This is a genomic window from Variovorax sp. TLI9-5A (genome assembly GCF_056867935.1).
The window spans coordinates 3,014,168-3,069,902 of record NZ_CP200310.1; the positions used below are offsets into that span (position 1 = coordinate 3,014,168).

Genomic DNA, 55,735 nt, shown 5'->3' on the forward strand with positions numbered 1-55,735 from the left:
TACAGGTGGAATTCGCCGAGGCCGCGATAGGGGCCGCTGGCGGTGCCGCGCGCAAGCTCGGTCTGCACCATCTCGTAGATGGTCTCGTCGCGGAACCAGTTGGTGTAGTCCTCGCGGTTGCGGTAGAGACGCACGAAGGGCACCACCGTCACGCCCGCAGCGCGTGTCTCGCGCGACGCGGCCAGCGTCTGCGTACCGGCGTTGGGGCGCGAGTTCGCGATGATTGCCCTGACGTCGTTGCGCTGCATGCGCGCAAGCGCCTCGGAAGGAGGGAAGGGGCCGGTGTTGCCGTCCCAGGCCTCCTGGTTGTAGTGCAGGTGGGTGTCGAAGAGGGGACCCTTGTACGGGGCCTGTGCCCCTTGGGCGAACGCCGTGCCGGCGGCCAGAAGCATGGCGATGGCGGATGCGACGGCTCTCATGCCTACCCCTCGTGATGAAAGGAGCCGGATTATCCGGCCCTCGGCGCGATCCGGGGCGCTAGAGCTTCTTCCAGTCAAGGCCATCGGCCGAGCGATAGGTGCCGCCGCTGGCGCAGCAGCCGCCCGCGCCGAAGGCGCGACGCCCGAGCCGCGCCGTGACCTGGCCCGCATCGAAGCTCAGCGACTGGCGCTCGCAGGCGGTAGGGAAGGGATACGGCTCGGGAGCCAGCACGCTCGTCCATTCGATCCGGCCCTGAGCGCCCTGCCGGACGCGAAGGACTTCGCAGTCGTGCACCACCAGATGAATCGGCTGGCCCGCGAGCGTTCCCTGGAATACCTGCTCGGGAGGTGCGGTGCGGATGGCGACTTCTTCCGCGCTGGGTGGCGGCGCAGGGTTGACGCGGTCGCAGCCGGCGAGGAGAAGGCCCGCCGCGCTTGCCGTGATCGAGAGCACGGTTCGCAACGGATGCCGAGGCTTTGGCTGCATGAAGTCCTGTGGAGGTGTTCGAAAGACCTCAGCCTACCAGCGTGCGCCCCCGTCGCCTCGCTCCTCAGGTCCCGCCCACCACGTCGATCTCGACGCGCCGGTTGGGCTGCAGGCATCGCACGAGTTCGGGCGTGGCGCGCGTTCCTTCGCAATCGCTCACCACCGGCTGGCGCTTGCCCATGCCCGCCGCTCGCACCTTGGTCCTGTCGATGCCGGCCTGCACGAGCAGGTCGCGCACGCTGTTCGCGCGGGCTTGCGACAGGGCCTGGTTGTAGGCGTCGGTGCCGAGGCGGTCGGTGTAGCCCGTGACAGTCACGTAGTGCAGCACCTTGAAGTTCGACTGGATGTCGGCGGCCAGCCGCGCGAGGCGCTCGCGGCCTTCGGGGAGCAGGTCGTTCGGCCCGGAGCCGTCGAAGCGGAAGAGACCGTCGGCGTTCAGCGTGACCTTCTGCGGCGGCAGCAGCGTGGGTGACGCGGCAACGGGCACGACCTCGGGCGGCTGCACGAGCAGGGCGCAGTCGGGGTTCTTCCAGTGGGTGCTTTCCACCCGGTATTGCCCCTCGACGCGGGCGAAGCGCACCTTCATCTGGCAGGTCACATGGTCGTTGCCCTTGCCGGTGTAGAAGTTGAACGCATAGTCCCACTCCGACACCCCGAAGATGCCTTCGCTGAAGTGCGGGTTGCCCAGTTCCAGCCGGACCTGGTCCTTGTTCAGGCCGGGCCGCACGCGCCGCACGTGGTCGGGGCCGACGAAATCGCCGGTCTTGAGGTAGGAGTCCTTCAGTTCGGGAAACTTGATTTCTTCCGCTGCGAAGGCATTGAAGGAGGCGCTGAAGGAGGCGCCGGCAAGCAGCATTGCCGCAACAACAGCGGTCGGGATGGTTGGTTTTGACATGTCTGGCACGAGTGATTGATTCGATGGATGCATGGCATGGGCGTTGCTCAGTCCCACACGCCGCCGATGCCGACCCGGAAGGCGACCGTCCCGCGCGAAGTGGCCGAGGCGCCACCGGTGACGCTCCAGCGGCCGTTGTCAGCGGTCTTGCGCAGCGAGACCCCCATCGCAGCCTGCTGCTCGTAGTAGCCCATGCCGGCCGCGTAGGTCAGCTTGCCCGGCACGTAGGGGGCGCTTTCCATCGCCATCGCTGCGGCAACGCCTGCGTAGGCCTTCTTGCCGATGTCGTTGATCGTGTTGCCCATCTGGTTGACGCGCGCGTCGGTGTAGGCGTTGCTCGCTGCGCCGACCTGGTTGAGCTGCTGCACGTTGACCGCATCGGTGGGCGCCACGCCGGGTGCCACGTTGTGCACCGTCACCGGCCCGGTCGAGCCGCCGTTGCCCATGGTCACGCTGTTGTAGTTGACTGTGCCGTCCACGTTGGTGTCGTAGCGCACCGTGGTCTGCTGCACCGCCTGCAGCTGGCGCACATTCACCGCGTCGGTGGCCTGTGTGCCGCCGGCCACGTTGGTGATCTGGCGCTCGTTGCCCGCCGAGCCCACCGACACGCCGCCCTGCGTCGACAGCACGGAGACGTTCGAGAACAGTTCCTTCTGTCCGCCCATGCCGGCGCGGTCGGCCGTCGCGCCGTTGCCGATCGCCACGCCGTTGCTGCTGGCGGCGATGGCATTGGCGCCGAGCGCGATGCTGCCCGCACCGTTGGCCTGCGCGCCGTTGCCGGCGGCGATCGCGCTCGCGCCCAACGCGATGGCCTGCGGGCCGATGGCCACGCTCTCCGCGCCGGCGGCCTGCGAGTCGGCCGCCTGCGAGTTGGCGTGGAAGTACTTGATGCCGCCGCCCGTCTGGATGTTGTTGATCGCCTGGTTGGTCGCGTAGAGCTGACTGCCGTTCACTGCGTCGGTGCTGGTGGCGTTGATCTGCCCGGCGGCCACGTTCTGGATCTGGCGCTCGGCGCCCGCGCTGCCCACGCTGACCACGCCCGCGGGGTTGGCGCCCGCGAAGCTGTAGGTCTGGCCCTGGATGGTGACGCTGGCCGTCGGCGTAGCGGCGGTGGTGGTGGAGCCGTTGCCCAGTGCCACGCTGTTGTCGGTGGTTGCAGTTGCGCCGGTGCCGACGGCCACGCTGTTGTTGGCGTTGACGACCGCGCCGGAGCCCACGGCGGTGCTCTCGCTGCCGGTGGCGACCGGCGCTGAATAGCTTGTGGTCTGCGAGCCGGTGATCCACTTGTTGCTCGCGGCGACCGCCTGCGTCGCCACTGCCTGCAACTGCGCCACGTTGACCGCGTCGGACAGGGCAGTGCCTGCGGCCACGCCGGTGATCTGGCGATACACGCCGTTGGCCGCGTCGCCCACCGACACCGCGCCCAGCGTGCCGGTGGTTTTGGCGATGTTGGTGCCGGCCGCCGCGGTGGTGCCGGTGCTGGGATCGTAGCCCACGATGCCGGCGCCGGTCGACGCCACCGAGTTGCTGCCGAGCGCCACGCCGTCGGCCACCGTCACGCTCGTCGCGTTGCCCAGTGCGGTCGCGTTGGCCACCTGGATGTTGACGCCGTTGCCCAGCACGAAGGTGTTGCTCGCGCCGCTGCCCAGGGTGTTGTTGTTGCCCACGCTGTAGCTGTTGGCGCCGTCGATGACGCTCGGGTCACCGATGGCGCCGCTGTTGTTGCCGTTGACGGTGTTGCCGGTGCCAATGCTGATCGACTGCTTGCCGCTGGCGACAGCCCCGTCGCCGATCGCGATGCTGCTGTCGGTGCTGGCCCTGGCCTGGTTGCCGATGCTGATGGTGCTGTTGGCGCCGACGTTGTTGCCGGACCTGGTGCCGATCGCCACGTTGTTGTTGCCGGTGACGTACTGCCCGGTGGTGTCGCCGAAGGCGGTGTTGCTGTCGCCGTTGACCGTGTAGCCCGCGAACGCCCCGGCACTGGTGTTGCCCTGGCCGGTGACCGTCCAGCCCGAGTAGCCGCCCAGGCCGGTGTTGTTCGAGCCGTTCACGTCGAGGCTCGAATTGACGCCGATGCCGGTGTTGTTGCTGCCCTGTACGCGTCGGCCGGCCTGGGTGCCGATGCCGGTGTTGGCTCCGCCGGTCACGTTGAGGCCGGCATCGTTACCGAGGTAGGCGTTCTGCATGCCATTGACGTTCTGCCCGGCGCGGGCGCCCACGGCAACGTTGTCGCGGTTGCCGGCGGCGGCGCTCAGGCCGGCTTGCCAGCCGATCATCACGTCGCCCGTGCCACCGGCGGCTGCGCTGGTGCCCATGGCGATGGCCTGGGCGCTGGTCGCCGAAGCACCGGTGCCGATGGCAAGCGCGTTGGACTGGTTCGCCGATGCGCCGGTACCGATGGCGATGGTGTTCGACTGGGTCGCCCTTGCGCCGTTGCCGATGGCGGTGCTTCCTGCCCCGGTGGCCGCCGTGGCCGTGTTGCCGAACAGCAGCGCACCGGAGCCCAGCGCGGCCGCCGCCGCGGTCGCCACGGCCGGCCAGTTGGGCGATGCGCCGGTTCCGTCGTCGGGCAGGCCCTTGATGATGGCGTAGCCGCCGCTGCCGTTGGGTACGTGGCAGGTCCAGGTCGCACCAGGTCCGCCCTGGGACATGCACAGCGAACCGCCGTTGACGCTCTGCCCGGCCCAGGCCGAGCCGGCAGCGGCCAGCGCTGCCGCCGCGGCGACGAGCGTAGTGCGGGCTGCGCCTCGGGCGCCCCGGGTGCGCGTCGTTTCGGCGGCGGCCACGAAGGCTCCGAGGGCCTCGCTCCAAACGGAGCGGTAGATTCTGTTCATCACGAATATCCAGTTAAGGGCGCCTGCCGGGCCGTGGCCGCCAGCGCTTCCTGCCAGTCGATCGCCTCCGGTTCGCCGGCACGCCGAAGCGGCTGGCAATCCCGGGGCGGGAAGGGTGCGGATGATTCGTGAAGGGGGTTCAGGCTCCCAGTCGAATGCGAGATTTCGCGAGAAATTCCGCCGCTTTTTGCGCCGAAATGTGACCTTTTGCTAACATTTCTGCATGTGCGCGACTGCTCGAATTCGTCAGATTCTTCCGGTGTGGCATCAACCAGAATTCAGCGTTCCCAGGTAGCAAGGTATTCAATGCGCATCGCGATCGTCGAAGACGAACTCTCCCAGCAGGCTCTTCTGATCCGCACGCTGGAGCAGCAGCTGGAGCGCGAAGGAACGGTGCACTGCCAGGGTTTTTCCGACGGGCTCGCGCTGCAGCGGGTCCTGCGGCGCGAGTCTTTCGATCTGGTAATTCTGGACTGGTCCGTCCCCAGCATGGACGGCCTCGAGCTGCTGCGCTGGCTGCGCGTGTGGAAGGGGAGTTCGGTTCCGGTGCTGATGATCAGCTCCAGGGGCTCCGAAGACGACGTGGCCGAGGCGCTGAATTCCGGCGCCGACGACTACATCACGAAGCCCTTTCGCCCGCTCGAACTCCGCGCCCGCGTCCTGCGGCTGGTGAAGCGCAGCAAGCCGCAGTCGCCCGACACGCCCCTGAGCATCGGCCGCTGGACGCTCGATCCCGTCGGCCACCTCGTGCATTACCGCGAGGCGGCGGAGGCCGCGCCCGAGAGCTACACGCTGACCAGCCGCGAGTTCAACCTGACGCTGCTGCTCTTCAGCCGGTTGGGCCAGACGGTCTCGCGCGCCCATTTGCTCGAGACGGCCGGCTACGAGACCGAGGAGGCGCCGTCGCGCACGCTGGACAGCCATGTCTACCGGCTGCGCAAGAAGCTCCACCTGGACGCGCGGCGTGGAATGATCCTGCGCACCGTCTACGGGCAGGGCTACCAGCTTGGCCTCGCGGAGGAAGAGCGTCCGTGACGGTGCGAAAGCAGGGAGGCCGCCGACGGCTCGCGCCGATGGTGGCATTCGCGGCATGCGTCTTCAGCGGCTGCCTCGCGGCCCAGCCCTCGCACGTGGTGCGCTCCGGCGACACCCTGTGGGGCATCTCCGGCCAGCACTACCGGCAGCCGGGCCGCTGGCCCGAGATCCAGCAGCGCAACAACGTGGGCGAGCCCAGGCGACTGCAGCCCGGAACGGTGCTGTACTTCGCCGATGGCCGCCCGCTGGGCGAAGGCGAGGCGATGGTGCTCGCCGTGACCGGCCAGGCCTGGCAGCGGCGCGCCGGCAAGCCCGATGTGCCAGTGGTCCAGGGCACGCCGGTGCAGGCGGGTGACACGCTGGCGACCGCGCCCGACGCCTTCGTCACGCTCGGGCTGCCCGACGGCAGCCGCTCGGTGATTCCGTCAAGCAGCACGGTCGAGCTGCAGACCGTCGGGCGCGACCGCGTCGGCCTCAGGCTGCTCGGCGGCGGGATCGAATCGCAGGTGCACAAGCGGACCGCCGGGCAGGAGTTCCACATCCGCTCGCGCTCGCTGGTGCTCAGCGTGCGGGGCACGCAGTTTCGCGTGCGCGAGCGGGGCGGGCGAACGGTGGGCGAAGTGATCGAGGGCAGCGTGGTCGTGCGTGGCTTGCAGCAGCCGCGGCAGATCGTGCTCGAAGCGGGGCAGGGCAGCGTGTTCGACAGCGGCAGTGGTGGCGACCCGGCTGGCGCCGAAGTCCGCACGCTGCTCGCTGCGCCGAGGTTCACCAGCGGCACCGTGTCGCCGACCTCGCCCGGCATCGAGCTCGAAGAGGTGCCCGGCGCGCAGGGCTACCGCTGGCGCATCGCGCAGGACGATTCGATTCTTGCGCCGCTCGTCGAAGGCTCCAGCGCGGGCACCTCGCTCGCATTGCCGAAAGACCTGCAGCCCGGCTTCTACTACCTGCGCGTCGCCGCCGTGGACGCCGCCGATCTCGAAGGCATGCCGGGCGAGCTGCTCTTCTACATGCCTTCGCCGACCGGGTCGGTGCGATGGAAGGACGACGGCCGCGTCGAGCTGCTGTGGTGGGGTTCGCCAGGCAAGCGCTACCGGCTGGAGATCTCGCGCGACCCCGACTTCGCGACCCGGCTCGTCGACATGCAGGACATGCAGGCCGGCAGCGCGATCGTCGGGCCCTTCGTGCTGGGCGGGCGCTACCATTGGCGCGTCAGCGAGACAGAAGACGGAACGCACTACGGGGAGCCATTCACCGGCGGCAGCATCGACGTGCCCGTCCGATGAGTTTTCATCGATGGACCATGCGATTGCGAGCTCTGGCAGCGCCACTGGTGGCGCTGATCGTGTTTCCGGCCCTGCTGGTGTGGCTGGCCCAGCGCCCCGGCCTGGAACAGCTGGATATGCATTTCTACGACCGCGCGCTTCCGCTGGCCGCGCAGTCGCCTTCCCCGAAATACTGATCGTCGCCATCGATGAGCCGAGCCTCGCCGCGCTGGGCAAATGGCCCTGGCCGCGCGAGACGCACGCGAAGCTGCTGGACCGGCTCGCCGATGCCGGCGCAAGGTCGGTGATGCTCGACCTGCTTCTGATGGAGCCCAGCGAAGACGCCGCGCAGGACGAGCGCCTCGCGCAGGCCATGGAGCAACTGCCGGTGTACCTGCCCCTGCAGGCCAACCGCGCGCCTAGCATTCCGCGCGTGGCGCCCGACGAGTTCCTCACGCCGCTGCCCATGTTCCAGAAGCGCGCAGCGGGCGTCGGCCATGCCGAGCTGGTACTCGATGCCGACGGCATCGCGCGTAGCCTCTTCATGCGGCTGGGGCCGCCGGACAACGCGCGGCCCTACATCGGCTTGCTCATGGCGGGGCGCGTGCCCCCGTCATCGCAGTCGCGGGGAATCACCGATGCCGCGGGCTGGCGCTATGCCGACCGCTTGCTCATTCCCTATGCGGGGCCGCGCGGCAGCTATCGCACCGTGCCCTACGTGAACGTGCTGCACGGCGAGCTGCCGCAGGAGTTCCTGCGTGACAGGATCGTCCTGGTGGGCAGCACCACGCCGGGGCTGGGCGACCAGGTCGTGGCGCCGCTGGCAGGGCATGCCCAGCTGCTGGCCGGTGTGGAAGTCCACGCCAACGCCATCGACCAGCTCATGCACCGCCGTTCCATTCGTGTGCCGGGCTGGCTGGAGAGCTATCTCTGGATCGGCCTTCCGCTGTGGTTGGCCGCGTGGCTCTTCTGGCGCTTCGAAGGCGCGGGTCTGACGCGGCTCGCCGGCGTGGCGCTGGGCACTGTCCTCGTCAGCCTGGCTGCGCTCTACTGGCTGCGCTGGTGGCTGGCGCCGGCAACGCCGGTCGTGGGGCTGCTGGCGCTCTACCTGATCTGGAACTGGGGCCGCCAGCGCAGCCAGCTGCGCTACCTGCAGCAGCGCGCCGAGCTGCTGCAGGCACTCCCGGCCGGCGCCTTCGAGCTGCCGCCCGCCGACTGGCGCCAGCCCCGGCACGCACTGCCTTCCAACCGTGTGCTCGACCGCGCGATCTCGCGCATGGTCGGGCTGCAAGTGCTCGCCGAATCCACCATCCAGGCGATGCCGGTCGGCGTGCTGCTGTGCGACGCGCAGGGGCTTGTGGTGGGCAGCAACGCTGCCGCCCGTGAGCTGCTGAGCGTGGCGAGTTGCCCCGAAGCCGCGGCGCGGCAGCTGCAACACCTGCCGGACCTGCTGCGCTCGATGCGGCCGCAGTCGAAGACGCTCGCGCAGACCGACGGTGCGCCCCCGGCGTGGATCGGGCAGGTCCACAGCGAGTACACGACGAAGGACGAGCGCCACTTCCAGCTGCTGATCGCGCCGGTGATTCCGGGGGCGGCGCCCGCTCCATCGGGCTACATCGTGGCACTGGCGGACCTGACCTCCGAGCGCCGCGTGCAGCAGCAGCGCGAGCTGTGGAATCGTTTCCTGTCGCACGACCTGCGCAACCCGCAGGCCAGCATCCTCGCGCTGATCGACCTGGAAGAACTCGATGCGGGCGCCTCGCCGCTTTCGTCGGCCATCCGGCGCGAGGCGTTGCGCACGCTGCAGCTGGCCGAGGAGTTCCTCGACGTCTCGCACGCCTGGACCGGCAGCTACAGGTTCGCGCCCGCGCACCTGGGCGCGCTGCTCTTCGACGTGCGTGATCAGGTCTGCGCATACGCGGCCCGCAAGCAGGTGGAGCTGGTGCTGAGGATGGCCGACGAGGACGAGGAGATCGAGCTCAACGTCGACGCGGCCCTGCTCACGCGCGCAGTCGTCAACCTGCTGAACAACGCGATCAGGCATAGCCCCTCGGGCTCCGTCGTGCAGCTGTGCCTTGGCGCCGACGAGCGGGAGGTCGCGATCGCGGTGATCGACGAGGGAACGGGGATGAGCGAGGCGGCCTTGCAGCAGTTGCTCTCTGGAATCAACGAAGCCTCGGTCGGCCAGCCTTCGGGCGAGCAGGGCGTTCGCTCCCACGGGCTGGGCTTCGAGTTCGTGCGCACGGTGGTTGCCCGCCATGGCGGCACGATCGACGGCACCGCGGCTCCCGAGGCCGGGAGCACCTTCTGGATGCTGCTGCCGCGCCAGGCCTGATTCAGGCTGCGGCCGCCTCGCTGCGGGACGCAGTAGTCGAAGCCGAAACGGCAGAGGGGCCGCGCCGCTGCACCGCGACGAGCTGATAGCCCTGCCCGTACACCGAGCGCAGCAGGAACCCGTGCTCCCCATGCAACCCGAGCTTGCGGCGCACGCTGGAGGCGCAGGCGTCCAGCGCCCGGTTGCCTTCGCGCCGGGTTGCCGTGCCCCACAGCGAGTTCCACAGCCATTCGCGCGCCAGCACCCGCCCCATGTTCTGGAAGGCCTGCAGCGCGAAGGCGAACTGGCGCGGCTGCAGGTGGATCTCGTCGTCCTTGAACTGCACCATGTGGCTGTCTTCGTGAAAGCGGTAGTCGCCCCACGCGCTGGCGCCGTGGGCGTGGCTGACGGGCGCCGGCACGCCGTCGCGGCGTGGCCGGGCGAGTGCGCACACCAGCCAGTCGAGCTCTGCGTCGGTCATGCGCGATACGTCCGCGCCGAGCATCGCGGCTGGCGCGGTGTCGTTGCCCTTGGGCGAAAGCAGCTCCCAGTGCCCGTCCGCGACTGTGAGCAGAACGGGCATGCCGAGCACCTTGCACACGGCGATGAGGCCGCTGCGCAATGCCTCGTCGTGCTGGCTCACCAGCAGCAACGCGAAGCGCTTCCCGTCGCCGAGCGCAACGAGCACCTCGTCCGCTTCGGCGAACGCCAGGCACTCATGCCCCATTTGCTGCAGTCTTTGGTGGAGCCTCGCTCCCTGTGGCCCCTGCGTGCAGAGGAGTGCCAGCGGCAGGGCGCCGGCTGTGTCGAAGCTCATGATCTATGGATGGATTCCCGTGAATGTGCCCGGCAAATGGGGCGGCATCTGGTAGATCGTTGTCGAAATGAAAGGACGGCAAAAGCCTGCCGTGAGATTTAGTGAACATTCAGTTCGATCGGCGACGCGAAGCGTGACTTTCTTGCGCCAACATCGGTTGCTTTGTGAATGAGTGTGCGGCGCCGGGAGGAATGTGCGCGCCTGAATCTGATGAAATCTCGCAATGCGCTTCGCCCACCCGGCCCTGCGTGGCAGCATCCGCATCCGATCAATATGACCGAGGGAGTGAGGGAGAAATGAAGTGGATCGTGACGGCGTTCCTGGCGCTGGTGTTCGGCGTGCTTTCGTTCAACGCGTTCATCGCCAACGACCTGAGCCGCCAGGCAAACGGCAACCGCATCATCGGCATGCTGGTCGACCTTTACGGCTGGCTCATGGCGAACATCGGCGCGGTGCCCTCGGGCATCCTGTTCGCGGCTTGCGCGGCGGGTATCGTGGTGCTGGCGTTCAGGGACGGCAGGAAGGAAGACTGAGCGAGACCGCGGCCGGCGCGATACGACCCGCCGCTCAGGTCTGGATGTAGCCGACGGGGCCGGCCGTAGCCGGCACCACCGGCTGCGGCTCGCCCAGCATTTCGCGCAATGTCGATTCGATGGTGCGCGACATCGCATCCAGCGCAAGGTCGTTGGGCTGCGTGCCGAAGGGCTCCTCGATCTCCGCACCCAGCGCCTCCAGCGCGAAGAAGGTGTAGGCGATGAAGGCGACCACCGCCGGCGTCATCGGGCCGATCGCATCCACCAGCCCGAAGGGCAGCAGCACGCAGTACAGGTAGATGGTGCGGTGGATGATGACGGAGTAGGTGAACGGAATGGGCGTGCCCGCGATGCGCTCGCAGCCGCCCAGTGCTTCGGTCAGGCGGCCCAGCGGGTGCTCCATGGCCTGTGCGAGGGTTGGGTCCAGCCGGCCTTGCTGGCGCTGGTCGCGCAGCCATTCGCCCACCATCAGCAGCAGGACGGCCGGCTTGAAGTGCGTGGTGCGCAGGCGCGCGCGGTCTTCCTCGGGCAGCAGCCGGGCGAGGTCGGCAGAGGGATCGGTGCCCCGCAGCTGATGGCGCAGCGCATGGACGAAGGCGATGAGCCGCATCGCGGGCGTCGTCGCCTCCGAGGGCGCATCCGTCAGCGTCAGCGCCTGCCGGACCAGCGTGCGCGTCTCGTTGAGCAGCGTGCCCCACAGCGTGCGCGCCTCCCAGTAGCGCGAATAGCTCGTGCTGTTGCGAAAGCCCAGGAAGATGGCCAGCGTCAGGCCGATGAGCGAGAAGGGCACGAAGTTGAGCGGCACCTTCCACTGGAAGAGCCTGCCATGCAGCACCGTCACCAGCACCGCGAAGGCAGTGGTCCACAGCAGCTGGGGGGCGATGTCCGACAGCACGGAGCCGCGCCATACGAAGAGCATGCGCAGCCAATGGGGGCGGGGTCGGACGATCATCGGCGGGGATTATCCCCGCGACGCCGCTGCAGGGACTACAGGACGAACCAGCCCACCGCCACATAGTGGCTCGTGGTCCCCGCCAGCACGAACAGATGCCATGCCCCGTGCGCATGTTTGAAGCCCGACCGGTTGCGATAGAACACCGTGCCCGTCGTGTAGAAGGCGCCGCCGACCAGCAGCCACACCAGTCCCGCCGTATCGAGCCGCGCGGCCAGCGGCACGGCGGCCAGCACCACCAGCCAGCCCAGTCCGATGTAGATCGGCAGCGACGGCTTCTTCGGCGCGCCGTTCTTCGCCGGAACCAGCTCGCGCCGGATGCCGAAGATCGCCGCGCCCCAGATAGTCGCCAGCAGCAGCAGGCCCAAGGGCCCCTGCATCGTGACCAGCGCGAAGGGCGTGTAGGTGCCGGCGATCAGCAGGAAGATGGCGCAGTGGTCCGCGCGCTCCCACATGCGCTTGAGGTGCCCGCGCGTGCTGTGGAAGAGGGTGGAGGCGGCATAGAGCGCCACCGCAGAAAGCGAGAACACCAGTGCGCCCGCGATGCGCGCGGCGTCGCCGGTGGGCACTGTCTTGATGAGCAGCAGCGCCATCGCGGGCAGAGCGAGCAGCAGGCCGAACAGGTGGCTGTATCCGTTGAGGCGTTCTCCGGGGTACATCGTGTTCGCCGCCTGCTTTCGCTCCCGGCCTCGCTCAGCGGCCCGTTTCCTTCAGGTAGGTCTTGCGTGCGGCGAAGGCGGTGTTCGCGAAGTCCGAGAACACGCCGTCGATGCCCGCGCGGAAGTACGCGAGGTACTCGGCCGTCGGGTCGCCCTTGTAGACGCCGGCCAGGTACTTCGCTTCGTTGCGGAAGGTGTAGCTGTGCACGAAGAGGCCGGCCTTGTGGGCATCAGCGATCAGGCTGGTGGGCTTGATGGTGTTCACGTCGGCCAGGCCCTTGCCCGCGACGAAGGGCACGATGGTGTGGGCCATGACCTGCGGCTTCCACGGGCCGATGCCGTCGGCGTAGGTCTTGACCTCCGCCAGGCCGGCGGGGGTGAGCATCTCGCCGAACCACTTCGGGTTGCCGGCCAGCGTCCAGCTGTAGGGGCGGCCGTCGACGAAGGTGTAGACGTCGTTGGTGACGTAGATCATCTCGCCGGTCTGGTAGTTGACGTCGTTGCCGTCCACCAGCTGCACCGCGCGCGCCTTCATGCCGGCCGAGCGCAGGTACTTCAGGCTCTCGGGCTCGAAGCTCTGCACGAAGATCGGCGCGTCCTTGCGGTTGAGGTCGTTGAAGTTCATGACCTTCAGCAGCGCGTCTTCCAGCGGATGGCTGCCCGCCGGGCCGCAGCCGTTGGCGATGGCCTGCGCGTTGTTCCAGATCGGGTTCTTGGTTTCCGGATACACGGTGAGCGTGCGGCCGGTGGAGGCGCTCTTGGCCTTGGCGATGTCGATCAGCTCCTGGAAGCTGATGATCGGCAGCTTGCCGTTGAGGTCGGTGGGGCGCTGGTCCTTGGCGTCGTAGGTGGTGCCGCGAATCCACTGGCGCAGCTCGTCCATCGTGAAGTCGGTGATGGACCAGTCGTTGGTGTGGTCCTCGCCGTCGACAATCAGCGACTTGAGCACCGACTTCGGATCGTTCGGGTCGGTCAGGTCGCTCAGGTACTGGGCCGGGCCGTTGGCCGCGATGGGCGGGTACTTCACATCGACCAGTACGCCGGGCACGGTGCGCTTGCGGCCCGCGACGGTGGTGTTGGTCTTGGCGACGTCGGCGATGTTGGTGTTGTCGCTCAGCCAGGGGTTGTGGCGCGCGACCAGCACGCAGTCCTTGGTGAGGTGCAGGTCGGTCTCGAGCGAGTCGGCGCCGGCGTCGGCGGCGGCCTCGTAGGCGGTCTTCGTTTCTTCCGGATACAGGCCCGGCAGGCCGCGGTGGCCGATGACCAGGGGCACGGAGCCGTCGAGGGTGCCCAGCGGCGAGGGAGCGGGCGGGGCCGGCGCGGGAGCCGGGGCGGGTGCCGGCGGGAGCACCGGGAAGGAGACGCCACGGCCACTACCGCCGCCGCATGCGGTCATCAGCAGGCTGCCGCCGACGACCGTGATTGCTGCGATGGTTGCGAGAACGGGACGGGGCGCAGGCGCGGGAACGCTCTTTTTCATATGTGGTTTTCAGGTGTTGTCGAAGAAGAAACGAAAGCCGCCGGATGCTAGGTTTGCCCCATGACGGGACGGTGACCAGCGGGCGCCCTCGAAACTCCCTCTGAAACAGCCTGAAAACCAGCGTCGGGTCAGTGCGGGATCAGGGCCGCGTGCCCACCAGAACGGGCTGGAAGAAGGCCCCGTCGACGCGCCGCACGTCCTTCAGCCCCGCCTCCTGCATGAGCTCGCACAGCCTCGTCGTCGAGATAGCGTAGTAGCGCGAGCGCATCACCCGCGTGCTCACCGCCCGCGTGGCGAGGTCTTCGGTGACGAAGAAGAAGCCGAGGTCGTAGTGCTCGCCCTTGCCGCCGTCGTCGAAGTCCCAGACCTGGAACAGCACGTGGCGCTTGCCGTCGTCCACGCGCGCGCCATAGTGCTTCACGAGGTTGCTGCCGCGCTCTTCCTGCGCGTAATCGCGCACGCTGACCACGCAGCCGCCGCCGGGGCGCAGGCAGGCCGTCATCTGGTCCAGGGCGGTCAGCAGGTCGGCGTCGGTCTGCAGGTGCGGCATCGAGTTGTCGCAGGAGATCACGATGTCGAAGCCGCCGCCGTGGTGCGTGTGCGCCACGCGCATGTCGCACACCGAGACGTTGATGTCGAGGCCGCGCTCACGGGCCTCGTTCCGCGCGCGCTCGACCTCGTTGGCCGACAGGTCCGAAGCCGTCACCGCATGGCCGAGCGCCGCGAGGCCGAGCGTCTGCGTGCCGATGCCGCACGACACGTCGAGCACCTTGCGGCTTGCATCGGCGGACGGCCATTCGGCCTCGATGAGCTGCGAGAGCTTTTCGCCCTGTACGCGGATGCTGTCGTTCCAGTCCGGATAGATCAGGTGATAGAGCGGGGCGAGTTCGTCGTAGAAGCGATCGGTCATGCGCCCATTGTGCGGGGCACTCGCCGGCTACCTCGGCACCTTGCCTGTGATGTCCGGTGCGCGGAGGAAATCGAAGTCCACGCCCTTGTCGGCCTGCGTCACGGTCTGCAGGAAGAGTTTCCTGTAGCCGCGCTCGGCGGTGGGTTCCGCCACCGGCGATTCCTTCGCGCGTCGTGCCAGCTCCTCGTCGGTCACCAGCAGCGAGATCTCCCGGTTCGCCACGCTGAGCCGGATGCGGTCTCCGCTGCGCACATAGGCGAGCGGTCCGCCGATGGCCGACTCAGGCGTCACATGCAGCACGATGGTGCCGAAGGCGGTGCCGCTCATGCGGCCGTCGGAGATGCGCACCATGTCCTTCACGCCGGTACGCGCGAGCTTGCGCGGGATCGGCAGATAGCCCGCCTCCGGCATGCCCGGCGCGCCCTTGGGGCCGATGTTCTTGAGCACCAGCACGTCGTGCGGCGCCACGTCGAGCTCGTCGCTGTCGATGCGTCGCGCCAGGTCCTCGGCGTTCTCGAAGACCACGGCACGGCCTTCGTGCTCCATCAGTTCAGGGTTGGCGGCCGACTGCTTGATGATCGCGCCGCCCGGCGCCAGGTTGCCCCACAACACCGCGATGCCGCCCTGCGGATAGATCGGCTGAGCTGCCGTTCGCACCACGTCCTGCGCGAAGCCGGGGCCGGCGCTCTCGATCTCCTCGCCCAGCGTGCGGCCCGTGACCGTGAGCGCGTCGAGGTGCAACAGCGGCTTGAGCTCACGCAGCAGCGTGGCCATGCCTCCGGCGGCATGGAAGTCTTCCATGTAGTGCTGGCCCGAGGGCTTCAGGTCGAGCAGTACCGGCGTCTCGCGGCCCATGCGGTCGAGCGCGTGCAGGTCGATGTCCAGGCCCATGCGCCCGGCGATGGCCGCGAGGTGCACGACGGCGTTGGTCGAGCCGCCGATGGCCAGCAGCACGCGCATCGCGTTCTCGAAGGCGGCGGGCGTCAGCACCTTGTCGATGGTGAGGCGCTCCCGCGCGATCCGCACCGCCTGCGCGCCGGTCTGCTCGGCGATGCGGATGCGGTCGGCCGTGACCGCCGGCGGCGTGGCCCCGCCCGGCACCGTCATCCCCAGAGCTTCGGCGATACAGGCCATGGTGCTGGCCGTGCCCATGACCGAGCAGGTGCCCACGCTCGCCACCAGCTGGTTGTTGACGTCGGCGGTTTCCTCCGCGTCGATCTCGCCCGCGCGGTATCGGGCCCAGTAGCGGCGGCAGTCGGTGCATGCGCCCACGCGCTCGCCGCGATGGCTGCCGGTGAGCATCGAGCCGGTGATGAGCTGGATCGCCGGCAGCCCGGCCGATGCCGCGCCCATGAGCTGCGCCGGCACTGTCTTGTCGCAGCCACCGATGAGCACCACCGCGTCCATGGGCTGCGCGCGCACCATCTCCTCGGTGTCCATGGCCATGAGGTTGCGCAGGTACATGCTGGTCGGCGCGGCGAAGCTCTCGTGCACCGAGATGGTCGGAAACTCCATCGGCAGCCCGCCCGCGAGCATCACTCCGCGCTTCACCGCCTCGATGAGCTGCGGCGCGTTGCCGTGGCAGGGGTTGTAGGCGCTGCCGGTGCTGGCGATGCCGATCACAGGCCGGTCGAGCGCGGCGTCGGTGTAGCCCGCGCCCTTGATGAAGGCCTTGCGCAGGAAGAGCGAGAAGCCGCGGTCGCCGTAGCTGGTGAGGCCCTTGCGCATGCCTGCGTTGGCGTTGCCGTCGTTGTCGTCTGGCTCGAACTTGGATTCGGACATGGGATGTGGGTCTTGTTGTGGGGGCGCGAGCTGCCGGAAGGTTCGGCTCGTGCCGGCATCGTAGGCGTGCGGGCCGCAGTCGGGCAAACCCGGTTACGAATAAGGTTTCAAATACTTACGATCCCCGCGCCGGACATGTTGCCCGGCACCCGCCCGCCGCATGGCTTCGATCTTGCATGTGGCCGGGCTGTTCTCAACCCGAGGGAGAGTCGATGAAAAGCTTGTTGTTGTGGTGCCGCGCCGGTGTTTTTCTTTGCATGGCGTTCGCGGGGGCGATGGCTGCCCATGCGCAGGTGCTGCAGTTCAAGTGGGGCCATGTCTATGAGCCCACGAGCATCTTCCACCAGCAGGCCGAGCTGGCGGCGCGCAAGATCGCCGAGCAGTCCGAGGGCAAGATCAAGATCGAAGTGGTGCCTTCCTCCAGGCTGGGACAGGAGGGCGACTTTCCGCTGATGCTGGCCAACGACTCGATGCAGATCGCCTACGTCGGGCAGGCCACGCTGGCCGAGGGCTATCCGCCGCTGAGCCTGGGGAGCTACCCCTTCGCCTTCAAGGATCTCGACCACATGCGCAAGTACCTGGCAAGTCCGCTGCTGGCCGAGCTGATGAAGGGCTACAACGAGAAGAGCGGCAACCGCATGGTCGCCTCCGTCTACTACGGCGCGCGCCAGGTCACCTCCGCCAAACCGCTGGCCAGGCCCGAGGACTTCCGCGACCTGCGCCTGTACGTGCCCGCCGCCGCGGCCTACCAGCTCTTCGCCACCGCGGTCGACGCCAAGCCGGTGACGCTGCCCTTCATGAGCCTGTACGGCTCGCTCAAGAAGAGCGAGGTGGAGGCGCAGGAAAACCCGCTGGACATCGTCAAGTCGAAGAAGCTCTACGAGGTGCAGAAGTACGTGCTGCTGACCGCGCATGTCTACGACACGCTGGGCATCGTCATCGGCAAGGCCGCGTGGGGCAGGCTGAGCCCGCAGCAGCAGGTGATGGTGGAGAAGGTGCTGGTGGAAACCGCGAAGTGGACCAACGTCGGCGTGATCGCCGGCGAGCTGGAAGACGAGAAATTCCTGCGCGACAAGGGCATGACCGTGTCGCCGGCCAACCGGCAGCTGTTCCTGGAGCGTGTCGTCAAGCGCTCGACGCCCGAGCAGCTGGGCGCGCGGCCGGGCGACTATGCGCGGCTGCAGGCGCTGGTGAACTAGGGCGTTGCCTCGAAGGCGCGCTGCAGCGCGATCGACAGCTCCGTCACCAATGCCTCGCGCTGCGGCGACGGGCGCCAGAAGTTGCGAGACGCGATGCCGGTGGTTTCCCATTCGGGATGGTTGCGCGCCGGTTGAGCGCCGCGCACCGCCGCGGCGGCGGCGCGCGTGGGCGCGTCTCCGTCCTCGGGCGATTCGGTTGCGATGCGCTGCGTGGCCGCATGGCCGCGCAGTTCCAGCGCCTGCGTGAGCTTCAGCTGCCACGCGGCCAGCGTGAACAGCACGCCGTCTTCCACGGTGAGCTCGTGCACGTCGCGCAGCTTGTTGGCAATCTTGCGCCCAAGCGGGCCCAGGCCTTGCGACACCGCGCCGCCGATGGCGCCACCCAGCGCCGCGCCCGCGCCGAGCGAGATGCCGGCCACCGCAAGGTCGGCCACCACGCCCACTGCTGCGCCAATGACGGCGCCCTTGCCCAGGCGCAGGCCGGCGTCCTTCATCGCCTCGGGGCTGAAGAAGTCCAGCGTCCAGCGGCCCTCGATGATCGGCAGCGGGGCCTCGTCGGCATCGCCCTGGCGAAAGCCGTAGAGCGCGAGCAGGTCGTCGGTGCAGCGCTGCGCCTTGTCGAACACGTCCTTCTGCAGCGCGGCGACGAGCGCCTTGCGGCGCGCTTCGTCGGTGAACTCGGTGGACGGCACCGTGCGGCGCACCGCTGCGGCATCGACCAGCAGGCTTGCGATGCGCGAGCACGCGGATTCGCGCCGGCGCGCGGCCTCGGCGGCCAGCGAATCGGCCACGCCGCGCAGCAGCTCGCGGCGATCGCGCAGCAGCGTGGCGAGGTCGTCGTACAGGTCCTGCTCGGCGCCGACGAAAGGAGCCGCCGCGTCGAAGCGCACCTGCACGTGCAGGCCGTAGGCGGAGAGCAGTTCCTTCCACGCCGGCTCACGGCTGGCGGTGTCGCGCACGAAGTTGAGCACCGGCAGCACCGGCCTCGCGCAGGAGTTGAGCAGCTCGATCTCGTCGCGGAACTTGGGCAGCACCGGCTCGCGCACGTCGATGACCAGGAAGGCGGCGTCGATGTCGAGCATGGTGCGCAGCACCTTGGCCTCCTGTTCGAACACGCCATGCGCTTCGGGTCCGCGCAGGAACTGGCGGATGCGCTCCGGCGGCGTCGCCTGCGCGTCGAAGCCGGCGGCAAGGTGCTCGCGCAGGGCGACGGCGTCTTCCAGTCCGGGCGTGTCGAAGAAGCGCACGGCGGCTTCGCCGTTCACGTCGAGATCGACCGATTCGACATGGCGCGTGGTGCCGGGGCGCTGCGACACCTCGCCGAAGCCGATGCGCCGCGTGAGCGTGCGCAGCAGCGAAGTCTTGCCCGCGTTGGTGTGGCCGACGACGGCGATGCGGATGGGCTGTTGTTGTTGCTGCTGCGTCATGGGGCGATGGCGCTTTCGGACAGGGCGGCGTCGAGGCGGTCGCTGGCGGTAACGCGCTCCAGGCCGGTGTCTCGAAGCCAGTCGAGCCAGCGCTGCGTGGCGTTGGCGTCCAGCGCATCGGCCAGCCAGAGGCGGCACTCGCCGCAATGCGCCAGCACCTCGCGCAGGAAGCGCTCGGTGCCGCGGTCGGGGCTGGAGGCGGCATGGCAGACCATCAGCACCGTGCGTGGATGGACCCGGGCCAGCTGGTCGAGCAGGGCGCGGCGCGCGGGGGCGCTGCCGTCGATGCGCAGTGCCTGTGCGGCAACTGCAGTGGGGAGTGCGGCCGGCGGCCAGGGCATGTCGGGTGGCAGCTCGAAGCCGAGGACGAAGAGGGCGTCGTGCAGTTCCGAAGCCGGCAGGCTCAAGGGCATGGCGCCGCGCAGGCGGCCCGGGTCGGCATCGACGATGGCGGCCGGCGCCATCGCGGCGAAGCGGGCCAGCAGCTTGCGGTAGTAGGGCTCGTGCCAGTCGGGCTGCAGCGCCTTGCGGCGGCTGCGCAGGATGCCCGCGCTCAGCAGCACCAGCGCAAGGCGCGGCAGCAGTCCGTAGACCACGATGCAGCCGGTGAGCCACAGCGCCCAGGTGCGCTGCCCGCCGGTGCTGGCGGCGCCAGGGGCGGCCATCACCGTGGCGGCATCGGGCACCGGAAAGCCCAGCTTCGCCGGCGCCCACCCGAGTGCCTGCACTGCGCGCACGAAGAATTCAGGCTCCAGGATCGTCGTCTCCCAGCTCAGCGTGTAGCTGCGGAACGCGAGCGCGAACAGCATCGCGGCCAGCACCACCGCGAACGACAGCGACCAGATGCCGTGACTCACGAGCCCGAACGACCAGGGCAGCAGCTTCGCACGCGAAAGCAGCCCGGTGGCCGCGCGCACCAGCACCGGCGCCTGTCCGCGCTTGCCGCCGGCCACGCGCGCGGTCAGCGACAGCCAGATCCAGCCCAGCGACGCGGTGTTGAACGAGCCGAGCGGCAACCACAGCCCGACGAGCCAGAGCAGCAGCGTCAGCGCATGCAGCCCCAGCAGGCTCGCGAGCGCGACGATCACGTTGATGTGGCGCTCGCCGCCGACCACGTTGCCCGCGAGCCCGAGGCCGGCCAAGACGATCAGCGCCGAAATGCCGATCAGCACCCACGGCGCCCACTGCCGCGCCCGCGCGAGTTCAGGCTGCAGGCCGATGCGCTCGCCGAGCAGCAGCGCGCGCTCGGTGACCTGGCGATGGGAATCGGCTGTGCGGGAGGCCGCGGTGCGCAGGGCCTGTGCGTCGTCGAGCGGAGCGTTCTGCTCGGTCCATCGGATCGCCTCGGTGATCACCGCGTCCGTAAAGGCGGGTTCGCGCAGCGCGGTGTTGGTCAACAGGGTCCCTTCGCAGCCAGTCTGTATCTGTATGAGTCATCGAGGCCCGGCACAGGGCAAGGCCGCGCAAATTATGCCCGGCACGTTCCGGCCGGCCACGACGAAGAACGGGGCCGCGAGCGGCCCCGTTTCATGGGATGTGCAAGGGTTGGGATCAGCGAAGGCCGAAGAACGAAAGCACGGCAACGACCACCACGACCAGACCGACGATGTAGATGATGGAATTCACGCGAGGACTCCTCTGTGTTGAAGATGAATCCAGCATCGCGCGGGCATCGCGGCCCGGGTGTCGGCAGGGGGCGGCGCGTGCTGTAGGTGCGTGCGAAGCGCAGGGCAGGAAGAGGGCTGTCAGCGTTTACGAGGGGCGCCGAGCGCGCGCTCCAGCAGCCACAGCATCGCGGCGCGGGTTTCCTCGGCGTCCGCGCCCGCGTCGATGGCCAGCGCAGCGCGGTCGAAGGCGGCCGAGAGCAAGGGGGTGAGGGCGTCGAGCGAGGCTTCGTCCTTGCCCACACCGGCGCGCTCCAGGCCCTGGCGCAACGAAGCGGCCGAGGTGGTGTCGTCCAGCGCCATGATTTCTTCCATGCCGAGCACGGCGGGCCCGTCGATCAGCAGCAGCCGCGTGCGGCCCGGCGCCGTCATCGCGTTCAGGTAGGCCTTGCTGCCCTCCAGCAGCGCCTCGCGCGGGGAGAGCTGCTCGGGCGCGGCGGCCTCGATGTCGGCCGCGACGGCCTGGCTTTCGCGCTGCAGCACCTGGCGGAACAGGTCGCGCTTGTCGACGAAGTGGTGGTACAGCGCGCCGCGCGTGATGCCGGCGGCCACCGCGATCTCGGGCGTGGAGGTGTCGCCGTAGCCCTTGCCGACGAAGAGGGCGCGCGCCGCGTCCAGCAGCGCGAGGCGGGTCGTTTCGGTGCGTTCGCGGTTGCTTCTGACCGTTGCCGATGTGGTTTTGCTCATTTACATGCAGCCTGTCTGTAAGTTATATTCAATTTACATGCAGTCTGTATGTTAAATGAAAGGAGCCACCATGAAAGTGACGAGCTACTACCCCGTTCTCATGACCAACGACGTTGCCGGAACGGCGGATTTCTACAAGACGCACTTCGGCTTCGCGCCGCTCTTCACGAGCGACTGGTATGTGCACCTGCAGCTGGCGGACGAGCCCTTGGTGAACCTCGCCGTGCTCGACGGCCGGCACGAAACCGTCCCGGCGGCCGCGCGCGGGCAGGTGGCGGGGGGCACGCTGCTGAACTTCGAAGTGGACGACCCCGACGCAGTGCACGACCGGCTGAAGGCCGCCGGCCTGCCGATCCTGCTGTCGCTGCGCGACGAGGCCTTCGGCCAGCGCCACTTCATCACGCGCGACCCGAACGGGGTGCTGATCGACATCATCAAGCCGATCCCGCCGTCGGGCGAGTTCGTTGCGCAGTACGAGGCCGGCGCCCTGCCGACCTGAAGAGGAAAGAGCCGATCAGGCGCGCAGCGCCTCGTCCTCTTCCAGGCTGTCGCCGAGGAAGCCGCCGCTCTGGTGCGCCCACAGCCGCGCGTAGAGCCCGCCCTGGGCCATCAGCGTGCGGTGGTCGCCTTCTTCCACCACGCGGCCTTCGTCGAGCACGATCAGCCGGTCCATCGCCGCGATGGTCGAGAGCCGGTGCGCGATCGCGATCACCGTCTTGCCTTCCATCAGCGTGTAGAGGCTTTGCTGGATGGCGGCCTCCACCTCGGAGTCGAGCGCGCTGGTGGCTTCGTCGAGCAGCAGGATCGGCGCGTCCTTCAGCATCACGCGCGCAATGGCCACGCGCTGGCGCTGGCCGCCCGAGAGCTTCACGCCGCGTTCGCCCACGTGCGCCTCGTAGCCGCGACGGCCGGTCGCGTCGCCCAGCGTCTGGATGAAGTCGTGCGCTTCCGCGCGCCGGGCTGCCGCCTCGATCTGCTCCTTGGTGGCATCGGGCCGGCCGTAGGCGACGTTGTCGGCCACAGAGCGGTGCATCAGCGAGGTGTCTTGCGTGACCATGCCGATGTGGCCGCGTAGCGAGTCCTGCGTGACGTGCGCGATGTCCTGTCCGTCGATGAGGATGCGGCCGCTTTCCAGGTCGTGGAAGCGCAGCAGCAGGTTCACCAGCGTCGACTTGCCCGCGCCCGAGCGGCCGACCAGGCCGATCTTCTCGCCGGGCTTCACCGTCAGCGTCAGGTCGTCGATCACGCGGCGGCCCGCGTCGCCGTAGCGGAAGCTCGCGTGCTCGAAGCGCACCTCGCCGCGCGGCACTTCGAGCGCCCTGGCATCGGCCGCGTCGAGCACGGTGCGCGGGCGCGACAGCGTCTTCATGCCGTCCTGCACCGTGCCGATGTTCTCGAACAGGCTGGTCATCTCCCACATGATCCAGTGCGACATGCCCTGCAGCCGCAGCGCCATCGCGGTGGCCGCCGCCACGGCGCCGATGCCGACCGCACCGTGCGACCACAGCCACAGCGCCATGCCCGCCATGCCGGCCGTGAGGCCCATGCTCAGCGTGTGGTTGACGATCTCGAAGGCGCTCACCAGCCGCATCTGGCCGTAGCCCGTCTTCATGAACTCGCGCATCGCGTCGCGCGCGAAGCCGGCCTCGCGCTGCGTGTGCGAGAACAGCTTGACGGTCGCGATGTTGGTGTAGGCGTCGGTCACGCGGCCGGTCATCAGCGCACGGGCGTCGGCCTGCTCCTTGCCGACCTTGCCCAGGCGCGGCACGAAGTACACGAGCGAGCCTATGTACAGCGCCAGCCAGATCAGGAAGGGCCAGACCAGCTGCGCGTCGAGCAGGCCGACCAGGATGATCATCGTGGCCACGTACACGCCCATGGCCACCAGCACGTCGGCCAGCACGAAGATGGTGTCGCGCACCGCCAGCGCGGTCTGCATGACCTTGGCCGTGATGCGGCCGGCGAACTCGTCCTGGTAGAAGGCCATGCTCTGGCCCAGCATCAGCCGGTGGAAGTTCCAGCGCAGGCGCATCGGCAGGTTCACCGCGAGCGTCTGGTGCTTCACGATGGTCTGCAGCGCCACCACCACGATGCTGATGACGAGGAAGGCGGCCAGCCACATGAGCGTGCCGCCGCGCTCCTGCCACAGGCGCGAGGGCTCCTCCCCCGCGAGCCAGTCGACGATGCGCCCGAGGATCGCGAACAGCGCCGCCTCGAAGATCGACATGGCGGCGGTGAGCACCGCCATCACCGCGATCTTGCCGCGCACGCCGTGCGTGCAGGCCCAGAGGAAGGCGAAGAAGCCCTGCGGCGGCATCGGCGGCTCGGCGGCAGGGTAGGGGTGAAGGAGTTTTTCGAAGAATCGGAACAAGAGCGAGGTCTCCCGGAGAGCTCAGGACTTTAGCCGCGCATGCATGACCTTGCCCCGAAAAGGTGCGTTCTTCAGGAAGCGTTCAGCGTGCCGCGCGGCTTGCCCTGGCTCGCCGCCGGCGGGCCCAGCCGCTCGCCCAGGAAGTCGATGAAAGTACGCAGTTTGGGGGCCATGTACTGCCGGCTCGTGTAGACCGCGAAGAGCGTCACCGGCGTGGCCTCGAAGTCCGGCAGCAGCCGCAGCAGCCGTCCCTGCGCGATGTCGTCGTCGATCAGCCACGTGGGCATGTAGGCGATGCCCATGTCCGCGCGCACCGCGTGCAGCGTGAGCGTGGTGTCGTCCGAGCGCATGGCCGGCACCAGCCGCAGCGGAAACATCCGCCCGCCCGGGCCCTTGAGTGCGAGGTTGTCCAGGTTCACGTAGCTCGGCACGATGGCGCCCAGTTTCGCGAGGTCGGCCGGCACGGCGGGCACGCCGCCCATGCGCTCCAGGTAGGCGGGCGTGCCGGCGAGGAAGAAGGGCACCCGGCACAGCGGCCGGGCAATCAGCGCGGGCGAGGGCTCCTGCGTGGCGCGCAATGCGAGGTCGTAGCCATCGGCCGCGAGGTCGACCTTGCGGTTCTCCAGGTGCATGTCGACCAGCACTTCCGGGTACTTCTCGCGGTAGTCGGCCAGCACGCGGGCGAAGCGCGGCGTGGCGCACCACACGGGCGCGCTCACCTTGAGCTGGCCGCGCGGCGTGTCGCTGGTCTGGCCGATGGCTGCTTCGGCGGCGTCGAGCAGATCGAGCGCGCGGCGGCTCTGCTCGTACCAGGCCGTGCCGGCCTCGGTCAGGCTCAGGTGCCGGCTGGAGCGGTGCAGCAGGCGCGCGCCCAGCGACTTCTCCAGTTGCGCCACATGCTTGCTCGCCATAGGCGCCGACATGCCCAGCCGCTGCGCAGCCGCCACGAAGCTGCCCGCCTCCACGACTTCGCGGAACACCCGCAGGCTGGTCATCCGGTCCATATGAGCGTCCTTCTTGAAGATTTCCTGGGAGGAACTGATTCGATGCATCGTAGCCTGTCGATTTCCTCGGAGGAAATGTCTACAGTCGATCCAACGCTTTCATCGAGGAGCATCGACTTGACCCACGACACCAACACCGCCACCACTTCGCCGCGCCTGCCCACTTATTTCATCTCGCACGGCGGCGGCCCATGGCCCTGGATGAAGAAGGAAATGGGCCCGACCTACAACCAGCTCGAAGCCTCGCTGGCCGACATGCCCCGTCAGATCGGCCGCACGCCCAGCGCCATCCTCATGGTCTCGGCGCACTGGGAGGCGCCCGTCTTCACCGTGCAGGGCAACGCGAAGCCGCCGATGATCTACGACTACGGCGGCTTCCCCCCGCACACCTACGAGGTGCACTACGACTCACCGGGCTCGCCCGAACTGGCGCAGCGCGTGCAGTCGCTCATCGCCGCCGCCGGCCTGCCGGCGCAGATCGACCCCCAGCGCGGCTACGACCACGGCATGTTCTCGCCGATGGCCGCCATCTACCCCAAGGCCGACGTGCCGGTGGTGCAGCTGTCGCTGCGTCGCGGCCTCGACCCGGCGGAACACCTCGCGCTGGGCCGCGCCATCGCACCGCTGCGCGACGAGAACGTGCTGATCGTCGGCAGTGGGCTGAGCTATCACAACCTGCGCAACTTCGGCCCCCAGGCGCACGGCGTGTCGAAGGCTTTCGACGACTGGCTCGACGAGGCCGTGGTGAAGAGCACGGCCGGCGAGCGCAGCGCGCAGCTGCTGCAGTGGGATTCAGCCCCGGCGGCGCGGATGGCACATCCGCGCGAGGAGCATCTGATTCCGTTGATGGTGGCGGTCGGTGCCGCTGAAGGCGAAGCTGGCGAACGCGTGTATCACGAGGATGCGTTCATGGGTGGGCTGGTGGTGTCGAGCTTCCGGTTCGGGGCTTGAAGCGAGGCCTCAGCCGCGCCGGGTTCCGCCGGCGTCGACCAGCCCCACCCGCGTCTGCCTCCCCCACGTCCCGCGCCCCGTCAGGAACATCCACCACCCCCAGGCCGCACCCGTGTGCCGCAGGATCTGGAAGGTGAAGGGTTCGACCAGCGCGGCTGCAAAAGCCTGCGCGAAGTTGGCCTCGCTGCCTTGGCCGATCCAGCGCCGGTAGATGTACACAGACCACAGGTGGAAGACGAGGTCGAGCACGATCTTCGCGCCGATCACTCCGGCGACCGGCGCCAGCACGCCGAGGTTGCCGCGCACCAGGTACACCAGCAGCAGCCCGAAGGCCGCGAGGCCGTAGAGCGGCTGCAGCGTGTCGACGGCCTTCACCGGCAGCATCGCGACCCCTAGCCAGCCGTAGCGCCGGTCGCCGACCATGGCGCGGTACCAGAACTGGGTCTGCAGGAAGCCGCCGAACCAGCGGCGGCGCTGGCGCAAGAAGGCGCCGGTGCTGCTCGGCGCGTCGGTGTGCGCCTGGGCGTCGCCCAGCACGCGCACGGTCCATGGCAGGCCATTGGCCTGCGCGTGGCGGTGCAGGCGGTGGATGAGTTCGTAGTCTTCGACCAGGCAGTCGGTATCGAAGCCGCCCACGGCGCGCACCGCCTCGGTGCGGAAGCCCGCGAAGGCGCCCGAGATCAGCAGCAGGCCGTTGACGCGCATCCACGCATAGCGCGAGAGGAAGTTGCGGATGTATTCATAAGTCTGGAACCACTGGAAACAGCGGCCGGCCAGCGTGCGGCTGCACACGGGCGTGATGACGCCGGTGGCGGCGACGAGCTCAGGCTCTTCCGAGAAGGCCCGGCGCACGGCGCCGATGGCGCGGCTGTCGAGCAGTGTGTCGCCGTCGACCGTGAGCACGATGTCGGTGTCGATGCACAGGATGGCCGCGTTCAGCGCCACTGCCTTGCCGCCGTGCGGCAGCCGCAGCCATCGCAGCGACGGATGCAGCGTGCTGAGGGCGCTCAGTTCGCCCAGCTCGGGAGCGACGAGCCCGTAGCGCGTGGTGAGCAGCTCGGCCGTGCCGTCGCTCGAGCCGTCGTCCGCGATCACGATGCGGTCGGGCAGGTCGGTCTGGCCGAGCAGGGCGGCCAGCGTCACGGGCAGCACGGCGGCCTCGTTGTGCGAGGCGACGATCACGCCCAGGGTGTTGCGCCGGGCGGCTGCCGTTGGAGAAGGCGCCGGCCGCGGCCGCAGGATCGGCAGTGTCATCCACGCGACGAACAGCAGCAGCACCGTGTCGTAAAGCACATAGGCCACGCCCACCGACCAGGCCCCGACATCGACGGCCTTGAAGGCCATGGCGAAGAGCAGGGCCCACAGCACGAGCACGCCCCCGTGGATGAGCCAGCTGCGCAGCGGCGTGGCGGGTGGAGACAGGCGCGGCGACGCGGCCAGGAAGGCGCTTTGCAGAGGATCGTTCAAGGGAGGTTGTCCGGGCGGCTGTCGGTCGGTGATTCGCTGGTACGTAAAGACTCGGCCTGCGGTTTCGAAAAGCCCGGGGAATGCCGGGACAATCGCACGCGCTTCCGACTGAGTCGGCCCACGCCCGAAAATTCCCCGCATGCTCGCACAAACCCGCTACACCCGAACCGCCATCGCGCTGCACTGGCTGGTCGCGGTGCTCATGATCTTCAATATCGCCCTCATCCTGCTGGTCGAGCGTTATCCCGACGACTGGGTGCGCCCGGCCATCGACACCCACAAGTCCATCGGCATCACGGTGCTGGGGCTGGTCATCCTGCGCATCCTCTGGCGCGCCACGCACCGGCCGCCTGCCATGCCGGGCTCCTACGGGGCCTTCGAGCGATTCGCGGCGCACGTGGCGCACGGCGTGCTGTATCTGCTGATGATCCTGCTGCCGCTGTCGGGCTGGATGCACGACTCGGCCTGGAAGGACGCCGCCACGCATCCGATGCAGCTCTTCGGCCTGTTCGAGTGGCCGCGCATCGGCTGGATCATGGCCATCGAGCCGACGGTGAAGGAGACATGGCACACCGTGCTGGGCGGCGTGCACGCCTGGGCCGGCTATGTGCTGTATGCACTCTTCGGCCTGCATGTGCTGGCCGCGCTCAAGCACCAGTTCCTGGACGGCGAGCGCGAGCTGCAGAGGATGTGGCCATGAACGCCGAGTTCATCGCGCGCATCGACGCGCTCTCGACCCATCACGACGCGGTGCACGAAGGCGTGCGCGTGCGCTGGCGCCGCTTCGGTTCCGACACCAGCCGCCCGCCGCTGGTGCTGCTGCACGGCGGCCACGGCAGCTGGATGCACTGGCTGCGCAACGCCGAGGCGCTCTCGGCCGGCCGCACGCTGTGGCTGCCCGACATGCCGGGCTTCAACGAATCCGATGCGCCGCCGCGCGTGGCGCCGGGCGAAGACCCGCTGCAGCCGCTGCTGGCCGCGCTCGGCGGCACGCTCGACCAGCTCATCGGCGCGGGTACCGTCATCGACCTCGGCGGCTTCTCCTTCGGCGGTCTGACGGCCGCGCGCTTCGGCGCCGGGCGCGGCGCGGTCCGCCGGCTCGCGCTGATCGGCAGCGGCGGCCACGGCACGCTGCGGCGCATGACTGCGCAGATGATCAATTGGCGCGCCGCCCCCGACCGCGAGGCCGAGCGCGCCGCGCTGCTGCACAACCTGGCGGCGCTGATGCTGCACGATGCCTCGGCCATCGACGAGCTGGCTTTCGCCATCCACGACATCTCCTGCCACGGCACGCGCTTTCGCAGCAAGGAGGTGTCGCAGTCGGGCGGACTGCAGCAGGCGATCGGCACCATGAGCGTGCCGACGCTGCTGCTGTGGGGCGAGTTCGACGTCACGGCCGATCCGCGCCCGCTGGTGGCGCAGCTCGCCGCCGAAGGGCCGGCGCGCGAAGGCGTGGTGATCGACGGCGCCGGGCACTGGGCGCAGTACGAGCGCGCCGATGAGGTCAACGCACGGCTCGTGGAGTTCTTCCGCTGAGCCTGACTTACTGGGACTGCTTCACCAGCCCCAGCTTGCGGATGATGTCGCCCCACTGGTCGTAGGTCGCGCGCGTCAGGTCGGCCAGTTGCCGCGGGCTCGACGACTCGGCCTCGTAGGCGCCCTGGCGGAAGAAGTCGCGCGTGGCCGGCATCGCCAGCACCTGCGCCAGCGCGGCGTTGAGCTTCTCGACCACCGGCGCCGGCATGCGCGCCGGCCCGTAGAAGCCCAGCCAGCTCGGCATGTCGACACCGCTCACGCCCTGTTCGCCCATGGTGGGCACGTCGGGCAGCATCGGGCTGCGCTTCGGTGCGGCCACGGCCACGGCCAGCATGCGGACCTTGCCGGTGGCGGTGTTCTGGATGGCGTTGGGCGCCGCGTCGAAGTAGTACTGCACGCGGCCCGCGAGAAAGTCTTTTGCGGCATCGGCGCCGCCCTTGTACGGCACATGCACCACGTCCAGCCCGGCCTGCCGCGCGAAGGCTTCGCCGTAGATGTGCGAGGAGGTGCCGGTGCCGAAGGAGGCATAGCTCATCTTCCCCGGGTTGGCCTTGATGTACGCCACCAGCTCCTGCACCGTGCGCGCCGGCACGCTCGCGTGCACGGTCAGCACCAGCGGGCCGCGCGCGCCGAGCGATATCGGCGTCAGGTCCTTGAACGGGTCGTAGCGCACCTGCGCCAGCGTCTGCGGGTTCTGCGCCACCACGGAGGAGGGCGCGTACATGAAGGTGTAGCCGTCGGGCGCGGCGCGGATGACTTCCTCCGTCGCGAGGATGAAGCTCGCGCCCGGCCGGTTCTCCACGATCACCGGCGTCTGCAGCACCTCGCCGAGCTTGTTGGCGACGAAGCGCGCCTGCGCGTCCGAGGCGCCGCCGGCCGCCAGGCCCAGCACGATGCGGATGGTGCGGCCCTTGTCGGGAAAGGGCGCGGCGGCATGCGCAAGCAGTGGAGGCATGGCCGCGCCGAGCGCGAGCCAGGCGGCAACGCGGCGGCGGCGAAGAGAAGAAACAGGCCCGCGGCTCATTGCTTGACGAACCCCACCTGCTGCACCATCGCGCCCCAGCTGTCGTAGGTCGAGCGCGTGATGCTGGCGAATTCCGCCGGCGTGGTCGAGCCGGCCTCGTAGCCGCCGCTGCGGTAGAACTCGCGCACCTGCGGCATCGCCAGCACCTTCGCCAGCGCGGTGTTGAGCTTCTCGACCACCGGCGCCGGCATGCGCGCCGGGCCGTAGAAGCCCAGCCAGCTCGGCAGGTCGAGCCCGGCGTAGCCCTGCTCGGCGAAGGTGGGCACGTCGGGCAGCGCGGCGATGCGCGCATTGGCCGCCACCGCGAGGATCTTCACCTTGCCGGTGGAGGCGGTGATGATGGCCGAGGAGGCCGAGTCGAACATGTACTGCACGCGCCCGCCGATCAGGTCCTTCGCCGCATCGGAGCCGCCCTTGTACGGGATGTGCACCGCGTCGATGCCGGTCTTCTTCACGAAGGCCTCGCCGTAGATGTGCGAGGAGGTGCCCGCGCCGAACGAGGCGTAGCTCACCTTGCCCGGATGCGCCTTCACGTAGGCCACCAGTTCCTTCACGTTGTTGACCGGCACGCTGGTGCTCAGCGAGAGCACCAGCGGCCCGCGCCCGCCCATCGAGATGGCGGTGAAGTCCTTGAACGGGTCGTAGGGCACCTGCGCGAAGGTGTGCGGGTTCTGCGCCATGGTGGACGAGGGCGCGTACAGCAGCGTGTAGCCGTCGGGCTGGGCGCGCGACACCTCGTTGGCCGCCAGCATGGTGCTGGCGCCGGGCTTGTTGTCCACGATCACGCTGGTGTCGAGCACCTCGCCGAGCTTCTGCGCAACGATGCGCGCCTGCGCGTCGGTGCCGCCGCCGGGCGTGAAGCCCACGACGATGCGGATGGGCTTGCCGCGCGCCGGGAAGTCTTGCGCGAGTGCAAGTGGCGCGAGGCCCAGAAGGGCTGCGGCGCCGAGGGCCGAGCCGAAGGCACGGCGGGTGCCGTGGGGTTTCTTCATCGATGTCTCCGTTGGAATGCTTCTTCAATATTGATCTTGAAATCCATAAAAATCCATATTTACTAGGGAATACCCCAAAATGACGTGCATTGAGTTTGACAAAATGGAAAGTGAAATCAAAATACGACGAAACAAGCCAAGCCGAGAACGCATTCATGAAAACTGTCGTCCGTACCGACGAGCGCATCCTGTCCTCCGACATCTTCGACCGCGACAGCCGCGTCAAGCGGCCTGACCACGGCAGCTGGGCCGAGCCCGGCAAGAGCATCCCGGTCTATCACCGCTGCGGCGTGCTGGTGGTGGGCGGCGGCCCCTCGGGCACCGCCGCCGCTGCCGCCGCTGCCCGTGCGGGCGCCGACGTGGCGCTGCTGGAGCGCTACAACCACCTGGGCGGCCTCTCGACCGGCGGCCTGGTCATCTGGATCGACCGCATGACCGACTGGGAAGGCAAGCTGGTGATCCGCGGCTTCGCCGAAGAGCTGTTCGACCGCCTGCCGGCCGAGGCCATCGCCGGCCCGGCACGCGAGGACTGGGGCTCGCAGGACGCCGCCAAGGCCGCGCACTGGTCGCAGCGCACCGCCGCCTACCACGGCGTCGTCACCTGGTCGCCCACCATCGACCCCGAGCGGCTGAAACTGCTCTCGCAGGAGATCGTGCTGGAGCGCAAGGTCAAGCTCATCTACCACTCGTGGGCGGCCATTCCCATCGTGGAGGACGGCACCGTGAAGGGCGTGGTGTTCGAGAGCAAGGAAGGCCGCATGGCCATCATGGCCGACGTGGTGGTCGACGCCACCGGCGACGGCGACCTGTTCGCCCGCGCCGGCGCCGAGTACGTGAACGACATCGAGGAGGCCGACGTGCATCACTGCATGAACACCTCATGGCTCTTCGGCGGCGTGGACATGAACCGCTGGATCGAGTTCAAGGCCGGCCAGCCCGAGGCCTTCACCGCCTTCATGGCCGGCGGGCGCGAGCAGTGCGGCCTGTTCGAGCGGCCCTTCGTGTCGTGGCGCAACGACGTGGCGCTCTTCATGGGGCCGCGCCAGTCGGGCTACTCGGCGCTCGACGTGGACGACCTCACTGCCGTGGAGGTGCGCTCGCACCGCGCCATGGCCGCGCACCTGGACTACTTCCGCGCCCATGCGCCAGGCTTCGAGAACGCCTACCTGATGCTGAGCGCGCCGCAGATCGGCGTGCGCCACGCGCGGCGCCTGGTCGGCGTGGGCTCCGTGCTGCGCAGCCAGTGGCCCGACGGCGTGCCGCTGGCCGACGAGATCGGCGTGTCGCCTGCGGTCTCACCCAAGTTCCCGAACATCTCCATTCCCTACGGTGCGCTGGTGCCCAGGCAGCTCGACGGCCTGCTGGCCTGCGGGCGCCACATCTCCTGCGACCGCAACTCGCACGGCTTCATGCGGGAGATCCCGCAGTGCTGGATCACAGGCCAGGCGGCGGGCGTGGCGGCGGCGCTGGCCTCGCGCGGCGACATCGCTCCGCGCTTCGTCGACGTGGGCGCGCTGCAGTCCGCGCTGCTGGAGCAGGGCGTGTACCTGCGCGCCGGCGCCGGGCAGGGCGACAGCGCTGCGCTGGCCACGGCCGAGGCCGGTGCCTGATGCGCGTGCACGGCCATGAACCCGGCAACCCTCCGTCCGCGAGCCTCTACATTCGGGAGTCCCGATCCTGAGAGTCTTGCGAAGGGTTCCTCCATGTCCACCGAAAAGAACGACACCTCTTTCCCCCGGCCGATCTGCAACAGCAACAGGCCGACGCGCGCGGCGGCGAGCGCTCCGACACTGTGAGCGCGCTGGAGCGCGGCATCTCCGTGCTGCGCTGTTTCAGCGAAGACCGCCCGGTGCTCGGCCATGCCGACCTGGCGCGCATGACCGGCATTCCGCGCGCCACCGTCAACCGGCTGGTCGCCACGCTGCTCTCGCTGGGCATGCTCAAGCCCGCGCAGGCGGCGGACCGCTTCATGCTCGGGCCGGGCGTGGTGTCGCTGTCGCGCGTGTTCCTCGGCAGCCTCGACGTGCGCGCCGCCGCGCGGCCCAGCATGCAGGCGATGGCGGAAGAAGTCGGTGCCTCGGTCTACCTGGCCATTCGCGACGGCATGGAGATGGTGCTGATCGAAGCCTGCCGGCCGCGCTCGTCCATGCTCTCGGCGCGGCTCGACGTGGGTTCGCGCGCGCCGCTGGCCAATTCGGCGCTCGGCCGCTCCTACCTCTCGGCGCTGCCCGAGGCGCAGCGCAACCAGCTCATCGATTCGATGCGCCTCTTGCGCGGCCCCGAGTGGGACAGCATCGCGCCCGGCATGAACCGTGCCATCGGCGAGTCGAAGCGGCTGGGCTACTGCCTCTCGCTCGGCGAGTTCCACCGCGAGATCAACTCGGTGTCGGTGCCGCTCATCGGCCCCGACGGCGAGGTGATGGCGCTCAACGGCGGCGGCGCCGCCTTCGTCTTCACCGAGGAGCGGCTGCGCAACGAACTCGCGCCGCGCCTGCACGACATCGCGCTGAGCATCGCGCGCGACATCGGCGGCCATGTGCCGACGCCTGCACCCACACCCTCGCCGGGCTAGCGGCCCGGCCGGGGCCCGATCCCCACGACACAAGAAAGAACGGAGACACAGGTCATGCACCTGAGCGATGAAGAAAAGGCCATGTACGACGGGCGCGACGGCCCGGCGGTGCAGAAGGCGATGGACCTGCTGGTGCGCTACGGCGAAGCCCTCGGGGCAGAGCGACTGGTCGAGACGCGCAACGTCTGCGCCACCATCACGTCGACCACGCCCTTCCAGCGCGACTTCGCACTTGCCAAGGGCGGCGGCATGGATGCGGTGTTCTCCGAATTCAGCCTCGACAGCCAGGAAACGGTCGAGATCCCGAAGTTCAAGGTCTTCACCAGTCACCTGCAGCTGGGCTTCGATCCCGGCCAGCCCGAGCGCATGGGAGTGAGCGAGGAGATCGTGCGCTTCTACGAGAAGAGCGAGCGCCACGCAGCCGGCCTTGGCGCGCAGATCATGAACACCTGCACGCCGTACCAGGTGGGCAACATCCCGACGCGCGGCGAGCACTGCGCGTGGATGGAATCTTCGGCGGTGGTCTATTGCAATTCGGTGCTGGGCGCGCGCACCAACACCGAAGGACGCGAGAGCACCGGCGCCGCCATGCTCACCGGCCGCATTCCCTACTGGGGCTACCACCTCGACGAGAACCGCCGTGCCACGCACGTGATCGAGCTCGACATCGAGGTCGAGTCGGTGCAGGACTGGGGCCTGCTGGGCTACTACATCGGCGAGCATGTGCAGGAGCGCGTGCCGGTGGTACACAGCCGGCGCGGCATCTCGCGGGTGCCGAACCTGCCGAGGCTCAAGCACTTCGGCGCGGCGGCCTCCTCCTCGGGCGGCGTGGAGATGTATCACATCGCGGGCGTCACGCCCGAGGCGCTCACGCTTGAGCAGGCACTGGGCGGGCGCGCCCCTGCGCAGGTGCTGCGCTACGGCGAGGCCGAGCGCCGCGCCACCTACGAGAAGATCAACATCACCGCCAAAGACGCCGAGGTGCAGTACGTGATGCTCGGCTGCCCGCACTACACCATCGAGCAGATCTGGGAAGCCGCGCAACTCATCGAAGGGCGCAAGGTGCACCCCGACTGCGAGCTGTGGATCTTCACGCCGCGCGCCATCAAGGCGCTGGCCGACCGCAACGGCTACACGAAGATCATCGAGGACGCGGGCGGCATCATCATGGGCGACAGCTGCTCCGCCATGAGCCGCGCCGTGCCCAAGGGCACGAAGACCGTGGCGCTCGACTCGGCCAAGCAGGCCCACTACCTGCCCGCCATCCTCGGCGTGCAGGCCTGGTTCGGCAGCACGGCCGAATGCATCGATGCGGCCTGCACGGGCCGCTGGAACGGGGGCTACGCATGAGCGCCGCGCCGGGCCGCCCCAAGCAAGCTCGCACCGCAGTGCGAAGCACGGAGGTATTGCAATGAGCGACGCAGTCATCACCGAACAAACCATCGTCATCCGTGGCCGCAAGGTGGTGGGCGGCGTTGCGGAAGGCGAGGCGCTGGTCACGCGCGACCGCATTTCCGGCTGGGGCGGTATCGATCCGCGCACCGGCACCGTCATCGAGACCCGGCACGAACTGCGCGGCCAGAGCTTTGCCGGCAAGGTGCTGGTGTTCCCGGGGGCCAAGGGCTCCTCGGGCTGGTCGGCCATGTTCCACATGACGCGGCTTATGAACTCGGCGCCCGCCGCGTTCCTGTTCAACGAGATGACGACCAAGATGGCGCTGGGCGCCGTGGTCACGCACGCGCCTTCGATGACCGACTTCGAGCGCGATCCGCTCGAATGCATAGAGACCGGCGACTGGGTGCGAGTGGATGCCGACCGCGGCGTGGTCGAGATCACGAAGAAGAAACAGGAAGGTGCCGCATGACCCGACCGCTACGCAGCAACTTCCCGCGCGGCTCCTACCTCTGGTCGGTGCGCAACGCCCACTGGCGCGCGCTCGGCATTCCGGAGGAGGACTGCGAGAAGCCCAAGATCGCCATCGTCAACAGCTCCTCCGAGCTGGCCGCCTGTTTCAGCCACCTCGACCGCGTGGCGGCCGAGATCAAGGACGCCATCCGCGCGGCGGGCGGCGTTCCCTTCGAGATTCGCACGGCCGCGCCCAGCGACTTCATCACTGGTGCCGGCGCGCGCGGCGCCTACATGCTGGCGGCGCGCGACCTCGTCACCAACGACATCGAGGTGGCCGTCGAAGGTGCGCAGCTCGACGGCATGGTCTGCCTTACCTCGTGCGACAAGACCGTGCCGGGCCAGCTCATGGCGGCCGCGCGGCTGAACATACCGACGCTGCTCGTGCCCTGCGGCTACCAGCCCAGCGGCGAGTACAAGGGCCATCACATGGACATCGAGGAGGTGTTCATCGGCGCGATGCACGCCGTCACCGGCAACCTGCCGGTGGAAGAACTCGTGGGCATGAGCCGCGAGGCCATCCGCGGCCCCGGCGTGTGCTCGGGCCTGGGCACTGCCAACTCGATGCACATCGTCTGCGAGGCGCTCGGCATGGCGTTGCCCGGCAGCGCGCCGGTGGCCGCGCTGAGCCCGAAGATGATGGTCGACGTGCGCGCGGCCGGCACGCGCATCGTGCAGATGGTGTGGGACGACCTGAAGCCGCGCGACATCCTCACGCCCGGCGCCTTCGCCAACGCGGTGCGCGCGGTGCTGTCCATCGGCGGCTCGCTCAACACCGCCAAGCACCTGCAGGCGGTGGCCACGGAGGGCGAGAGCGGCGTCGACGTGTACGGCATGTTCGAGCGCCTGGGTCCCGAGACGCCGGTGCTGGCCGGCGTGCGGCCCATCGGCAACGACTCCATCGAGGCCTTCGAGGCGGCGGGTGGCTGCCGCGCGCTGATGAAGCAGCTCGAGCCGCTGCTCGACACCGGCGCACGCACCGTCACCGGCGGCACGGTCGCCGATAACCTGCGCGATGCCAAGGTAGCGAACGCCGAAGTGATCCGCCCCATCGGCCGCCCGGTGGCACCGCTGCCGGCCATCGTGCTGCTGCGCGGCAACCTCGCGCCCGAATCGGGCCTCATCAAGACCGGCATCGCCGAGCGCAAGGTGCGGCGCTTCACCGGCCCGGCCGTGTGCTTCTGGACTTCGGACGCCGCCATCGCCGCGCTGAAGAAGGGCGAGATCGTGCCCGGCCAGGTCGTTGTGATGCGCGGCGCCGGTGCCTGCGGCGGCCCGGCCATGGGCGGCGGCGCGTCGCGCGTGGTCTTCGCGGTCGACGGCGCGGGGCTGGGCGACCAGGTGGCGCTGCTGACCGACGGCCATCTCTCGGGCCTGGTCTGCAAGGGGCTGGTGGTGGCCGAGGTGTCGCCCGAAGCCGCGCTCGGCGGACCGCTGGGGCTGGTGCGCGACGGCGACACCATCACCATCGACCTCGACGCGCGCCGCCTCGACATCGACCTGACGGACGCCGAGCTGCAGGCGCGCCGCGACGACTGGCAGGCGCCGCCGCCGGTGCATGACACCGGCTGGCTGCAGCAGTACCGGCGCAACGTGGGGCCGCTCTCGAAGGGCGCCGTGCTGGTGCGCACCGAGCGCGCCGAACCCGCGAGCTAGACCTTTCCCACCCCGGCTTTCGCCAACCGGTGCGCACACCCGAGCGCACCCGGTGGCGCAGCCCTGCGCGCCTTCGTTCGTTCGACAGAGTTTTTCAACCCAAGAGAAGAAGCAGGAGACAAGGAAACCATGAAGAGAATCTTGATGTGGTCGGCGCTGGGGCTGGCCGGCACCGGCGTCGCACAGGCGCAATCCAGCGTCACCGTGTTCGGCGTGATGGACCTCGGCATCCAGTACACGAACGGCGCGGGCCCGGGCGGCGGCTCGGTGAAAGCGCTGTCCAACGGCGGGCTTTCCACCAGCCGGCTGGGCTTTCGCGGCACCGAGGACCTGGGCGGCGGCCTGCGCGCGGGCTTCTGGCTCGAAGGCAGCCTGAACCCCGACACCGGCACCGGCCGCCCGAGCAACAGCAACAACCAGGCGAGCGGCGCGGGCACGGCGGGGCCGATCACCTTCGACCGCATGTCCTTTGTGAGCCTCTCGTCGGACACGCTGGGCGAAGTGCGGCTGGGCCACGATTTCATTCCCACGCACTACAACAGCATCTACTTCGACCCCTTCAACGCCAACGGCGTGGCGCGCGCGGGCAACCTGACCTTTGCGGCCGTGGGCACCGGGCCGCTGCCCACCACAATCACCGGCAGCAACACCGTGAGCTACTGGCTTCCGCCGAACCTAGGCGGCTTCTACGGGATGGCGATGGTGGGCACCGGCGAGAACGATTCCACCCTGGCGAACCGCCACGACGGCAACTTCGCCGGCGCGCGCTTCGGCTTCGCCTCGGGCGCATTCGACGTGGCGGCGGCCGTCACCCGCTCGAAATTCAATGCCACCGCCACCGTCGGCAACTACACGCACGCCAACATCGGCGGCTCGTGGGACGCGGGCTTCGCCAAGTTCTTCGCGCTCTACAACAAGGTGACGGTGAAGCTGGCGGCCGGCACGGTGCGCAAGAACACGGCCGAGATCGGCGCGCACATCCCGGCCTTCGAGGTCGGGCGCATCCGCATCAGCTACGCCTACCTCGACGACCGCAGCGACGAGAGCCTGCGCAACGCCAACGGCATGCCGCGCAACCGCGACGACGCGCGGCAGTTCGGCATCGGCTACGTGCACAACCTGTCGAAGCGCACCGCGCTCTACGGCACCTACGCGCGGCTCATGAACAGCGGGCAGGCGCGCTACGTGGTCAGCGGCGGCGTGGCACCGGCGGCCGGGCATCGCTCGACCGGCTGGGAATTCGGCGTGCGCCATCTCTTCTGAAGCGGAGGCATCCCATGCGACGAAGAACCCTGACCCTGGCGGCCCTCGCGGCCGCGGCACTGCCCGGTGTGGCGGCATGGAGCGCCGACACGTTCCCCAACAAGCCGCTGAAGCTGATCGTCGGCTTCGCGGCCGGCGGCGGGGCCGACGTGCTCTCGCGCATCATCGCGGAGGGGCTGGCCAAGCAGCTCGGCCAGCAGGTGATCGTGGAGAACCGCCCCGGCGCCGACGGCGTGCTGGCCGCGCAGGCCGTCTCGTCGGCCAGGCCTGACGGCTACACGCTGCTGATGGGCACCAACACCGCCATGGTGGCCGCGCCCACGCTGCGGCCGACGCCGCCCTACGACCCCTTCAAGGCCTTCACGCCGATCAGCTCGGCCGGGCAGTTCTCGATGTTCCTGGTGGTGCCTGCGAGCCTGCCGGTGAAGAGCGTGAACGAGCTGCTCGCGCTGGTGGCCTCGAAGCCCGGCGCGCTCAATTCGGCGTCGAGCAACAGCGCCTCGGAGCTCGCGATGCTGCAGCTGCTGGGCGACCGCAAGGTGGTCAACGCGCGCTACAAGGGCGACATGCAGGCCATGACCGACCTGCTGGGCGGGCAGATCCAGATGATGTTCACCACCGGCACGCTGGCGCCGGGCTTCGTGAAGGAAGGGCGCATCCGCGCGCTGGTGACGCTGCTGCCGCAGCGCAGCGCCCTGTTGCCCGACGTGCCCACGGGCGGCGAGTTGGGGCTGGGCAAGCTCACCATCACGCCGTGGGCCGGCTTCTTCGGGCCGCCGGGGCTGCCGCGGGAGATCACCGACAGGCTCTCGCAGGAGCTGCAGAACACGCTGAAGCGCCCCGAGGTGCACGCGCAGCTGGTGCAGCAGGGCTTCGAGGGCTACGGCATGAGTCCCGCCAAGTTCGCCGAGTTCTTCCGCACGCAGTACGACGCCTTCGGCGCCACCGTGCGCGAGCACAACGTCAAGTTCGAATAGCTTCGGCCTCGCGGCGCCAGAAGGCCGCGTCGGGAAAGCCGCCGGCGCCGGCCGCCGCGTTGTCGGCCATGTGCTCGCGGCGGCTGGTGCCCGGTATGGCGCAGGTCACGGCCGGATGGCTCAGCACGAACTTCAGCAGCACCTGCGCCCAGCTCGTGCAGCCGATCTCGCCGGCCCATGGCGGCAGCGGTTTGTCGCGCAGCCGGCGCAGCAGCCCGCCGCCGCCGAAGGGCATGTTGACGATCACCGCCACGCCGCGCTCGGCGGCCAGCGGAAGCAGGCGCTGCTCGGCCTCGCGCGCGTCCAGCGAGTAGTTGATCTGCAGGAAGTCGAGCTTCTCGGCCTTGAGCACCGCCTCGACCTCGCCGTAGGCCGAGGCCGTGTAGTGCGTGATGCCGATGTAGCGCACGCGGCCCCGTTCCTTCCAGCCGCGCAGCGTGGCGAGGTGCGTGCGCCAGTCGACGAGGTTGTGCACCTGCATCAGGTCCATGCGCTGCGTGCGCAGCCGCGCGAAGGACTGCTCCATCTGCGCGATGCCGGCCTCGCGGCCCGAGGTCCAGACCTTGGTGGCGAGAAAGGCCTTGCCCTGCTGCTTCGAGGCGGCCAGCAGCTCGCCGGTGGTCTCCTCGGAGCGGCCGTACATCGGCGAGCTGTCGATCACCTTGCCGCCGGCCGCGAACAGGGCATCGAGCACGCCGGGCAGGCGCGCGTATTCCTCGCTGCCGGGGCGCTGGTCGAAGCCGATCCAGGTGCCGCAGCCGATCACGGGCAGGGTTTCCTTGGTGGAGGGGATGGGGCGGGTGTTCATGGCGGGGGCGGGCTGTGGAGCGGGCTGTTTTTGCGCGAAGGCGGGGAGCGCGGCGCCGGCGTACAGGGCGACGCCCAGGCGCAGCAGTTCGGCGCGGGTGAGAGAGGGAAAGCCTTCGGGGGCGGCATCGGCGGCCAGTATCCGACGGGAATGGCCCTGGGGCCTATGCCCCTTGGCGCGGGTCGAGTGAAACAGCTTGCTTCGAAGAGGAAATGCCCCAGTCCGATTCTTCCTTGCAGCCCGCAAAATACTGTATAAAAATACAGTTAACAGTCATCACCATGGGCCTTCCTTTCCTCGATTCCTTTTCCGCTGCCGCAGGCCGTGGCGTCTGGCATGCCGACGAACTCGGCTTGGCCGACGCGCAGGTCGTCGCCACCGGCCATGCCGCGCTCGACGCGGAACTGCCGGGGGGAGGCTGGCCGGTCGGTGCGATGACGGAACTGCTGCTGGCCGCGCCTGAAGCCCATGTCTGGCGGCTGCTGCTGCCCGCGCTGGCGCAGGCGGTGGCCACGCGGGGCGGGCCGGTGGTGCTGATCGGCGCTCCCTACGAGCCTTGCGGCGCCTCGCTTGCGGCGCAGGGGCTGCCGGTGGAGGCGCTGATGTGGGTGCGCAGCGAGGCCCCGGCCGCGCGGCTGTGGGCCTGCGAGCAGGCGCTGCGCTGCGCCGAGGTGGCCGCCGTCGTGGCCTGGTTGCCGCAGGCGCGGGTGGGCGAGCTGCGGCGGCTGCAGCTGGCGGCCGCGCAGCACGAGGTGCTGCTCTTCGTGTGCCGGCCCGAGTCGGTGGCGCTGTCGGCATCGCCCGCGCGGCTGCGGATCCGGGCCGATCGCAGCGAGGCCGATGCCTCGCAGGTCGAGTTGCACATCCTCAAGCGCCGGGGCCCGCCGCTGGCTGCGCCGGTGCTGCTGCCGGCGCGCAACGAGCGCATGACGGCATTGCTTGCCGCCGCCCGGCTGCGGCGCAAGCTGCGCCTGCAGCAGCAGGGCACGGTGCCGGCCGGTGCGACGTCGGCCACGGTGGTGCGCATCGACGCATGGAAAGGAGGCCCGGATGCACTGGATCGCCTTGCGGTGGTTGCCTGAAGACGGCGCCCCCGATGCTCCAGCCATGCCCACGCCCGAGGCCCTGGGCTGGTGGGCGCTGAAATACACGCCGCACGTCGCCTGGCTCGACGAAGCCCTGATGCTCGAAGTCTCCGCCTGCGAGCGCCTGTGGGGCGGGCGGATGACGCTGATGCGCCTGCTGCTGGCCGACAACCCCGTGCCCGACGCGCGCATGCTGGGCGCACAGGGTGCCACCAGCCTGATCGCATTGGCGCGGCTGCGACTGTTCGCTCGCGAAGAGAGACGGCCGAAGGAGATACCCGCCGGCCTTCCGCTGGACACCTTGACCGCCGCGCATGAGCACCTCGACCTGCTGGCGCGCCTGGGCTGCCGCACCTGGGGCGAGGTGGCGGCGCTGCCGCGCGGCGGGCTCACGCGGCGCTTCGGCACCGGGCTGCGCGAGGCGCTCGACATCGCCTGGGGCCTGCGCCCCGAAAGCCATTCCTGGCTCACGCTGCCCGACGTGTTCGAGCAGAAGCTGGAGCTGCCCGCGCTGGCCGAGACCGCGCCCGAGCTCATGTGGTCGGCCAACCGGCTGCTGACGGCGCTGCAGATCTGGCTGCGTGCCCGCCAGCGCGGCGCGCGTGCGCTGGAGCTGCAATGGACGCTCGACCTGCGGCGCCTCAATGGCGTGAACCTGCCGCCGTACGAGCAGCTCACCGTGCGCACGGCCGAGCCCACGCAGGACATGGCGCACCTGCGCCGGCTGCTGTCCGAAAAGCTGGCCCTCGCCACGCTGGCCGCACCGGCGAGCTGGATCAGGCTGCGCACGCTCGAAACCGATCCGTGGGCCGGCGCCAGCACCAGCTTCCTGCCGGAAGACAACCGCAAGGGCGACAGGCTGCACGAGATGGTCGAGCGGCTCAGCGTGCGGCTCGGGCCGCAGCAGGTGGTGGTGCCGGCTGCGCAGGCCGACCATCGGCCCGAGCGCAAGCAGGCCTGGCGGCCCGCGCTGCAGAAGGAGAAACCGGCCGGCGACGGCAAGGCCCGCAAGGAGGCCGCGTCCGCAGCCTCGCAGCCCGACGCCATCTACCCGTCGTGGCTGCTGCCCGAGCCGCTGCTGCTCGAGATGGACGGCGAGCGCCCTTGCTATCGCGGGCCGCTGAGCAGGCTGATAGGCCCACAGCGCGTCGAGACCGGCTGGTGGGGCGACAAGGAAGAGGGCGGCCAGCCCGCGATGCGCGACTACTACGTCGCGGAAAGCCCCGAGGCCGGGCTGGTGTGGATCTTCCGCGAGCGGCCCGCAGCGCGCTTTTCTTCCGGCGAGGTTCGCTGGTATCTGCAGGGCTTCTATGCCTGAGCTGAGCGGCAAGCAGGAGAGCAGGCGCCAGCCCGCCAAGGTGCATGCGCTGCCGGTGCAGTTGCGGACGCGGCCGGCCTCTGCGCTGCCGGACTACGCCGAGCTGCACTGCCTCACGAACTTCAGCTTCCAGCGCGGTGCCTCGACGCCCGAGGACATCGTGGACCGGGCCTACCAGCTCGGCTACAAGGCGCTGGCCATCACCGACGAGTGCTCGGTGGCCGGCATCGTGCGGGCGCACGTTTGCCTGCGCGGCATGGAGCACAAGCTCGACGAATACGAGCGCGAGCATCCCGACGAACCGGAAATCCCGCGCAACCCCGCCTTCCGCCTGCTGTTCGGCAGCGAGTTCCAGTTCGAGCGCTTCAGGCTGGTGGTGATCGCGAACGACACCGAGGGCTGGGGCAACCTCTGCGAGTTCATCACCGCCGCGCGCAACACCGAATTGCCCAAGGGCGAGTACCGCGTGAGCTGGGAAGAAAGCGACGTGGTCTCGCTGCAGCGCTGCCAGGTTCTCTTCGTGCCGAACCGCAACCCCGGCGGCGCGATGGACACGGCAACGCTGCACGAAGACCTGATGGCGGCCAAGGCGCTGTACGGCGAGAACCTCTGGCTGGCGGTGGAACTGTTCAATGAACTCGACGACGACCTCTGGCTGGTCACGCTGATGCAGGCGGGCGAGGACGCGGGCGTGCCGCTGGTGGCGGCCGGCGACGTGCACATGCACATGCGGTCGCAGAAGCCGCTGCACGACGTGTTGACGGCCGTGCGAGAGGGGAGGACCGTGGCCGAGTGCGGCTTCGCATTGCAGTCGAATGCCGAGCGGCACTTGCGTCAGCGCGTGCGGCTGGCGGAGCTCTATCTGCCGCAGATGCTGACGAACACGCTGGTGGTGGCAGCTCGGTGCAGCTTCGATCCGAATGTGATCCGGGAGAACTACAAGTACCCGCTGGAAAACCTGGGCAGCGATGAGACTCCGGCGCAGACGCTGGTGCGCAAGACGTGGGAAGGGGCGCGGAATCGCTATCCCGACGGCATTCCAGACAAGGTGCGGGTGCAGGTCCAGAAAGAGCTCGACATCATCGTCGAGCTTGAGTACGAGATGTTCTTCCTCACGGTGGAAGACATCGTGCGCTTCGCCCGCTCGGAGGAAATCCTCTGCCAGGGGCGCGGGTCTTCGGCCAATTCGGCGGTGTGCTTCTGCCTGGGCATCACCGCCATCGATCCGGAGAAAGGCACGCTGCTGTTCGAGCGCTTCCTGAGCCGCGAGCGCCGAGAGCCACCCGACATCGACGTCGACTTCGAGCACCAGCGGCGCGAGGAAGTCATCCAGTACATCTACGACAAGTACGGCCGCGAGCGCGCCGCCATCGCCGCCGTCGTCATCTGCTACCGCTCCCGCAGCGCCTTGCGCGACGTGGGCAAGGCCATCGGCATCGACGAGCGGCTGATCGACGAATTCGCGAAGGACCACTACTGGTTCGACGACACCGTGCTCGGCGAGCAGCTGCGCCAGGCCTCGGCGCGTGTCGGTGTCGAGGAGGACGAACTCAAGCTGATGCACTGGATCGAGATGACGCAGCGGCTCAAGGGCTTTCCGCGCCACCTGAGCCAGCACGTGGGCGGCTTCGTGTTGACGCACACCAAGCTCACGCGGCTGGTGCCGGTGGAGAAGGCGTCGATGGAGAAGCGCTCCGTCATCCAGTGGGAAAAGGACGATCTCGAAGCGATGGGCATGCTCAAGGTCGACGTGCTGGCGCTCGGCATGCTCAGCGCGATCCGCCGGGGGCTCGATCACATGAACCGCTGGCGCGGCTCGACGCTCGCGATGCACCAGATACCGAGCGACGACCAGAAGGTGTTCGACATGATCTGCGACGCCGACACCATCGGCGTGTTCCAGATCGAGAGCCGCGCGCAGATGTCGATGCTGCCGCGCCTGAAGCCGCGCACCTACGAAGACCTGGTGATCGAGGTCGCCATCGTGCGGCCGGGGCCGATACAGGGCGGCATGGTGCATCCGTATCTCAAGCAGCGGGAGCGGGTACGCAAGGGCTTGCCGATCCACTACGAAAAAGAAGAACTGCGCGAGGCACTTGAGCGCACGCTGGGCATTCCGATCTTCCAGGAGCAGGTGATGCAGATCGCGATGATCGCGGCCAGGTTCACCGCCGACGAGGCCGACCAGCTGCGTCGCGCCATGGCTGCGTGGAAGCGCAAGGGCGGCCTCGGCAAGTTCCACGACAAGCTGGTGAACGGCATGGTCCACCACGGCTACAAGGCCAGTTTTGCCGAAGCCATCTTCAAGCAGGTCATGGGCTTCGGCGACTACGGCTTCCCCGAAAGCCACGCTGCCAGCTTCGCGCTGCTGGTGACGGTGAGCAGCTGGCTCAAGAACTACGAGCCGGCATGCTTCCTCGCAGCGCTGCTCGATTCGCAGCCGATGGGCTTCTACAGCCCCTCGCAGCTGGTGCAGGACGCACGCCGCCATGGCGTCGAGGTGCGCCCGGTCGACGTCACGCGAAGCGACTTCGACACCACGCTCGAAGCCCGCGACCCCGATTCGCCGCGCATGCCGCCCGGCACCGACGAGCGCTATGCGGATCGCCTCGGCAGAGAGAACCAGCCCGCCGTGCGGCTGGGCCTGAACCGCATCGCGAGCCTCAGCGACGGCGGTGCCGGGCGCCTGCTCGCGGCGCGCGCACAGGCGCCCTTCACGAGCACCGAGGACCTCGCCCTGCGCGCCGAACTCGACGGCAAGGACATGGCCGCGCTGGCCGCGGCCGATGCGCTGATCTCGCTCTCGGGCCATCGGCGCCAGCAGGTGTGGGATGCCACTGCCCAGCGGCGCGCGCCGGCCCTGTTGCGGGGCGTGCCGATCAACGAGCAGGCGCTGCTGCTGCCGGCCGCGTCGGAGGGCGAGGAGATCGTGGGCGACTATGCGGCGATGCGGCTCACGCTGCGCCGCCATCCGCTCGCGTTGCTGCGCCCGCGTCTTGCGCGCATGAAGCTGATGAGCGCGGCGGAGCTGCGTTCGCTTTCCAGCGGCCAGACCGCGCGCGCCTGCGGCATCGTCAAGGGGCGGCAGCGGCCCGGAACCGCCAACGGCACCATCTTCGTCACGCTGGAGGACGAGACCGGCAATGTCAACGTGATCGTCTGGAGCCATGTCATCGAGGCCTGGCGCGAGCCGCTGCTCAAGTCGCATCTGCTCGCGGTGCAGGGCACCTGGCAGCGCGACGACGACAGCGGCGGCAAGGTGCAGCACCTGATCGCCACCGGCTTCAAGGACCTGACGCCCCTCATGGGGCGGCTCGCGCAGAGCAACACGAGCCGGGACTTCCATTGACGCGGCTAAAGATTCGGCGGAAAGCTCGAATGCAACCGATCGTTCCGCACCTCGCGCCTTCCGGCACTTTTCGCTAACCTGTTTCCGCCATGTCCGAACCTGCCGTTCTCGCACCCGCCGTCGCCGGACCCATCGGCCCGCCGCCTCCCGCGCCCGATGTGCCCATTCCCGTGCCGCCGCTGCAGCCTCCATTGCCGCCGGAGGGCGATCCGCCGCCGGCCGAGCCGCCCGTGACCGACCCAGGCTTTCCGCCGCCGGTGACCGAGCCGCCGCCGATGCAGAAGGCGAGAGCAGAAGCGGAGGTGCCCTTCGGCAAGCTGCATGCGCGCCGCCTGCGCGAGATCTACCGCTCGGCCGGCTGGCCGTGCTGCGACACCGTCGAGGTCGAGCTGCTCGCGGGCGGCTACCTGGAGCGCGTGCGCACGGTGCATGGCCACGAGACGCTGCGCGTGACCGACGCCGGCATCGCGCGCATCGCCACCACGCTCACCATCAACCGCGCCGCGCTGTCGCCGCACGAGGCGCTGGTGGAACGCGTGGCGCGCGAGATGACGCGCGGCGGCCGCATCGCGTGGCGCGGCCTGGGCCTGCGGGCTCGCCTGCCGCCGCTGGAAGAGGGCGGCAAGCCGCGCTGGTGCATGGCGCGGCCCGATGTGTTCTCGATCCGCAATACCAGCGTGGAGGCCTATGCGCACCCCATCGTGCACGAGGTGAAGGTGAGCCGCGCCGACCTGCTGGGCGACCTGCGCAAGCCCGACAAGCGCGCGGCATACCTCGACCTGGGCGGCGAGTGCTGGTACGTGCTGGGCAACGACGCGAAGGGCCGCTGCATCGCGAAGCCCGAAGAGGTGCCGGCCGAGTGCGGCGTGATGGTGCTGGAGGGCGATCGCCTCGTGGTGGCGCGCGCGGCGGTGCATCGCGCCTTCGAGCGCATTCCGTTCGCGGTGTGGCTCGCGCTGGCCAAGGCCCAGCCGATTCCGGGCTTCGAGGACGACGCGCAGGACATGCTGGTCTGACCGGTCCTTAGTTCCTGCGGTCGCTCAGGTGATGGCGTCGTAGCTCCGGTGCGCGATGGCGACCACGTCGTCGGGCAGGAACTGGCTCTGCATCTGGCGCAGCCCCTCTTCGCGGTCTTCCCTGCTGGCGGTGCCGTCGAACATCTGTTCGCAGAACTCGAGCAGGTCCTTCACGATGCGCTCGTGGCGGTAGTAGGCGAGCGCCACCGCGTCGATCTCTGCCTTCTTCACGCCGTAGCCTTCGTGGAACAGCGCTTCTTCATGAGGCTGGTTCCATGCGTGGCCGACGCCGCCGCCGATGAACATCAGGTCGCGCTCCTTCGGCGCGAGGATGAGCGTGTCCCAATCGACGATGGCCAGGCGCTCATCGTCGCCGACGAGCACGTTGCCCGCATGCAGGTCGGAGTGGCAGGGCACCAGCTGCGGCGGACGTTCGAGCAGGATGGAGGCGAGCTGCTCGCTGCGGTAGACGATGTTGTCGATTTCTTCCGCGTGCTCTTCCCAGAAGGCGAGGAAACGCATGGCGATGTCGTCGCCTTTCACTTCGTTGATGAAGCGGCGCTGGTAGTGGCGCACGCCTTCGCGCCAACGGTGGTCGTAGCGTTCGCGGGGAAGGGTGGCCGACAGTGCTTGGGGCAACTCGGTGCGATGGATGGCGCCTACCGCAGCGCCGAGCGCGATCCACTGCTGGCTCGTCAACGCGCGTTCGAAGCCGTTGCTGCCTTCGAAGAAAGGATAGAGCGCCCAGTCGAAGCCGTGGCCTTGCACGCTCAGCTGGCCACCGGTTGCCGGCAGGGGCGCCATCACCGCCTCGATGCCTTTCTCGTGGTGCAGGAAGGCCGGCACGGCGACCACGCTCGGGGCGAAGCCATTGCGGCGCAGCTTGAGGAGGTACGTGGCGCCGTCATTCGCATCGATGCGAAAGACAGCGGAGTTCACATCGGCGCCCAGCGGCAGGAATTCGGCGCGGATGTCGTGAAGTCCATAGGCGCTGGCAAGGCATTGCGCGATGGCTTCGGGCTGCAGGTCGGGGGGCGTGAGCATCCGGGGACTTTAGCGCGGGCCGAAAGGCAGCCTCAGTGCAACGGGTAGGAGCCCAGCGCTTCGTGGCGGAACGGGTGCGTGAAGTGGGAGCGGACCAGGCGGAATTCCGTTGCGGTCCAGCGAATGGGTTCGAAAGACCTGGGGCTTGCGGCTTGCCTGGAATTGCGCGCGATGGTGATGTGCGGCGCCCAGCTCCGTTCCCGGACCAGGAGGGGGAAGCGGGCCCGCCGCAGCGCATGGGTGATATCGAGCTGCAGACGTCGAAGTCCTTCGTGCTCCGACGGCTGTACTACCGAGACGTCGTTGGTCCATGTGCACGAACTGTCAAGTGTGAGTTGCAGCGGCTGCATCGGCACGTCGGCAAGCGCAGCGCGCAGGCGCCATTCGTCGCCACCTTGCTGATCGTCGAGATACTGGAGCGTCAGATGCAGGCGCTCTTCGGGTGGAAAGGAGCAGTTCTTGGTCCACCACCAGTCTTGACGATGCTCCGAGATCGCACGTCGCACCTCGCGATCTGGGAAAAGGGCAACAAGAAGACGCGCATGCCCATGCGAAGGTGGTGAACCGCGCGGGTCTCCTCCTTCAGGTGATAGGCCGTTTTCTTGAATGAAGTCGTCCATGGCGTTCTCCTGTCAAAGGTGAAAGTGCAGGCGGTTCAACTGCCGGGCGGCCACCAGCTTTCGGCCGTCGTGCGGATGACGCGCGCCGCCTGGGCGCGGATGTCGTTCGTGCTGTTGTGGCCCACCTTGAAGGGCCAGGTCGAGATGCGGCCTGTACGGGTGAGAGATGGCTGCAACCGTTGCAGCCTGGAGAAAAAAGAACCTGCGCCGTGGGCGCAGGCGGACTGGCGGTGGTCATTGGAGTCGCCTCGATGCTGTTCTTGGAGACGACGAATTTTAGAGAAATACTGTATTTATGTACAGTATTTCGGGGGCCCGCAAACCCTTGAGAAAAAGGTTCTTCAGGGCTGTGCGGCCGGGCCGAGAAGAGCCTCCAGATCGATGGCCGCAGCCATCGCCCTGTAACCGGCATCGCCCGGATGCAGATGGTCGCCCGAGTCCATCGACGCCTTGAGCCGCGAGGGGTTTGCCGGGTCGCGCAGCAGGGCGTCGAAGTCGACCACAGCGTCGAAGGCGCCGCCTTCGCGGATCCAGCGGTTCACGGCCTGGCGCACCTTGTCCTTGGCAGGCGAATGGTGGCCTTCGAGCGGCGTGCCCTGCAGCGCCCGCTCGTTCGGCGGGATGGTGCCGGCCATGATGCGCACATTGTGGGCGCGTGCCATCTCGGCGAGTTGCCGCAGCCCCTGGATGACGGCTTCGGCGCGCATGGCCGGCTCCTCGGGCGCGAAGGGGCCGCCGGGCCAGCCGATGTCGTTGGTGCCCAGCAGCACGATCATGGCGCGCACGCCCGGCTGGCCGAACACGTCGCGGCCCGCGCGCTCAAGGCCCGCGCGGCCCATGCCGTCCTTCAGCAGGCGGCCGCCGGAGATGCCGGCGTTCAGCACCGCGACATTGCGCCCCGCCAGCCGCTCGGCGAGTGCGTCGGGCCAGCGGGTGTTGGCGCCGGGCGTGGAGCCGTTGCCGTCGGTGATCGAGTCGCCGAGAGCGACGACGGTGGCCGGGGGGCGGGGCGCTTCGACGATCAGGCCGCTGAAGTAGACGCGGGTGCTCCATTGCGTGGCAGCCGCTGGCAGGTGGGCCGCGCCGCTCAGGTCGCCATCGGCGACGTAGGCGGTCTGGCGCGCGTCGAAGTGGAAGCCTGCGGGCTGGCTGGGCCGTGGCAGGTAGAGCGACACGGCAAGCTCGGTGAGCGCGGGCAGGGCGATGTCCACCGGGTCGCTGACGAGGCGCGCACCGGGCGGAACGGTCACCTCGGCCTGCCCGCCGAAATGCAGCGGCCGGTCCGTGCCTTCGACGATGGCCGAGCCCCCGCCATGCCGGGCCACGTGCGCGGCGCCGATGTACAGCGGTGTCGTGCCGCCTTCGTTGCTGATCACCACGCGCAGCCGCGATCCGCCGATGCTCAGGCGCGCGACCTGCCGCACGGTCTGGCGGTTGAACTGGAAGGGCAGGCCGGAGGGCAGCACGAAATCGCCGTTCCAGACGGGCTGCGTGCTGGCCATCCAGCTGGGGCTCCAGTAGGTGACTGGGGCGGGTTCGGCTGTCGAAGTTGTGGCCGAGCCGACAAGGGCGAGCGCGAGAGCGCCGTGGCGCAGGGCCGAGGCGAGAGCGGAGGTGGTCATGGAGTTTTTCCGGATGAAAGTTGAAGCGAGGCCACGACTTTCATTCATGCTCGTCCGGATGGGTAGAAGGCAGAATGGCATCCAGAGCATTCCATACTCGAATACACCATGGACACCTTGCGCGCCCTCGAAGCCTTCGTGCACAGCGTGGAGCTGGGCAGTCTCTCGGGCGCGGCCCGCGCGCTCGGCACCACGCAGCCGACCGTCAGCAAGCTGGTCGCCGGGCTGGAACGCTCGCTGGGTGTGCGCCTGCTGCGTCGCACCGCGGCGGGACTGAGCCTCACCGAAGAAGGCCAGCGCTTCCACGAGCGCTCCCGGCGCGTGCTGGAGGACTACGGCGACGCGGTGGCCGACGCGCGCGAAGGCATCCGGCAGCCGCGCGGCCTGCTGCGCGTGAGCGCGCCGGTGACGCTGGGGCAGCGGCACCTCAACGCGATGGCGCTGGAGTTCCTGGGCCTGTATCCCGACATCGAACTCGAACTGGTGCTCGACGACCGCTTCATCGATCCGCTGGAAGGCCGCATCGACGTCTCGCTGCGCGTCGGCGGCACCTTGCCGCCCGATCTGGTCGCGCGCCGGCTGGGCTCGTGGCCGCGCGTGCTGGTGGCCTCGCCGGAATACATCGCGTCACGCGGCAAGCCACGCACGCCGCAGGACCTGCTGTCGCACGACTACCTGCGCTACGCGGCGGGCGACGACGGCGTGCTGCTCGACGGCCCCGAAGGCCCGGTCTCGGTGCCGGTGCGCAGCCGCTACCGGGTGAACAACGCGGTGGCCATGCTCGATGCCGTGCAGGGCGGCGCAGGTATCTCGCTGCAGCCGACATGGATGGTGGCGGAGCTGCTCGCGCAGGGCCGGCTGGTGCGCGTGCTCGGCCGCCACACCGGCCCCGCACAGGAAATGCATCTGCTCTATGCGCCGCGCCGCCACCAGCCGCAGCGGGTGCGCGTGCTGGTGGACTTCCTCGCCGAGCGGGTGGCGAAGCTGCCGGGGGCGTCGGCGCGTCAGGCAGCCTGACAAGGCCGAGGCCGGCAGCGCACCCACCGGCGAAGGGAGGCGGGCGCAACGCCCGGTGTCTCCGGGTCGCTGCGCACCGCGAGGCAGGCTGATGACCAACGCCGAGCCTGGCTCAGGCGTCATCAGGGTCAGGCGATCAGGCCGCGTCCCGGTTCCGTGCGCGGGCGAATTCGTCGCGGTGCTTCATGAAGCGGTGGTAGGACATCCGCAGATGCAACTGCATCACCTGCCGCGCCAGCTCGCCGTCGCGTGCTTCGACCGCGAGCGTGAGATCGCGATGGTGATGCAGGCTCTGTTCCAGCTCGGCCGTCGTGTAGATGTAGAAGGAGCGCACGATGATGGGCATGTCGATCATCGTCTCCAGCATCGCCCTCAGCCGCGACGACCCCGAGGCCTCCAGCAAGGACCGGTGAAACGTGCGGTTGGCGTCCTGAATGGTCGCAACGCTTCCCGCGCCGCCGGCGGCGATGGCCGCGGCCATCCGGTCGTTGCTGGCCGTGAGTTGGGAAACCAGTTGCTCGCCGCCGCGCTGCGCCGCCAGCGATGACGCGTACGGTTCGAGAAGCATCCGCAGCTGAAACGTCTCCTCGATGTCCCACTCCGACCACTCGGCCACGTGGATGCCTTGGCCCACGCTGTCGGTGGCGAGGCCGTCTGCCACCAGGCGCCTGAGCGCCGTGCGGACTGGTGTGCGGCTCAGGCCCAGCTCGCGCGCGAGCGGCTCCTCCTTGAGCTGGGTGCCTGGGCTGTAGTGCCCCCCCACCAGGCGCTGCCTCAGGACTTCATATGCCTTGTCTCTGCCTTGCATGTCGTGATCTTCGTTGGCCCTCGTGGATTCTAGGCATGGGCCAAGTTCGCCCGGATTGATGTGTGGGCCTGACCATTTGTACTTTTTTTGTTCTTTGAAGGTACCGAGGGTTTTCAGTCTTAGGTGAAAACACTCGAAGTGTTGATCCGATTGGTTTTTGTTTGTATTATTTTTGTACTTTCAAGGAGCGAATTCGATGCGTATCGCAATCATTGGTCTGGGTGAGCTGGGTCGCTGCTTCGCTGCCCCGCTGCACGCCGCTGGCTTCGAGGTCAGCGTCTGCGAGGTTCGGCCAGCTGCAGCGGCAGAGGAGCTTGCCGCGTCCATCGGCGCGCCCATCCATCCAGGCCCCGGAGCCTGGCTGTCCGATGCGCAGTGGGTGCTTTCGTGCGTCACTGGCACGACGGCGCTGCCGGTGCTGGAGGCGGTCCTGCCTCATCTCGCAGACGGAGCATCGGTGGCCGACTTCACGACAGCCAGTCCGGCGGTCAAGCGCGAGGCTGCGGCCAGGGCGGCTGCCGCAGGCGTCAGGTACGTCGACACGGCCGTGATGGGGGCCATCTCGTTGAATCTGGTGCGCACACCGCTGCTGGTGTCCGGCGAAGGTGCCGGCGATTTCAAGGCCTTCATGGAGCAGGCTGGTGGGCGTGTACAGGTGATCGAGGGCGCCAAGGCGGGCGATGCCATCTCGCTGAAGATCCTGCGCAGCATCTTCACCAAAGGCATGGAAGCGCTGTGCGTGGAACTGCTGATGAGCGCCGAGAAGCAGGGCGTGCGCAGCGAGTTGTACGCCCAGCTTGCCGACATCGACCAGACGCCGCTGCGGTCCTTCATGGACATGCTGGTACGAACGCACGTGGTGCACGCCAGGCGGCGAGCGCATGAGGTCCGTGACGCCCAGGGCGAACTGACGGCCCAGGGCCTGTCGTCCGTGGTTCTGCCCGGCGTGGAGCAGCGATTCGTGGCAACCGCATCGGCGCTCGAGCACACGCCGCTGCCGAGCGACGACCCGAGCGTCGAACAGGCGATCGACTGGCTGCTCACCACCGCCACCGCCGGCTCTTAGCCTGACTTTCAACCCCTGCTTGTTCCGGGTGCCGCATGCCCCCGGTGCTCGTCCTCGCTCATTTTCTTTTGGAGAACACATTGGCAACCAAAGACCAGATCAAACAGCTTCGCGACCTCGGAGCCGCAACCGTCTACGAGGCCCAAGGCGCCAAAGGTGCGCTCGACCAGGGCATCAAGCCGATCGACCCCACGGTTCGGCTGGCAGGGCCGGCACTGACCGTGGATTGCCGTCCCGCCGACAACCTCATGCTGCACTACGCCGTGCAGAAGGCCGCGCCCGGCGACGTGCTCGTGGTCGACGCCAAGGGTTTCATGGAGGCCGGACCGTGGGGTGACGTGCTGACCATCCAGGCCATGAAAGTGGGCATTGCGGGCCTGGTCATCAACGGCTGCGTGCGCGACGCGAACCTCATCATCGAACTCGGGTTCCCCGTGTTCTGCCGCGGCCTGTCGATCAAGGGAACAGGCAAGAACCAGCCCGGCAGGCTCAATGTGCCGATCACCTTCGGCGATGTCCTCATCCATCCTGGCGACATCATCGTGGGCGACCGCGACGGCGTCGCCGTCGTCCCCAGGGACGAGGTGGCCTCGGCCATCTCCAGCAGCCTGGCCAGGGAAGAGAAGGAGGCTGGCCAGCGCAAGGCGATCGAACAGGGCGCGATGACAGCCGAGCTGCTCAACCTGACCGACACCCTCAAGCGATTCGGCCTCGTCTGAGCGCCCCCATACAAAAAGGAGACATCACGTGCGCAAGTTCATGACCATGGCGCTTTCCTGCGCCGCCCTTCTGGCGCCCCTGTCACAAGTCCAGGCCGCAGATGCCTACCCGTCGAAGCCCATCCGCATGGTGGTGGGGTTTGCCGCGGGCGGCTCGGCCGACATCAATGCGCGCATCGTCGCCCAGGAATTGGGCAAGGAGCTCGACGGCACCATCGTCGTCGACAACAGGGGCGGCGCCGGGGGCAACCTCGGCGCGGTCGAGGTCAAGCGTGCCGCGCCGGACGGCTACACGATGTTCTATGCGACCTCCGCCGTCGTGCTTGCGCCTTCCCTGTACGCCAGGCCCGGCTTCGACCCCTATGCGGACTACACGCCCATCTCGCTCACCGCGACCATCCCGCTGCTGCTGGTAGTGAACCCCAAGGTTCCTGCCAGGACCGTCAACGAGTTCATCGCTCTCGCCAAGGCGAAGCCCGGGGAAATGAACTACGGCTCGTCGGGATCGGGCGCCTTGCTCCACCTGGGCGGCGCCCTGTTCACCAAGGAGGAGGGCATCCAGGCTGCGCACGTGGCCTACAAGGGCAGCGCCCCCGCCGTTGCCGACCTGCTCGCCGGCACCACCCAGTTCATGTTCCTGCCGATCAACGAATCCATTGCGCACGTGAAGAGCGGTGCCCTCCGCGCCCTGGCCATCACCAGCGAGAAGCGGTCCGCGCTGCTGCCGGACGTGCCCACGATCCGCGAGGCGACAGGCAAGACGACCATGGACATGGGCGCCTGGCAGGGATTGATGCTTCCCAGGGGCGCTCCCAGGGAGGTCGTCGAGAAGGTGACCGCTGCGCTGAAGAAGACGCTCGCGGACAAGCCCACACAGGAGCGGCTTACAGGGCAGGGCTCGGTCGTCCTGGGTGGCGGCGCCAAGGAGTACTCGGACTACATGAAGGTCGAAGGTGAGCGTTGGGCCAAGGTCATCAAGGAGACCGGCGCCAGGATCGAATGACAACCATAGAGGAGACGAACATCATGCTGAAGAAAAGAACGCTGATCGTGGGCGCCGTCGCGGTATTCGCCGCCCTGGCCGCGGGTGCCCAGGATTTCAAGACCCCCATCAGGATCGTCGTGCCGTTCGCGCCCGGCGGCGCCACGGATGCGCTCGCCCGCCTGCTCGGACCCAGGCTGGGCAAGGAACTGAACCAGACTGTCATCGTGGACAACCGGCCCGGTGCAAGCGGCCAGATCGGTACTGCGGCCGTCAAGGCCGCTCCCGCCGACGGCTCCACTTTCCTTCTGGCGCTCGATCATTCGGTGGTCGTGGTTCCACTGATCACGCCCACGGCGGGGTACGACGCGGTACGCGACTTCGTGCCCGTCGGCCAGGTGGCCCGCTTCCAATGGACGTTCGCGGTACCGCTGACCAGTCCTGCCAAGTCTCTTCCCGAGTTCGTGGACATGGTCCGCAAGGATCCGCAGAGCGGCAACTACGGTGTACCGCTGCAGGGCGGTGTGCCGGACATCATCGGTGCGGCCATCACGCGCAAGGCGAATGTGAAGATGGAGTCGATCGCCTTCGGCGGTTCGGCGCAGCTGATGCCCCAGCTCATCGGTGGCCAGCTCGCCTCCGGGGTGACCGGGGAGCCGGAGGGCGTCCAGATGGCGCGTGGCGGCAAGGTCCGCATCCTGGCCATCTCGGGCGGCAAGCGCTCCTCGCTGCTGCCGGAGGTCCCGACCTTCGAGGAGCTGGGCTTCACCGGCGTCGACGTGAACAGCTTCAACGCTTTCTTTGCGCCCAAGGGCCTGCCTCCGGTGCTGGCCGAGAAGTTCAACGCTGCGTTGCGTGCCGTTCTCAAGGACGCCGAGGTACAGGCACGCATCAAGGAGATGTCGCTCGATCTGGCGCCCACCGACCTGAACCAGTCCGCAGTCGAGCTGGCCAAGTCGTACGCGTTCTGGAACGAAGCGGCGACGCGGAAGAAATGACGCTCGTCGCTTCGGCAGCGGCGAGGCGGGATGGCAGCATGGACACACCTTTTTCGACCGGCACGAACGCTCCGGCATTTGCCGTGCCGAAAGGAGCCTGCGACTGCCACATGCACCTGTTCGACAACGCCTCGCCGTATGCCGGCCCCGATGTCCTGAAGCACCCGGATGCGACGCCGCAGGACTACCGGGCGCTCCAGCGGCGCCTG

51 protein-coding genes (2 of these 51 cut by a window edge) are annotated in these 55,735 nt (G+C 68.7%); 27 read left to right on the forward strand and 24 right to left on the reverse strand.

What is annotated here, in order from left to right; translation table 11 throughout:
- The 4 genes from AC1VNX_RS14335 to AC1VNX_RS14350 all read right to left on the reverse strand — a co-directional run.
- Positions 1-419 carry the 5' portion of an amidohydrolase gene (locus AC1VNX_RS14335; protein ID WP_483157289.1) on the reverse strand. Its footprint begins 469 nt before the window's first position, so the window shows 419 of its 888 coding nt (coding positions 1-419); the start codon lies at positions 417-419; its stop codon lies off the left edge, out of view.
- A gap of 58 nt (positions 420-477) precedes the next feature.
- The gene (locus AC1VNX_RS14340; protein WP_483157290.1) at positions 478-906 is read right to left on the reverse strand and encodes a hypothetical protein; all 429 of its coding nucleotides are present in this window, start codon (positions 904-906) and stop codon (positions 478-480) included.
- A 64-nt stretch (positions 907-970) separates the two neighbouring features.
- Positions 971-1,801, reverse strand: a complete 831-nt coding sequence (locus tag AC1VNX_RS14345) for an OmpA family protein (RefSeq protein ID WP_483157291.1) — start codon at positions 1,799-1,801, stop codon at positions 971-973.
- A gap of 47 nt (positions 1,802-1,848) precedes the next feature.
- Positions 1,849-4,635: an ESPR-type extended signal peptide-containing protein gene (locus AC1VNX_RS14350; protein WP_483157292.1), complete on the reverse strand. Its 2,787-nt coding sequence runs from the start codon at positions 4,633-4,635 to the stop codon at positions 1,849-1,851.
- Positions 4,636-4,941: 306 nt separating this feature from the next.
- Between AC1VNX_RS14350 and AC1VNX_RS14355 the strand changes: the two genes are divergently transcribed.
- Genes AC1VNX_RS14355 through AC1VNX_RS14370 form a run of 4 tightly spaced genes read left to right on the forward strand, consistent with a single transcriptional unit; the run spans position 4,942 to position 9,267 of the window.
- Complete coding sequence (locus tag AC1VNX_RS14355; RefSeq protein WP_483157293.1) at positions 4,942-5,670, forward strand: response regulator transcription factor; 729 nt, start codon at positions 4,942-4,944, stop codon at positions 5,668-5,670.
- Positions 5,667-6,953 carry a FecR family protein gene (locus tag AC1VNX_RS14360; protein ID WP_483157294.1) on the forward strand — a complete coding sequence of 429 codons (1,287 nt, stop codon included), beginning with the start codon at positions 5,667-5,669 and terminating at the stop codon, positions 6,951-6,953. The genes AC1VNX_RS14355 and AC1VNX_RS14360 overlap by 4 nt, the downstream gene beginning before the upstream one ends.
- A gap of 17 nt (positions 6,954-6,970) precedes the next feature.
- On the forward strand, positions 6,971-7,129 hold the full coding sequence (locus AC1VNX_RS14365) for a hypothetical protein (protein WP_483162066.1): 159 nt from the start codon (positions 6,971-6,973) through the stop codon (positions 7,127-7,129).
- An 8-nt stretch (positions 7,130-7,137) separates the two neighbouring features.
- The gene (locus AC1VNX_RS14370; RefSeq protein WP_483161952.1) at positions 7,138-9,267 is read left to right on the forward strand and encodes a CHASE2 domain-containing protein; all 2,130 of its coding nucleotides are present in this window, start codon (positions 7,138-7,140) and stop codon (positions 9,265-9,267) included.
- Position 9,268: 1 nt separating this feature from the next.
- Here AC1VNX_RS14370 and AC1VNX_RS14375 read toward each other — a convergent pair whose 3' ends face one another.
- On the reverse strand, positions 9,269-9,973 hold the full coding sequence (locus AC1VNX_RS14375) for a winged helix-turn-helix domain-containing protein (RefSeq protein ID WP_483157295.1): 705 nt from the start codon (positions 9,971-9,973) through the stop codon (positions 9,269-9,271).
- Positions 9,974-10,359: 386 nt separating this feature from the next.
- Here AC1VNX_RS14375 and AC1VNX_RS14380 point away from each other — a divergent pair, with 386 nt between their 5' ends.
- Entirely contained in the window at positions 10,360-10,596 is a 237-nt protein-coding gene (locus AC1VNX_RS14380; protein ID WP_301511984.1) for a hypothetical protein, read from the forward strand.
- A 34-nt stretch (positions 10,597-10,630) separates the two neighbouring features.
- Here AC1VNX_RS14380 and AC1VNX_RS14385 read toward each other — a convergent pair whose 3' ends face one another.
- From AC1VNX_RS14385 to AC1VNX_RS14405, 5 genes are all read right to left on the reverse strand, one after another.
- Positions 10,631-11,548 carry a bestrophin family protein gene (locus AC1VNX_RS14385; protein WP_483157296.1) on the reverse strand — a complete coding sequence of 306 codons (918 nt, stop codon included), beginning with the start codon at positions 11,546-11,548 and terminating at the stop codon, positions 10,631-10,633.
- A 35-nt stretch (positions 11,549-11,583) separates the two neighbouring features.
- A complete protein-coding gene (trhA, locus tag AC1VNX_RS14390) occupies positions 11,584-12,207 on the reverse strand; it encodes a PAQR family membrane homeostasis protein TrhA (RefSeq protein ID WP_483157297.1) in 624 nt (207 codons plus the stop codon).
- A gap of 34 nt (positions 12,208-12,241) precedes the next feature.
- Positions 12,242-13,687: a glycerophosphodiester phosphodiesterase family protein gene (locus AC1VNX_RS14395; RefSeq protein WP_483157298.1), complete on the reverse strand. Its 1,446-nt coding sequence runs from the start codon at positions 13,685-13,687 to the stop codon at positions 12,242-12,244.
- A gap of 139 nt (positions 13,688-13,826) precedes the next feature.
- Positions 13,827-14,597 (reverse strand): class I SAM-dependent methyltransferase, encoded by a 771-nt coding sequence (locus tag AC1VNX_RS14400; protein WP_483157299.1) that lies wholly within the window; start codon positions 14,595-14,597, stop codon positions 13,827-13,829.
- Positions 14,598-14,624: 27 nt separating this feature from the next.
- Positions 14,625-16,379 carry an IlvD/Edd family dehydratase gene (locus AC1VNX_RS14405; RefSeq protein ID WP_483157300.1) on the reverse strand — a complete coding sequence of 585 codons (1,755 nt, stop codon included), beginning with the start codon at positions 16,377-16,379 and terminating at the stop codon, positions 14,625-14,627.
- Positions 16,380-16,591: 212 nt separating this feature from the next.
- Here AC1VNX_RS14405 and AC1VNX_RS14410 point away from each other — a divergent pair, with 212 nt between their 5' ends.
- Positions 16,592-17,578 (forward strand): sialic acid TRAP transporter substrate-binding protein SiaP, encoded by a 987-nt coding sequence (locus AC1VNX_RS14410; RefSeq protein WP_483157301.1) that lies wholly within the window; start codon positions 16,592-16,594, stop codon positions 17,576-17,578.
- On the opposite strand, the gene AC1VNX_RS14415 is transcribed toward AC1VNX_RS14410, so the two are convergent.
- From AC1VNX_RS14415 to AC1VNX_RS14425, 3 genes are all read right to left on the reverse strand, one after another.
- Positions 17,575-19,005 (reverse strand): GTPase/DUF3482 domain-containing protein, encoded by a 1,431-nt coding sequence (locus AC1VNX_RS14415; protein ID WP_483157302.1) that lies wholly within the window; start codon positions 19,003-19,005, stop codon positions 17,575-17,577. The two genes, AC1VNX_RS14410 and AC1VNX_RS14415, sit on opposite strands and share 4 nt — an antisense overlap.
- Positions 19,002-20,402, reverse strand: coding sequence for a DUF2868 domain-containing protein (locus tag AC1VNX_RS14420; protein WP_483157303.1), 1,401 nt, complete (start codon positions 20,400-20,402; stop codon positions 19,002-19,004). The genes AC1VNX_RS14415 and AC1VNX_RS14420 overlap by 4 nt, the downstream gene beginning before the upstream one ends.
- A gap of 348 nt (positions 20,403-20,750) precedes the next feature.
- Entirely contained in the window at positions 20,751-21,356 is a 606-nt protein-coding gene (locus AC1VNX_RS14425) for a TetR/AcrR family transcriptional regulator (RefSeq protein ID WP_301512082.1), read from the reverse strand.
- Between the two features lie 70 nt (positions 21,357-21,426).
- On the opposite strand from AC1VNX_RS14425, the gene AC1VNX_RS14430 reads away from it, so the two are divergent.
- Positions 21,427-21,855: a VOC family protein gene (locus AC1VNX_RS14430; protein ID WP_483157304.1), complete on the forward strand. Its 429-nt coding sequence runs from the start codon at positions 21,427-21,429 to the stop codon at positions 21,853-21,855.
- Between the two features lie 15 nt (positions 21,856-21,870).
- Here AC1VNX_RS14430 and AC1VNX_RS14435 read toward each other — a convergent pair whose 3' ends face one another.
- Both AC1VNX_RS14435 and AC1VNX_RS14440 read right to left on the reverse strand, forming a co-directional pair.
- The gene (locus AC1VNX_RS14435) at positions 21,871-23,727 is read right to left on the reverse strand and encodes an ABC transporter ATP-binding protein (RefSeq protein WP_483157305.1); all 1,857 of its coding nucleotides are present in this window, start codon (positions 23,725-23,727) and stop codon (positions 21,871-21,873) included.
- Between the two features lie 71 nt (positions 23,728-23,798).
- Positions 23,799-24,731 (reverse strand): LysR family transcriptional regulator, encoded by a 933-nt coding sequence (locus AC1VNX_RS14440; RefSeq protein ID WP_483157306.1) that lies wholly within the window; start codon positions 24,729-24,731, stop codon positions 23,799-23,801.
- Between the two features lie 201 nt (positions 24,732-24,932).
- On the opposite strand from AC1VNX_RS14440, the gene AC1VNX_RS14445 reads away from it, so the two are divergent.
- Entirely contained in the window at positions 24,933-25,682 is a 750-nt protein-coding gene (locus AC1VNX_RS14445) for a DODA-type extradiol aromatic ring-opening family dioxygenase (RefSeq protein ID WP_483161953.1), read from the forward strand.
- A 9-nt stretch (positions 25,683-25,691) separates the two neighbouring features.
- On the opposite strand, the gene AC1VNX_RS14450 is transcribed toward AC1VNX_RS14445, so the two are convergent.
- Positions 25,692-27,149, reverse strand: coding sequence for a glycosyltransferase family 2 protein (locus AC1VNX_RS14450; protein WP_483157307.1), 1,458 nt, complete (start codon positions 27,147-27,149; stop codon positions 25,692-25,694).
- Positions 27,150-27,288: 139 nt separating this feature from the next.
- Here AC1VNX_RS14450 and AC1VNX_RS14455 point away from each other — a divergent pair, with 139 nt between their 5' ends.
- Positions 27,289-27,849 (forward strand): cytochrome b, encoded by a 561-nt coding sequence (locus tag AC1VNX_RS14455; protein WP_483157308.1) that lies wholly within the window; start codon positions 27,289-27,291, stop codon positions 27,847-27,849.
- Complete coding sequence (locus tag AC1VNX_RS14460) at positions 27,846-28,685, forward strand: alpha/beta fold hydrolase (RefSeq protein ID WP_483157309.1); 840 nt, start codon at positions 27,846-27,848, stop codon at positions 28,683-28,685. The genes AC1VNX_RS14455 and AC1VNX_RS14460 overlap by 4 nt, the downstream gene beginning before the upstream one ends.
- A 7-nt stretch (positions 28,686-28,692) precedes the next feature.
- Here the strand turns inward: AC1VNX_RS14460 and AC1VNX_RS14465 are convergent, their stop codons facing one another.
- Both AC1VNX_RS14465 and AC1VNX_RS14470 read right to left on the reverse strand, forming a co-directional pair.
- On the reverse strand, positions 28,693-29,709 hold the full coding sequence (locus tag AC1VNX_RS14465) for a Bug family tripartite tricarboxylate transporter substrate binding protein (protein WP_483157310.1): 1,017 nt from the start codon (positions 29,707-29,709) through the stop codon (positions 28,693-28,695).
- Entirely contained in the window at positions 29,706-30,701 is a 996-nt protein-coding gene (locus AC1VNX_RS14470; protein ID WP_483157311.1) for a Bug family tripartite tricarboxylate transporter substrate binding protein, read from the reverse strand. The genes AC1VNX_RS14465 and AC1VNX_RS14470 overlap by 4 nt, the downstream gene beginning before the upstream one ends.
- A gap of 155 nt (positions 30,702-30,856) precedes the next feature.
- On the opposite strand from AC1VNX_RS14470, the gene AC1VNX_RS14475 reads away from it, so the two are divergent.
- The 7 genes from AC1VNX_RS14475 (at position 30,857) to AC1VNX_RS14505 (ending at position 39,074) form a co-directional block, all read left to right on the forward strand.
- A complete protein-coding gene (locus AC1VNX_RS14475) occupies positions 30,857-32,311 on the forward strand; it encodes an FAD-dependent oxidoreductase (RefSeq protein WP_483157312.1) in 1,455 nt (484 codons plus the stop codon).
- 209 nt (positions 32,312-32,520) lie between these two features.
- Complete coding sequence (locus tag AC1VNX_RS14480; protein ID WP_483157313.1) at positions 32,521-33,273, forward strand: IclR family transcriptional regulator; 753 nt, start codon at positions 32,521-32,523, stop codon at positions 33,271-33,273.
- A gap of 54 nt (positions 33,274-33,327) precedes the next feature.
- Entirely contained in the window at positions 33,328-34,623 is a 1,296-nt protein-coding gene (locus tag AC1VNX_RS14485) for an aconitase X (protein WP_483157314.1), read from the forward strand.
- A gap of 61 nt (positions 34,624-34,684) precedes the next feature.
- Positions 34,685-35,137, forward strand: coding sequence for an aconitase X swivel domain-containing protein (locus AC1VNX_RS14490; RefSeq protein ID WP_483157315.1), 453 nt, complete (start codon positions 34,685-34,687; stop codon positions 35,135-35,137).
- Positions 35,134-36,834, forward strand: a complete 1,701-nt coding sequence (gene ilvD / locus AC1VNX_RS14495) for a dihydroxy-acid dehydratase (protein WP_483157316.1) — start codon at positions 35,134-35,136, stop codon at positions 36,832-36,834. Before AC1VNX_RS14490 ends, ilvD begins: the two co-directional genes overlap by 4 nt.
- A gap of 129 nt (positions 36,835-36,963) precedes the next feature.
- Complete coding sequence (locus tag AC1VNX_RS14500; RefSeq protein ID WP_483157317.1) at positions 36,964-38,097, forward strand: porin; 1,134 nt, start codon at positions 36,964-36,966, stop codon at positions 38,095-38,097.
- Between the two features lie 14 nt (positions 38,098-38,111).
- On the forward strand, positions 38,112-39,074 hold the full coding sequence (locus AC1VNX_RS14505; RefSeq protein ID WP_483157318.1) for a Bug family tripartite tricarboxylate transporter substrate binding protein: 963 nt from the start codon (positions 38,112-38,114) through the stop codon (positions 39,072-39,074).
- Here AC1VNX_RS14505 and AC1VNX_RS14510 read toward each other — a convergent pair.
- A complete protein-coding gene (locus tag AC1VNX_RS14510; protein ID WP_483157319.1) occupies positions 39,061-39,882 on the reverse strand; it encodes an aldo/keto reductase in 822 nt (273 codons plus the stop codon). The two genes, AC1VNX_RS14505 and AC1VNX_RS14510, sit on opposite strands and share 14 nt — an antisense overlap.
- A gap of 281 nt (positions 39,883-40,163) precedes the next feature.
- Here AC1VNX_RS14510 and imuA point away from each other — a divergent pair, with 281 nt between their 5' ends.
- From imuA to AC1VNX_RS14530, 4 genes are all read left to right on the forward strand, one after another.
- Entirely contained in the window at positions 40,164-40,964 is an 801-nt protein-coding gene (gene imuA, locus AC1VNX_RS14515; protein WP_483157320.1) for a translesion DNA synthesis-associated protein ImuA, read from the forward strand.
- Positions 40,933-42,285, forward strand: a complete 1,353-nt coding sequence (locus AC1VNX_RS14520; protein WP_483157321.1) for a Y-family DNA polymerase — start codon at positions 40,933-40,935, stop codon at positions 42,283-42,285. Before imuA ends, AC1VNX_RS14520 begins: the two co-directional genes overlap by 32 nt.
- Positions 42,278-45,634: an error-prone DNA polymerase gene (locus tag AC1VNX_RS14525; protein ID WP_483157322.1), complete on the forward strand. Its 3,357-nt coding sequence runs from the start codon at positions 42,278-42,280 to the stop codon at positions 45,632-45,634. Before AC1VNX_RS14520 ends, AC1VNX_RS14525 begins: the two co-directional genes overlap by 8 nt.
- A gap of 89 nt (positions 45,635-45,723) precedes the next feature.
- Positions 45,724-46,650 (forward strand): hypothetical protein, encoded by a 927-nt coding sequence (locus AC1VNX_RS14530; protein WP_483157323.1) that lies wholly within the window; start codon positions 45,724-45,726, stop codon positions 46,648-46,650.
- A gap of 24 nt (positions 46,651-46,674) precedes the next feature.
- Here AC1VNX_RS14530 and AC1VNX_RS14535 read toward each other — a convergent pair whose 3' ends face one another.
- The 4 genes from AC1VNX_RS14535 to AC1VNX_RS14550 all read right to left on the reverse strand — a co-directional run bounded on the left by AC1VNX_RS14535 (position 46,675) and on the right by AC1VNX_RS14550 (position 49,936).
- Positions 46,675-47,694: a phosphotransferase enzyme family protein gene (locus AC1VNX_RS14535; RefSeq protein ID WP_483157324.1), complete on the reverse strand. Its 1,020-nt coding sequence runs from the start codon at positions 47,692-47,694 to the stop codon at positions 46,675-46,677.
- Between the two features lie 32 nt (positions 47,695-47,726).
- Positions 47,727-48,314 (reverse strand): RNA 2',3'-cyclic phosphodiesterase, encoded by a 588-nt coding sequence (gene thpR / locus AC1VNX_RS14540; RefSeq protein ID WP_483157325.1) that lies wholly within the window; start codon positions 48,312-48,314, stop codon positions 47,727-47,729.
- A 35-nt stretch (positions 48,315-48,349) separates the two neighbouring features.
- Positions 48,350-48,490, reverse strand: a complete 141-nt coding sequence (locus tag AC1VNX_RS14545) for a hypothetical protein (RefSeq protein ID WP_483157326.1) — start codon at positions 48,488-48,490, stop codon at positions 48,350-48,352.
- A gap of 165 nt (positions 48,491-48,655) precedes the next feature.
- On the reverse strand, positions 48,656-49,936 hold the full coding sequence (locus AC1VNX_RS14550) for an SGNH/GDSL hydrolase family protein (protein WP_483157327.1): 1,281 nt from the start codon (positions 49,934-49,936) through the stop codon (positions 48,656-48,658).
- Positions 49,937-50,044: 108 nt separating this feature from the next.
- On the opposite strand from AC1VNX_RS14550, the gene AC1VNX_RS14555 reads away from it, so the two are divergent.
- A complete protein-coding gene (locus tag AC1VNX_RS14555; RefSeq protein ID WP_483157328.1) occupies positions 50,045-50,953 on the forward strand; it encodes a LysR family transcriptional regulator in 909 nt (302 codons plus the stop codon).
- A gap of 136 nt (positions 50,954-51,089) precedes the next feature.
- On the opposite strand, the gene AC1VNX_RS14560 is transcribed toward AC1VNX_RS14555, so the two are convergent.
- Positions 51,090-51,761, reverse strand: a complete 672-nt coding sequence (locus AC1VNX_RS14560; protein ID WP_126022029.1) for a GntR family transcriptional regulator — start codon at positions 51,759-51,761, stop codon at positions 51,090-51,092.
- A 196-nt stretch (positions 51,762-51,957) separates the two neighbouring features.
- Here AC1VNX_RS14560 and AC1VNX_RS14565 point away from each other — a divergent pair, with 196 nt between their 5' ends.
- The 5 genes from AC1VNX_RS14565 to AC1VNX_RS14585 all read left to right on the forward strand — a co-directional run.
- Complete coding sequence (locus tag AC1VNX_RS14565) at positions 51,958-52,827, forward strand: NAD(P)-dependent oxidoreductase (protein ID WP_483157329.1); 870 nt, start codon at positions 51,958-51,960, stop codon at positions 52,825-52,827.
- 80 nt (positions 52,828-52,907) lie between these two features.
- A complete protein-coding gene (locus AC1VNX_RS14570; RefSeq protein ID WP_483161954.1) occupies positions 52,908-53,546 on the forward strand; it encodes a 4-carboxy-4-hydroxy-2-oxoadipate aldolase/oxaloacetate decarboxylase in 639 nt (212 codons plus the stop codon).
- 28 nt (positions 53,547-53,574) lie between these two features.
- On the forward strand, positions 53,575-54,549 hold the full coding sequence (locus AC1VNX_RS14575) for a Bug family tripartite tricarboxylate transporter substrate binding protein (protein ID WP_483157330.1): 975 nt from the start codon (positions 53,575-53,577) through the stop codon (positions 54,547-54,549).
- A 23-nt stretch (positions 54,550-54,572) separates the two neighbouring features.
- The gene (locus tag AC1VNX_RS14580; protein ID WP_483157331.1) at positions 54,573-55,526 is read left to right on the forward strand and encodes a tripartite tricarboxylate transporter substrate-binding protein; all 954 of its coding nucleotides are present in this window, start codon (positions 54,573-54,575) and stop codon (positions 55,524-55,526) included.
- Positions 55,523-55,735: the 5' portion of an amidohydrolase family protein gene (locus AC1VNX_RS14585; protein ID WP_483157332.1), read on the forward strand. Its footprint extends 678 nt past the window's final position; 213 of the gene's 891 nt are visible here — the first part of the coding sequence; it begins with the start codon at positions 55,523-55,525; its stop codon lies off the right edge, out of view. The genes AC1VNX_RS14580 and AC1VNX_RS14585 overlap by 4 nt, the downstream gene beginning before the upstream one ends.

What these genes read in the sequence shown, in the direction of transcription:
- AC1VNX_RS14580 (WP_483157331.1), top strand. Translation starts at nt 54,573, where the DNA reads ATGCTGAAGAAAAGAACGCTGATCGTGGGCGCCGTCGCGGTATTCGCC.
- AC1VNX_RS14440 (WP_483157306.1), bottom strand. Translation starts at nt 24,731, where the DNA reads ATGGACCGGATGACCAGCCTGCGGGTGTTCCGCGAAGTCGTGGAGGCG.
- AC1VNX_RS14470 (WP_483157311.1), bottom strand. Translation starts at nt 30,701, where the DNA reads ATGAAGAAACCCCACGGCACCCGCCGTGCCTTCGGCTCGGCCCTCGGC.
- AC1VNX_RS14560 (WP_126022029.1), bottom strand. Translation starts at nt 51,761, where the DNA reads ATGCAAGGCAGAGACAAGGCATATGAAGTCCTGAGGCAGCGCCTGGTG.
- AC1VNX_RS14550 (WP_483157327.1), bottom strand. Translation starts at nt 49,936, where the DNA reads ATGACCACCTCCGCTCTCGCCTCGGCCCTGCGCCACGGCGCTCTCGCG.
- ilvD (WP_483157316.1), top strand. Translation starts at nt 35,134, where the DNA reads ATGACCCGACCGCTACGCAGCAACTTCCCGCGCGGCTCCTACCTCTGG.
- AC1VNX_RS14510 (WP_483157319.1), bottom strand. Translation starts at nt 39,882, where the DNA reads ATGAACACCCGCCCCATCCCCTCCACCAAGGAAACCCTGCCCGTGATC.
- trhA (WP_483157297.1), bottom strand. Translation starts at nt 12,207, where the DNA reads ATGTACCCCGGAGAACGCCTCAACGGATACAGCCACCTGTTCGGCCTG.
- AC1VNX_RS14460 (WP_483157309.1), top strand. Translation starts at nt 27,846, where the DNA reads ATGAACGCCGAGTTCATCGCGCGCATCGACGCGCTCTCGACCCATCAC.
- AC1VNX_RS14415 (WP_483157302.1), bottom strand. Translation starts at nt 19,005, where the DNA reads ATGACGCAGCAGCAACAACAACAGCCCATCCGCATCGCCGTCGTCGGC.
- AC1VNX_RS14430 (WP_483157304.1), top strand. Translation starts at nt 21,427, where the DNA reads ATGAAAGTGACGAGCTACTACCCCGTTCTCATGACCAACGACGTTGCC.
- AC1VNX_RS14355 (WP_483157293.1), top strand. Translation starts at nt 4,942, where the DNA reads ATGCGCATCGCGATCGTCGAAGACGAACTCTCCCAGCAGGCTCTTCTG.
- AC1VNX_RS14490 (WP_483157315.1), top strand. Translation starts at nt 34,685, where the DNA reads ATGAGCGACGCAGTCATCACCGAACAAACCATCGTCATCCGTGGCCGC.
- AC1VNX_RS14380 (WP_301511984.1), top strand. Translation starts at nt 10,360, where the DNA reads ATGAAGTGGATCGTGACGGCGTTCCTGGCGCTGGTGTTCGGCGTGCTT.
- AC1VNX_RS14375 (WP_483157295.1), bottom strand. Translation starts at nt 9,973, where the DNA reads ATGGGGCATGAGTGCCTGGCGTTCGCCGAAGCGGACGAGGTGCTCGTT.
- AC1VNX_RS14505 (WP_483157318.1), top strand. Translation starts at nt 38,112, where the DNA reads ATGCGACGAAGAACCCTGACCCTGGCGGCCCTCGCGGCCGCGGCACTG.
- AC1VNX_RS14405 (WP_483157300.1), bottom strand. Translation starts at nt 16,379, where the DNA reads ATGTCCGAATCCAAGTTCGAGCCAGACGACAACGACGGCAACGCCAAC.
- AC1VNX_RS14410 (WP_483157301.1), top strand. Translation starts at nt 16,592, where the DNA reads ATGAAAAGCTTGTTGTTGTGGTGCCGCGCCGGTGTTTTTCTTTGCATG.
- AC1VNX_RS14485 (WP_483157314.1), top strand. Translation starts at nt 33,328, where the DNA reads ATGCACCTGAGCGATGAAGAAAAGGCCATGTACGACGGGCGCGACGGC.
- AC1VNX_RS14525 (WP_483157322.1), top strand. Translation starts at nt 42,278, where the DNA reads ATGCCTGAGCTGAGCGGCAAGCAGGAGAGCAGGCGCCAGCCCGCCAAG.
- AC1VNX_RS14395 (WP_483157298.1), bottom strand. Translation starts at nt 13,687, where the DNA reads ATGAAAAAGAGCGTTCCCGCGCCTGCGCCCCGTCCCGTTCTCGCAACC.
- AC1VNX_RS14345 (WP_483157291.1), bottom strand. Translation starts at nt 1,801, where the DNA reads ATGTCAAAACCAACCATCCCGACCGCTGTTGTTGCGGCAATGCTGCTT.
- imuA (WP_483157320.1), top strand. Translation starts at nt 40,164, where the DNA reads ATGGGCCTTCCTTTCCTCGATTCCTTTTCCGCTGCCGCAGGCCGTGGC.
- AC1VNX_RS14445 (WP_483161953.1), top strand. Translation starts at nt 24,933, where the DNA reads ATGAAGAAGGAAATGGGCCCGACCTACAACCAGCTCGAAGCCTCGCTG.
- AC1VNX_RS14535 (WP_483157324.1), bottom strand. Translation starts at nt 47,694, where the DNA reads ATGCTCACGCCCCCCGACCTGCAGCCCGAAGCCATCGCGCAATGCCTT.
- AC1VNX_RS14400 (WP_483157299.1), bottom strand. Translation starts at nt 14,597, where the DNA reads ATGACCGATCGCTTCTACGACGAACTCGCCCCGCTCTATCACCTGATC.
- AC1VNX_RS14365 (WP_483162066.1), top strand. Translation starts at nt 6,971, where the DNA reads ATGCGATTGCGAGCTCTGGCAGCGCCACTGGTGGCGCTGATCGTGTTT.
- AC1VNX_RS14350 (WP_483157292.1), bottom strand. Translation starts at nt 4,635, where the DNA reads ATGAACAGAATCTACCGCTCCGTTTGGAGCGAGGCCCTCGGAGCCTTC.
- AC1VNX_RS14530 (WP_483157323.1), top strand. Translation starts at nt 45,724, where the DNA reads ATGTCCGAACCTGCCGTTCTCGCACCCGCCGTCGCCGGACCCATCGGC.
- AC1VNX_RS14385 (WP_483157296.1), bottom strand. Translation starts at nt 11,548, where the DNA reads ATGATCGTCCGACCCCGCCCCCATTGGCTGCGCATGCTCTTCGTATGG.
- AC1VNX_RS14475 (WP_483157312.1), top strand. Translation starts at nt 30,857, where the DNA reads ATGAAAACTGTCGTCCGTACCGACGAGCGCATCCTGTCCTCCGACATC.
- AC1VNX_RS14340 (WP_483157290.1), bottom strand. Translation starts at nt 906, where the DNA reads ATGCAGCCAAAGCCTCGGCATCCGTTGCGAACCGTGCTCTCGATCACG.
- AC1VNX_RS14500 (WP_483157317.1), top strand. Translation starts at nt 36,964, where the DNA reads ATGAAGAGAATCTTGATGTGGTCGGCGCTGGGGCTGGCCGGCACCGGC.
- AC1VNX_RS14520 (WP_483157321.1), top strand. Translation starts at nt 40,933, where the DNA reads ATGCACTGGATCGCCTTGCGGTGGTTGCCTGAAGACGGCGCCCCCGAT.
- AC1VNX_RS14455 (WP_483157308.1), top strand. Translation starts at nt 27,289, where the DNA reads ATGCTCGCACAAACCCGCTACACCCGAACCGCCATCGCGCTGCACTGG.
- AC1VNX_RS14565 (WP_483157329.1), top strand. Translation starts at nt 51,958, where the DNA reads ATGCGTATCGCAATCATTGGTCTGGGTGAGCTGGGTCGCTGCTTCGCT.
- thpR (WP_483157325.1), bottom strand. Translation starts at nt 48,314, where the DNA reads ATGGACGACTTCATTCAAGAAAACGGCCTATCACCTGAAGGAGGAGAC.
- AC1VNX_RS14425 (WP_301512082.1), bottom strand. Translation starts at nt 21,356, where the DNA reads ATGAGCAAAACCACATCGGCAACGGTCAGAAGCAACCGCGAACGCACC.
- AC1VNX_RS14555 (WP_483157328.1), top strand. Translation starts at nt 50,045, where the DNA reads ATGGACACCTTGCGCGCCCTCGAAGCCTTCGTGCACAGCGTGGAGCTG.
- AC1VNX_RS14465 (WP_483157310.1), bottom strand. Translation starts at nt 29,709, where the DNA reads ATGAGCCGCGGGCCTGTTTCTTCTCTTCGCCGCCGCCGCGTTGCCGCC.